Below are 54,838 nucleotides of genomic sequence, written 5' to 3'. Positions count from 1 at the left end.
GAGATGATCTGCGCGAACAGGATCTCCGCCAGCGCCAGGGTGCGCACCCGCGCCGCGCTTTCGAGCGCGAAGGCGAGATACCAGAAGGCGGAGGCCACCGCGCCGAGGAAGCCGGCGCCGAGCGAGGGCCGCCAGGCCGCGACGATCTCGCGCAGCGCGGCCCGGTCCCGCAGCGCCAGCCACGTGGTGAGCATGGCGGTCTGCATGACGAGGCCGATGGCGAGGGTGGTGATGGCGGCGAGCACGTAGTCGTCCTGCTTGAGCGCCAGGATCGCGCCGCGGAAGCTGATGGCGGCCATGGCGAAGAACCCGCCGGCGGCCATGCCGAGCAGCGCCGGCTTGAGCCGGTGGGGCGCGCCGGCGACCTGGCGCGCCGGCCAGCCCATGATCATCACCCCCGACGTGGCGATCAGGATCGCCGCGATCAGCGGCAGGGTCAGCGTCTCCGACAGCATGACGATGCCGAACACCGCCACCTGGACCGGCTCGGTCTTGGTATAGGCGATGGTGACGACGAACGAGCGCTCGGTCATGGCGGCGAGCATCAGCGCCGTGCCGAGGATCTGCATCAGCGAGCCGGAGAGCATCCAGGCGAGGGCGGTGGGCGAGGGCCGCGGCGGCGTCGCGCCGGTCAGCAGGAGCAGCACCACCAGGAACAGGAGGCCGAACGGCAGGCCGAACAGGAAGCGCACATGGGCGGCGGCGGCCGCGCCGAGCTCGGCGATCAGGCTGCGCTGGGTGGCGTTGCGCAGGGTCTGCGCCAGCGCCGCCGACAGCGTGAAGATCACCCAGAGCCAATCGTGGAGTATCAGCACGGCGGGATGCCTGGTGGGGATGTCCGGCCGGGGCCGGCATCCGGGGGGTGCGGCCTCGGCGCGCGGCCCGGCGGGCTGCGCCGGAGCCGCGCCGGGGCCGCGGAAACACGACCCGGCCGGGGCGGGGGGCACCGGCCGGGACCTGTCGTCCCGAGAGCGGGTTCAAGCGGACGACGCCCGCCCGGACCCTGGCTCCCGAGGCGAAGACGATGGCGCGCCGGCGCGGGGCCGGCACCCGGCCTCAGGCCTCGCGCACCTTGCGCTTGCGGAAGGCGCGGAAATTGGCCTTGCGCTTGTCGAGCCAGGCGGTGGGACCCTCGATGAACTCGTCGGAATCGATGTGCATGGAGAGCAGTTCGGCGCCCGCGAACATGCCGGCCCACAGGCTCTGGTCGGATTCCTGATTGAAGGCGAGCTTGGCGATGCGCAGCGACTGCGGGCTCTTGTCGAGCAGCTCCTGGCACCACTCCTCGGTGGTGGCGCGCAGCTCCGCCATGGGCACCACGTGGTTGACGAGGCCCATCTCAAGGGCCTGCTGGGCGGTGTACTGGCGGCAGAAGAACAGGATCTCGCGCGCCTTCTTCTCGCCCACCACGCGGTGGAGCAGGGTGGTGGCGCCCCACACCGGCACGCTGCCCATCTTCGGCCCGGTCTGGCCGAACTTGGCATGGTCGGCGGCGATCGTGATGTCGCACATCACGTGCAGCTCGTGGCCGAGGCCGATGGCGTAGCCGTTGACGGCGGCGATGGTGGGCTTGGCCGCGGTGCGCAGCATCAGCGCGAGCTGCGCCATGACCCTGAGGTGGTTGCGCTTGTGGGAGGAGGTGCGCTCGGCGATCGCCTGCATGTTGCCGCCCGAGCAGAACGCCTTCTCGCCCGCGCCGGTGAGCACGATGACGCCGATCTCGTCGTCCTCGGCGGCGTCGCGCAGGGCGGCGATCATCTCCTCGGCGGTGAACTGGGTGATGGAATTGTAGGTCTTCGGGCGGTTGATGGTGACGGTGGCGATGCCGTCCCGCTTCTCGTAGAGGATGTCCTGGAACGGGGCCTTGGCGTGCTGGTTCATCGGGGGGCTCCTTGGGGCGTTTCCTGCGGCGTTTCACTCGCCCTTGAAGTGCGGCTTGCGCTTGCCGAGGAAGGCGGCCATGCCTTCCTTGCGGTCCGCGGTGGCGAACAGGCCGGTGGTGAGCTGGCGCTCGTAGGCGAGCGCCGACTGCAGGTCCATCTGCAGGCCGTTGTTCACCGCGAGCTTGGCATAATAGACGCTCAGGGGCGCGCGCTGGGCATAGGCCGCGATCCGCGCCGTGGCGGCCGGCACCACCGCGTCCGGCTCCACCACCTCGCTGACGAGGCCGATCCTGAGCGCCGTCTGCGCGTCGATGAAGTCGCCGCTGAACAGCATCTGCTTGGTCCATTCCGGGCCGATCAGGCGGGCGAGGCGCTGGGTCGCCCCCGCCCCCGCCACGGTGCCGATGCGGCTCGAGGTGACGCCGAACTGCGCCGTGGTGGCGGCGATGCGGATGTCGCAGCACAGAGCAAGCTCGAGCCCGCCGGTGAGGCACCAGCCGTGGATCGCCGCCACCACGGGCTTGGTGAGGGCCTCGATGCGGGCGTTGGTGGCGGCGAACCGGTCGAGCCAGAACTTGGTCTCGAGGATGGTGTTGATCTCCAGCGCCTGCTTGAGGTCGCCGCCGGTGGAGAACACGTTGGGGGTGCCGGTGAGCACGACGCCGCGGATGTCGCCCTCCCGGTCGAGCGCGTCGAAGGCGTCGTCGAGCGCGTCGAACATGGCGAGGTTCAGCGCGTTCTGCTTGTCCGGCCGGTTGAAGGTGAGCACCGCCGCGGGCGGGGCGCGCTCGAGGGTGAGGACGTCGCTCATCGCCGCCGCCTCAGCCCGGCATCGCGAACCCGCCGTTCACGCTGACGATCTGTCCGGTGACGTGGCGGGCGAGGTCGGAGGCGAGGAACACGACGGCGTTGGAGACGTCCTCGGATTCGCCGATGCGGCGCAGCGGGTAGAGGCGGCGCACCTTCTCCTCGCGCTCCTTGGCCTTCTCCTCGCCGATCTTCGAGGTCAGCTGGCGCAGCATCTCGGCGCGGATCGGCGAGTTGGTGGCGCCGGGCGAGACCGCGTTGACGTTGATGTTGTGCGGGCCGACCTCCTTGGCGAGCGACTTGGTGAACGAGATCACCCCGCCCTTGGCGGCGGAATAGTTGGCCTGGCGCTCCTGACCCACCCGGGCGGCGTCGGTGACGATGTTGACGATCTTGCCGAACCGGCGCTCGATCATGCCCGGCAGCACCGCGCGGGTGCAGTTCATGGTGCCGTAGAGGACGACCTTGATCTCCTTGTCGCAATCCTCGGGCTTGGTCTCGACGAACAGCTCGTGGGCGACGATCAGCGCGGCGTTGTTGACCAGCGCGTCGACGCCGCCGAGCGCCTCCTCCACCGTGCGCACGCACGCGCGGACCGCGGCGAGGTCGGTGATGTCGCAGCGCGCCGGCACCGCCGTGCCGCCCGCGGCGCGGATCAGGTCCACGGTCTCGGCGACGCCCTTCTCGGAGATGTCGTTCACGGCGATCTTGGCGCCTTCGCGCGAAAAGCTCAGCGCCATGGTCCGGCCGATGCCGCCGCCGGCGCCGGTGATCATGACCACGCGGCCTTCAAGCCCGGTATCCACCCTCGCTCCTCCCATTGTATCATTAATTATAACGATGTTTCGTATATCAGACCATTAGCATAGCGTCCCCGGCTGTCAACACGCGCCGGCCCGCCGCCCGCGCCTGCGGCGGCGCTCAGGGCTGCGTCACGCCCGCCCCCACCAGCGCCGCGAGGGCGCGCACGTCGCCGGCGGTGTCGAGCGCGAACACCGCGCCGAGGATCGCCTCCGCCCGCGCCGCCGGGACGATGCCGTCGGTGAGCGCGCGGAACTTGCCGGCGATGCCGGCGCGGTCCACCGGCTTCTCCGGCGTGCCGAAGGAATCGAGCAGGGTCTTCTCGATCCGGCGCCCGTCCTTCAGCCGCGCGGTGAAGCCGCCCGGATACTTGGCGGGGAAATAGGGCTCGAGCGCCGCGCTCGCCTCGGCCGAGACGCGGTCCGCCAGCGCCAGCACGTCCGGGCGCACCATGGCCTCGGCGTTGAACGCGCGCGGATCGCGCGGATCGAGCAGCACCGCCGCGCTGACCGTGTAGGGCAGCGAATATTGCGCCGACATCACCGATCGCGGCCGGTATTCCATATGGCCGTCGGACATGATGCGCGGCCCGGAGGCGGTCAGTTCGACCACGTCGTCGGCGCCCCAGCCCGCCTCCTCGCGGCTTTCCCGCACCGCGTCCACCAAAGCGTGGAACATGCGGCAGCAGGCGTAGAACTTGATGCTGATGCGGTCGACCGCGAACACCGTGCCGAGATCCTGCGTCAGGCGCCAGTCCTCCGGGTTCGGGCTGAAGACGTGGACGAAGCCGGCGCGCCCGTCGAGCGCCCCGCGCGGGCCCTGGAAGCCGCGCGCGGCGAGCATGGCCGCGAGCACCCCGTTATGGGCCGGCAGGCCGGCATGGAGGCGCTTCACCATGGTGCCGAGCGGGTCCTGGGTGAACTGCATCACGCCCGAGGCCATGGACACGCCGAGGCCCCACGCCGACTGCAGCTCGGCGCTGGAGAGGTCGAGCAGCCGCCCGGCGGCGGTGGTGGCGCCGAACACGCCGGACAGCGCGGTCGGGTGGAAGCCGCGGCTCATCAGGTCGCCGGTGAGCGCCGCGCCGGCCCGGGTCTGCGCCTCGTAGCCGGCGACGATCGCGGCGATGAGATCGCGGCCCGAGGCGCCGGTCATCTCCGCCACCGCGAGCGCCGCCGGGATCACCACCGCGCCGGGATGGGAGCACGACTGGTCGTGGGTGTCGTCGAGCTCGATGCCGTGGGCGATGGTGCCGTTGACCAGCGCCGCGGTCCGCGCCGGCACGCGCCCGCGGCCATAGACCGTGGCGTCGGGCCGGCCGCCTTCCTCGCAGCCGAACTCGGCGATGATCCGCGACCATGGCAGATCGAGCCCGTGGAGCGCGACGCCGAGATGATCGGCGACGAGATCCATGGTCCGCTCGAGGGTCGCGCGCGGCAGGTGCGCGGCGTCGAGCCCGGCCAGGACGTCGGCGAGCGCCGCCGTCCGGTCGATGGCTTCGGCCGCGGCCGCGCCTTGGAGGGTCTGAGCTTCGGCTCCGTGTGACATGTGGTCCTCCAGCCGCGGATGCGGGCGTCTCATTCGCTCTTGATGCCGGCCGCCTTGGCGACCTTTCCCCAGCGCGCGGATTCGTTGACGATGAAGGTCGCGAACTCCGCCGGCGTGCTGGCGACGATCTGCGCGCCCTGGGCCTCCAGCTTTTGCTTCACGTCGGGCATGGCGAGGATCTCGACGATCTCCTTGTTGAGGCGCGCGATGATCTCCGGCGGCGTGCCGGCGGGCACCAGGATGCCGTTGAGCTCGCCGGCCTCGAAATTGGGAAAGCCGGCCTCTTCCATGGTGGGCACGTCGGGCAGCAGCGGCGAGCGCTGGTCCGAGGTGATGGCGAGCGGGCGCACCCGGCCGCCGCGGATCAGCTCCAGGATCGAGGTGATGTGGGCGAAGGCGAGGTCGATGCGCCCGGCGATCAGGTCGACATTCATGGGCGCGGCGCCGCGATAGGGCACGTGCACCATCTTCACGCCGGCCATCTGGTTGAACAGCTCGCCGGCGATGTGGCCGCCGCCGCCGGTGCTCGACGAGCCGAACTTGAGGCCCGCGGGGGTGCCGGCGAGCGCCTTCATCTCCTTCACCGTCTTCGCCTGGACCTCGGGATAGACCACGAGCACGCAGGGGAACTTCGCCACCAGGATCACCGGCGAAAGGTCCTTGACGATGTCGAAGTCGAGGTCGGGGAACAGCACCGGCAAAGTGAGGTAGTTGAACGAGGCGGCGACCAGGGTGTAGCCGTCCGGCGGCGACTTGGCGCCGGAGCGCGTGCCGGTGAGCCCGCCCGCGCCGGAGCGGTTGTCGACGATCACCTGCTGGCCGAGCCGCGCCGAGAGCTTCTCGGCGACGATGCGCGCCAGGGTGTCGACGCCGCCGCCCGGCGGGAACGGCACCACATATTTGATCGGCCGGCTGGGATAGGTGTCGGCAAAGGCCAGCGGCGGCCCGAAGGCCAGCGCGGCGAGGGTCGCGGCCATGGCGAGGCCGAGGCGCCGTTTCGAGATCATGTGTCCCTCCCTCGTTATCGTTTCATTATTTGAAACGTTGTTTCTTTAAATATGCGCGCGCTTCCCCTGGGTGTCAAAGCGCCGGCGCGTCGTCCGCCCCGCGGGGCGCGCCGGGGCGCCGCCCGGCCGGGCTCAGAACGGGATGCGCAGCGCCTCGATGCGGTCGTCGTCGAGCTCCAGCCCGAAGCCGGGGCGGTCGGAGACGCGCAGGAACCGCCCGTCCATGACGGCCGGCTCGGTCACCACGTCGGCGCCGATCAGCCCGCAGATGCCGACCGCGAACGGTCCCTCCAGCAGCGCGCCCGGCCACGCGGTGGCGAGGTGCGCGACCGCGGTGGCGACGATGCTGGTGCCGGGATGGTTGCCGGGATAGATCCGCATGCCGGCGGCGCGGGCGATGGTCCACAGCTCCCGGCAGCGCCAGATGCCGCCGTTCTTGGAGCTCTTGGTCTGCATCACGGTGGCGGCGCGGCGCTGGATCACGTCCAGCAGATCGTGGTCGGTGGCGATGCACTCGTCGGCCATCAGCGGGATCGGGGTCCGGCGCGCGAGCTCCGCCATGCCGGCCACGTCCCACGGCGGCACCATCTGCTCGGCGGCGTCGATCTGAAGCGGCTCGAGCCGCTTCAGCACCGCGACCGCGGTGTCGAAGTCCATGCCCGCATTGGCGTCGACGCGCATCAGCGCGTCGTCCGGCAGGTGGGCGCGGATCGCCTCCACTGCCTTCACGTCTTTGACGGCATCGTTGCCGATCTTGATGGTGAAGCTGCGGAAGCCCTTGTCGTAGAAGCCTTGGGCGTCATCCAGCATGCGGCGGAAATCGGCCTTGATGCCGATCACCGCGCAGGCGCCGACGCCGTCGCGGCATTTGCCGCCGAGCAATTGGTAGACCGGCACGCCGAGCAGCTTGCCCTGCAGGTCCAGGAGCGCGTCGGCGATGGCCGCCTGGGCATAGTTGGAATGCCAGATCGCGGCGTCCATGTCGGCGAGGATGGCGGCGATGTCGAACGGCGAGCGGCCCACCACCAGCGGCGTGAAGTGGTCGCGGATCAGGGTGGTGAGGGAGGCGACGGTGTCGTTGCTGCCCTGGCGGCGCCAGGCCGGCGTCTCGCCGATGCCGGTGACGCCGGCATCGGTGTGGAGCCGCACCAGGATCACGTCGACGCCGGGCCGGATGCCGCCGGTGGCGATCTTGAACTCGATCGCGAACGGGATGTTCACGGCGATGATCTCGACCCTGGAGATGCGCGCCTGCGCCCGGGTCTCGGGCGGGGCGGCCGCGGCCGGCTTGCGTTCTGCCAACATGGGTTGCCTCCTTGCGGTTGCTTCGGTGTTGCCTCGTGCCCCGCGCGCTCGTGCGCCGCGCCGTCAGGCGCCGGCCGTGCCCCGGAAGGCCTCGAAGCCGGTCAGCTCGCGGGCGTGGATCAGCGCCAGGACCTCGTTGGTGCCGTCCGGGATCGGCAGCATGCGGATGTCGCGGTACATCTCCTCGAGCCCGGCCTCGCGCGAGAGGCCCATGGCGCCGAGCACGTTCATGGCCTGCCAGACCGCCTCGGTGCAGTTCATCTGCGCAAAGCGCTTGGCCATGGCCGAGGCGCCGCCCGCCTCCTCGCCCGCGTCCATCATCCACAGCGCGCGGTAGCACAGCATGCGGCTCGCGGTGATCGCCGTGACCATGTCGGAGAAGTTCTTCTGCACCAGCTGGTGCGCGGCGATGGGCTTGCCGAACTGGCGGCGCACCCGGGCATAGTCCAAAGCGGCGAGATAGGCGCGCTCGGCGAGGTGCACCGCCTGCAGGCCCACCATGCACCGGTTGACGTACCAGGAGCGATTGAGCAGCCGCGTGCCGCTGTCGGCCTCGACGATGTTCTCGGTCGGCACCACGCAATCGTCGAACACCGCCTCGCCGAGATAGCCCTGGTTGAGGCCGATGGCGTCGATCTCGTGCGCCTCGAACGGCGATTTGTCCCGCTCCACCACCACCTTGATGATGACCGGCCGGCCCTCCTTGCTGCGCCCCTCGTCGATGCAGGTGACGAGGATCAGGTCGCAGGCGCTGACATTGGTGATCCACATCTTGCGGCCGTTGAGCACCGCTTTGTCGTCCTTGCGGGTGAGCCTGGTCTTGATGCCGCGCGGGTCGGAGCCGGTGTCGGGCTCGGTGGAGCCGGTGCAGGCGAGCTTGCGGCCGGCGACGAGGTCGGGCAGGAAGCGCGCCTTCTGCTCCGGCGTGCACTCGGCATTGAGGCGGGTGATGCAGGAATCCTGCGACAGCATGGACATGGAGACGGTGGGCGGGATCTGCTCGAACATGATGCCGTAGTCGAGCATGGAGATGCCGGGGCCACCTTCCGCCTCCGGCAGGCGCGGACACAGGAGGCCGTAGTCCGCGATGCGCTCGAACAGCTTCACCATCTCGGCCTTGGGCAGCGCGCGGTCGCGCGGGTGCGCGGCGAGCACCGGGCGCACCTCGCGCTCCACCAGCCGCGCGATCGACGCGCGCATCCGCTCCTGATCGTCCGTCAATGCGAAATCCACGTCTTCGCTCCTCTCGTCCAATGGTTACGGATGCCGTCACGGCGTTCTGTTTTTCAGGTGGCGCCGCTCACCCCGCGAGGTGCCCGCCGTCCACCACCACCACCGAGCCGGTCGAATAGGGGCTCTCCATCAGGAAGAGCACGGCGCGGGCGAGGTCCTCCGGTTGGCCGACGCGGCCCAGCGGCAGGCCGGCGGCGACCGCCTCCAGCACCTTTTCGCGCGCGGTGTCGCGGTGGCTCTTTGTGTCCACGAAGCCGGGGCTCACCGCGTTGACGCGCACCGGCGCGAGCGCCAGCGCCAGCGAGCGGCACAGGGCGTCCACCGCGCCGTTGATGGCGCTCGCCACCACCAGGCTGGCGAAGCCGCGCTGGCTGGAAATGCCCGAGAACAGCGTGATGCTGCCGCCCGGCCGGATCACCGGCGCGGCGCGGCGGGCGACGTTGAACTGCGTCCAGAACTTGGTCTCGAACGCCTGGTGCGCCTCCTCCAGCGTGATCTCGGCGAGCGGCTTGCGGTTCACAACGGCGGCGGTGACGACCACATGGTCGAGCGGGCCGGTGCGCGCGAACAGCGCGCGGACCGCATCGTCGTCGGCGGCATCGGCGGCGATGGTCGAGACCGGGGTGCCAAAGCGCGCGGCGGCGGCGTCGAGGCGCGCCTGCGAGCGCGAGGAGAGCACCAGCTCGGCGCCCTGCGCGGCCGCCGCCAAGGCGGTGGCGAGGCCCATGCCCGAGCTGCCGCCGACCACCAGGATCTTCTTGCCGGACAGGGACATGGCTTGCTCGCGCGCCGGGGACGGGAACGGAAGGCCCCGCCGCGCGGCGGGGCGGCAATGGCTCATTCGGCGGTGATGCCGGTGCCCTTGAACACCTCGGCCCACTTGGCGCTCTCGGTGCGCAGATAGTCCGCGAACTCGGCCGGCGTGCCCGCCACCGGGGTGGCGCCGAGATTGACCAGGCGCTCGCGCACCTCGGGCAGGGTGAGGATGCGCACGATCTCGCGGTTCAGCTTGTCGAGGATCGGCATCGGCACCCCGGCGGGGGCGACGATGCCCTGCATCTCCTCGGTGACGAAGCCGGGCACGCCGGATTCCGACAAGGTCGGCAGGTCCGGGAACAGCGCGAACCGCGTCGCCGACGTGACGGCGATGGGGCGGACCTTGTTGGCCCGGATCGCCTCGACGATGGAGGTGGTGGTGGCGAACGAGATCTGGACGTGGCCGCCGATCAGGTCGGCGGTGGCCGGCCCGCCGCCCTTGTAGGGAATGTGGGTCATGTCGACCCCGGTCATCTTCTTGAACAGCTCGCCGGCCACGTGGCCGCCGGTGCCGACCCCGCCGCCGGAGGCAAAGCCGATCTTGCCGGGGCTGGCCTTGGCCGCGCGGATCAAATCGTCGACCGAGTTCACCGGCATCGCCGGCGTCACCACCAGGATGGAGGGGATCCGCGCGACCAGCACGATCGGGCTGAAGTCCTTGAGGATGTTGAACGGGAAGCTGGGATAGAGGAACGGGTACATGGTGAAGTTGAGCGACACGCCGCCGATCGTGTAGCCGTCGGGGGCGGCGCGGGCGACGATGTCCATCGCCAGCGTGCCGCCGGCGCCGGGCCGGTTCTCGACCACGACCGGCTGGCCCCAGGCCTCCTGCATCTTCTGGCCGACCACGCGGGCGACGATGTCGGTCGCGCCGCCGGGGGAGAAGGGCACGATCCAGCGGATCGGCTTTGCGGGGAACTCGTCGGCATGGCCGGGCGCGGCGGCGCCGGCAAGGCACAGCGCCGCGAGCGTCAGCGCGCCCGCGGCCCGCAGGATCCTGAGCATCTTTGTTCCTCCCGCGCCGCGGGCATTCTGGAGAGCCCGTTCGGTGGCGTGCGCGATCGCTATTGCGATATTTGAAACACTGTTTTGAAAAATTGGCAGATCGACGCTGGCGTGTCAATTGCGCGCCGGGCCCGGGCCCGGCGCGGCGCGGGGGCGCCCCGTCTCGGGATGGGATTTGGATCGCGCGCGCCGGCCGTCACGCCGGCGGGACGCGCCGGGCCTTCTCGAACCGCCGGATCGCGCGCTCGCGCTTCAGGCGCGAGAGCTTCTGGAGCCAGAAGACGCCGTCGAGCTGGTCGATCTCGTGCTGGTGGCAGACCGCCCGCAGGCCTTCGGCCGCCTCCTCGTGCACGGCCCCGGAAAGATCCTGGTATCGCACCCGCACCCGCGCCGGACGCGCGATCTCCTCGGTGATGCCGGGCATGGACACGCTGCCCTCCAGATGCCGGAACGGCTCCGGCGCGGCCCACACGATGGTGGGATTGACGTAAGTCCGCGCCCCCTCCTGCGCCGAAAGCTCCAGCACCACCACGCGCCGGCCGATGCCGATGTGCGGCGCCGTGATGCCGATGCCCGGCGCGGCGCGCAGGGTGTCGAGGAGGTCGGCCGCGAGCGCGGCGAGCGCGGCGTCGAAGACCGTCACGGCCTGCGCCGGCTGGCGCAGCCGGAGGTCGGGGAACTGGACGATCTCGCGCACCGCCATGGTGGCCGGCCTCCTCGCTCGCGCGCAGTCCGGGCGTCCCGGCGGCGGCTCAATCGGCCCATTCCGGGTCGGTGGTGAAGACGATGGTGAGCCAGCGGTCCGGATTGTCGTCGCCGATGGCGGCGCCGATCTCGTCGCGGATCTTGTCCCAGGCCTCCAGCGGCTTGGGCGGCCAGCCGCCGGGCACGATGAAGTAAAGCTCGATCTGCCGTCCGCGCCCCACCCGCGCGACATAGGCGCGGAACGAGACGAAGCCGTGGCGCGCCATGACCGCGCGGGCGACCGCGTCCACGTGCTGCTTCAGCGCCGGCGGCGTGACCAGGAGGATGTCGGCGAGCGCCCGCTTCACGGTGCCGAACGGCAGCGGGATCAGGACCAGGCAGACCGCCGCCAGCGCCGCGGGATCGATATAAGGCGAGATCCAGGCCAAGCGCGTGCCCTGCACCAGGGCGCCGGCGACGAAGGCGACCAGCAGCGCGGCGGTGAGGGCGGCGGACATCAGCCACGCTTTGGCGTCGAGGGCGAGGAAGTCGGACTTGATGGAGCGGTTGGCGCGGCTCGCGAACAGCGCCATGGCGAGCGCGATGGCGACGGTCACCACCGCATAGAGGATCGCCTGGTCGAAATCGAGCGCCCGCCCGCCGCTCATCAGGCTGCCGATGGCGTTGATGAGCGCGTAGATGGAGGCGCCCATGAGCATGATGCCGTTGAGCCCCAGCACCATGGGCTCCAGATGCCAGAAGCCCATGGTGAACTGCGCCGTGAAGCGGGTGGCGACGGCGCCCGGCGCGGACGCGGTGGCGATCAGATTGGCGACCAGGAGCGCGAGCACGGTCATGCTCGCGTCGGTGAGCGCATAGACGCCGTCGAAGACGATGGCGTAGGAGCCCGACAGCAGGCCGAAGACGATGCCCAGCGCCGCCAGCACCAGCGTGACGGCGATGGAGATGCGCAGCACGCTTTGCTCGCTCATGACCTCACCGTGCCTCGCCGCCCCACCCGCACGGTCCTGGGGCCGTCAATGGTCCCTTAGCCCATCGCGCGGGCCAAGACCAATGAGCCAAGACCAATGAGCCAACACCAATGGGCCAAGACCAATGAGCCAACACCAATGAGCCAAGCGCGCCGGGCGATGGCGCCGGCCGTTTGGCGCGGCCGCCGCGCGCCTCACGCGCCGAGCAGGCGTGCCCCGTTGGCGAGCACGATGCGGCGCACGTCGTCCGGCTGGCGCGCCAGCGCGGCGAGCGCCTTGGCGCCCTCCGCGTCGCCGATCTCGAACGGAAAGTCGGTGCCGAACACCACTTGCTCTGGCCCCACCAGCTTCAGCAGGAAGTCGAGCGCGTCCGGGTGCGCCACCACGGTGTCGTAGAAGATGTCGCGCAGATAGGTGCTGGGCGGCCGGCTGATGTGGGCGCGGCAGGCGGGGTTGGCCTCAAAGCGCGGCGCCTCGTAAGCGAGGTCGAGCCGGCCGGCGAGCATGGCGAGGGTGCCGCCGCCATGGGCCAGCACCAGCTTCAGCTCGGGATGGCGCTCGAACACCCCGGCGAAGATCAGCCGTGCCACGCACAAGGCGGTCTCGGAGGGCCAGCCCACCAATTGCAGCATGGTGTAGCTGGCGAACGCCTCCCGCGCGACACCGGTGGTGGGGTGCATGAAGACGATGCAGCCCTGCCGCGCGCATTCGGCCCATAGCGGCGCGAAGGCGGGCTCGTCCAGCGGCCGGCCGGCCGCCGAGGTGGGCAGCGCGATCCCCACATGGCCCGCGTCCAGCGCGCGCCGGATCTCGTCGGCGCAATGCGCCGGGCTGGCGATGGGCGGCACCGCGAGGCCGCCGAGCCGGCCCGCGCCGTCGCGCACCGTCGCCTGGGTCTGGGCGTTGAGGCGGCGGGCGAAGGCGACGTCCGCCGCCCAGCCGGCGTGGGAGACGATGCGCGGCGGCGGCGAGACGAGCTGCAGGCAGATGTCGCGGCGTTCCAGGCTCTCGAGCCGCCCCGCCATGTCGAACAGCAGCGGATCGAGCGGGCCGTAGCCGGCGAAGCCGAACCCCTCGGGGCAGGTCTCGATGCCGAACGCCCGCTCCCGCGCGAGCTCCCGGAGGAAATCGCGCGAGAGGCAATGGGCGTGGACGTCGACGATCACGGGAACGGCTTGCGCGGATAGACCACCGGCGCGGTCGCGATCGCCTTGGGGTAGACCGGCACGGCCTTGCCGCTTTGCACCTGCGCCACCACGGCGGAGGCCTTCACGTCCACGCCCGCATCGTTGAACTTGACGGGTCCGAAGAAGGTGTTCGTGTCGAGCTGGAGCATGGCCTCGCGCACCTTCACCGGGTCGGTGCTGGCGGCCTTCTCGATGGCGAGCTGGAGCACCAGCGCGCCCGCCGTGCCGGCCGCGGTGATGTAGGTGGGCGCCTCGCCGTTGAACTGCTTCTTGAAGGTGTCCACATAGGTGGCGCTGTCGGCGACCACCGGGCCCTTATAGGTGAGCACCGGGTCCCAGATCTGCACCCCGAACAGGTCCTCGGCCGCCGGGCCGAGCGCGCTCAGGAAGTCGGGGATGCCGACCGCGAAGGCGAAGCCGATCAGCTTGGGGTTCACCTTGAGGGTCTGCAGCGTCTTGATGAGCAGGATCGAGTCCTGCACGTAGCCGGTGAGGATCAGCACGTCGGGACTGCTCTCCTTCACCGCCGTGGCGACGGTGGAGAGGTCGGCCGAGCCCTTGGGATACTTGGTGGTGTAGACCACCTTCAGGCCCTCGGCCTCCGCCTTCTTGAGGGCGGCGCCGGCGAACACGTTGGGGAACAGGTCGTCGGGGCCGGCGATGGCGATGGTCTGGGGCGGGTTCGGCACCGTCTTCAGCAGCGCCAGCATCGGGTCGAGGGTGGTGGAGGCGAGCGGGGCCGGGCAGAAGATGTATTTGTAGCCCCGCTGGTAGAGGCTGTCGGCCGTCGCCATGGGGGTCATGGTGATGACCTTGTACTTCTCGCTGATCGCCGCCGTGGCGGTGGCGATGCCCGAGGAGTACGGCCCGAGGATGAAGCTCACGCCATCCTCGGTGATCAGCTTCTCGGTGAGCCGGGCGGAGGTCTGCGGCTTGCTCTCGTCGTCGTAATAGACCACCTCGACGGGGATCTTCTTGTCGCCGACCTTGATGCCGCCGCCGGAATTCACCAGCTTCTCCCAATAGAGATAGCCGTTCTTCAAAAGGTTGCCCTCGCGGGCGAAGGTGCCGGTGAGGCTGACCGCCGCGCCGATCTTGATCTTGTCCTGCGCGCCGGCGGGGCCGGCGGAGAGAAGGGTGGCGGCAACTGCGGCGATGCCGAGGGCCGCCCAGCCCTTCACGAGATGTCTCCTGTGCATGACACGCTCCTCATGGTTCCCGGAAGGTCGTTGTGCTCGTGGTGATCTCAGCCTGCCGCGGCGGTGCCGGGGACGAACTTTCCGAAGCCCGGCGATGCGCGCAGCTTTCCGTCCTTCGCGACGATCGTGCCGCGGACGATGGTGTGGGTGGCGGCGCCCTTGGTGCGCATGCCCTCCCAGCTCGAATATCCGGTCTTCGAGAGCATGTCCGCGTTGCGGAAGGTGCCCTCGCGCGCCATGTCGATGAGGGTGAAGTCGGCGTCCGCGCCGGGCTGGATCACGCCCTTTTTCGGGAAGATGCCGAAGCGCCGGGCCGGCGCCTCGCAGGCGAGGCGCGCCACGTCGTTGAGCGAGAGCCGGCCGTCATTCACCGCGTTCATCAAGAGCGGGATGTATTCCTGCGCCCCGGTGACGCCGAGCGGCACCGAGAACAGGTCCTGCCAGCCCGGCTCCACGTCCTCCTTGGAGTGCGGCGCGTGCTCCAGCACGATCATGTCGGCGGTGCCGTCCTTGATCGCGGCCCAGCCGGCCTCGGGGTCATAGGCCCAGTTGTAGGTGCGCGGGCCGACCTTCTCCATCTGCGCGCGGTCCATGAACAAGGTGCCGAGCTCGAGCTCGCACGACACGTCCTGGCCGAGGTCGTATTTGGCGTGGTGGATCATCTCGTTGGCGCCCTTGGGCATGACGCCGAGATGCAGCACGTGGAGCTTCACGCCGCAGACGCGGGCGTAATAGAGCGAGGCGGCAAGGCCAGCCACCATGCCGTGGCCGTACATGTAGCCCTTGGCGAAGCTCTCGTGATAGGCCATGGCGTCCGCGCGGCCCTTGTCGATATAGTCGCGGAAGGTGAGGCGCTTGCACCATTCGGGATCGTCGTGGTGCACCGCGGCGACAAGGCCCATGTCGCGGGTCGCCTCGTAGAGCTCGTAAAGGATGCCGTGGTCGAGCACGCCCAATTCGGAGATGTAGGGATAGACTTCCTTGATGTGGCGGGTGTTGAAGATCTTGATGCCGATCGCCCCGGCCTTGGCCAGCGCCGCCACCGTGCGCGGATAGAGCCCGCCGCCATAGAGCGCGTAGTCCACATGGGCCTTGGGGGCGACGAGCGCCTTCTTCATCTCGAAGTCGTCGAGGGTGGTGGGGTGCGGCGTGTTGTTGGTCATGTCGATGCACATGGTCACGCCGCCCACCGCCGCGGCCGCCGTGCCGGTGGCGAAGTCCTCCTTGTAGGTGTGGCCCGGCTCGCGGAAGTGGCAGTGCACGTGCCAGATGCCGGGCAGCACCGCGAGCCCGGCGGCGTCGACGCGCTCGGCCGCCGCCTCGAACGGGCCGCCGATGGCGGCGATCCTGCCGTCCAGCACCGCGACGTCCGCCCTGTAGGAGCTGGACGGCGTATGGATCGTGCCGTTTTCGATCACGAGGTCATAGGGTCGGGACACGTCACGCACTCCGAACACGTCAGTTGAGGCCGAGATAGGCGGCGCGGATATCCTCGCGCCGCAGCAGGTCGTCCGCCGGGCCGTCGATGGTGACCCGGCCGGTGTCGAGCACGTAGCCGCGGCTGGCGATCTCCAGCGCCAGGCCCACGTCCTGCTCCACCAGCAGCACGGTGATGCCGCGCGCGCGGTTGATGAGGCGGACCGCCTCGGCGATGCGCTCGACGATCACCGGGGCGAGGCCGAGCGACATCTCGTCGATCAAGAGCAGGCGGGGCCGCGCCATCAGCGCGCGGCCGATGGCGCACATCTGCTGCTCGCCGCCGGACAAAAGGCCGGCGAGCCGCCCCTCCATCCGCGTCAGTTCGGGGAACAGCTCAAACACCACGTCGAGGTCGTCCGCCTCGCCCGTGCGGTCCGCCCGTGCGGTGGCGCCGAGCTTGAGGTTCTGGCGCACCGTGAGACCGGCGAACAGGCGCCGGCCTTCCGGCACCATGGCGATGCCGCGCCGGGCGCGCTCGTAGGATTTCAGCGGCGCGAGATCCTCCCCCGCAAGGCGCATGGCGCCGCCGCGGATCGGCACCAGGCCGGTGAGCGCCCGCAGCAGCGTGGTCTTGCCGGCGCCGTTGGCGCCCACCAAGGCGACGATCTCGCCCGGCGCCATCTCGAAGCTCACGTCCCACAGCACGCGGCTGTCGCCATAGGCCACCGCGAGGCCGCGCACGGACAGGAGGCTGGCGGCGGGCCGGGTCATGGCGCGCCTCCCGCCGCGGCCTGCGCGGAGGCGAGGGCCGAGGCGTGGGCCGAGGCATGGGCTTTGGCGAAGCGCTGGCCGAGATAGGCCTCCACCACCTTGGGGTCGCCGACCACGTCCTCGGGCGCGCCCTCGGCGAGCTTGGCGCCGAAGTTCAGCACCATGATGCGGTCGCACAAGGCGAGCACCGCCTTCATCACGTGCTCGATGATGACGACGGTGAGGCCGGCCTGCTTGAGGCTCTTCACGAGGTCGATCATGCGCTCGATCTCGGTGTGGTTGAGGCCCGCCATCACCTCGTCGAACAGGATGATGCGCGGGCCCATGGCGAGCGCGCGGGCGACTTCCAGGCGCTTGCGGTCGGCCAGGGTGAGCTGGGGCGGCATCAGATGGGCCTTGGGGGTGAGGCCGGTGCGCTCCAACGCGGCGTCGGCGGCGGCGAGCCAGCCGGCGCGGCGGCGCACCCGGGCATGGCCGAACATCGCCCCCACCGCCACGTTCTCGCGCACGCTCATGGCCTTGAACGGCTGGACGATCTGGAACGTGCGGGCGATGCCGAGCCGGGACAGGCGGTGCGGCCTGAGGCCGGTCACGTCCGCCCCGTCGAAGCGGATGGTGCCGGCGTCGAGCGCGTAGACCGCCGAGATGGCGTTGAGCAGCGTGGTCTTGCCGGCGCCGTTCGGGCCGATCACGCCGAAGATCTCGCCCGCCTCGACGCGGAACGAGATGCCGGCGAGCGCCGTCACGCCGCCGAAGCGGATCTCCAGATTCTCGGCCTCAAGCAGCGCCATGGCGCGACCTCCAGCGCTTGAGGAGGGCGCGGCCGGCGGCCAGCATGCCGTTGGGCGCGACGAGGCAGATGGCGACGATCAGCACCCCGAACACGATCTGGTGCGCCTGCAGGAAGCCCCCCCACACCAGGGTCGACAGGAATTCCAGCACGAAGGCGCCGAGCACCGGGCCGATCACCGTGCCCATGCCGCCGAGGATCAGCATCATGTAGGCCTTCACGCCGATGGCGGGATCGAACGCGCTCGCCGGCTCGATGAAGGTGATCCAATAGGCCCACACCCCGCCGGCGAAGCCGGTGACGCCGGCGGAGATGGCCCAGGCGGCGACCTTGGTGGCGGTGGTGTCGATGCCCATGACGCCGGCCGCGCGCTCGCCGTCGCGGATCGCCCGCAGCGCGTAGCCGAACGGCCGGGTGAGGATGAACGCGACCAGCAAAGTGGAGGCCACCATGCCCGCCAGCATCACCAGATAGATGGCGCGGTAGAGCGGGCCCGGCGGCAGGTCGGAGAGCGGCAAAGGCAGGCCCTGCGCGCCGCCGGTGATGCCGCCCACCTGGATCACCAATTGGATCGCCGCGAGATTCAGCGCCACCGTGGCGATGGCGAAATAGTGCCCGCGCAGCCGCAGGATCGGCCAGCCGATGACCCCGGCCACCAGAGCCGAGAACGCCCCCGCCGCCACCAGCGCCAGCGGGAACGGCGCGCCGAGCGTCATGGCGACGCCGCAGGCATAGGCGCCGAAGCCGAAGAACACCGCATTGCCGAAGGCGTGGTAGCCGGCGAGGCCGACGATGACGTTCAGCCCCTGGGTGACGATGGCGTACATGAACACCGTGGTCAGCACCCGCAGCCAGTAATTGTTCAGCACCAGCGGCGCCGCCGCCAGCAGCGCGACGCCGAGGACGGCGAGCGCGCCAAGGATGAGGACGCGCGGGGCGATGGCCGGGGCCGGGCTCATGCGTGCTCCCCGAAGAAGGCGCGGCCGAACAGGCCCTGCGGGCGCAGCACCAGCACCAGGAGGAACAGGCCGAAGCCGACGATCTCCGGGTAGTTGGCGCCGAGGAAGTAGCCGGCCCAGGCCTGCACCAGGCCATAGATGAAGCCGGCGACGATGCAGCCCTCCACCGAGCCGATGCCGCCCAGCACGGTGATGACGAACACCGCGCCGAGGAAGGTGACGCCCATGCCCGGCATGATGGGGAACAGCATGGAGGCGAGCGAGCCGGTCGCCCCCGCGAGCGCCGCGCCGGCCCCGGCGGTGAGCGCGTAGATGCGCTCGGGATTGATGCCCATCAGGGCGGCCACCTCCCGGTCGAGGGCGGTGGCGAGGATCATCTGCCCCGCATGGGTGAAGCGCAGGAAGCCGTAGAAGGCGATGCCGAGCGCGACCGAGAAGCCCGCCGCCACCAGACGCACCACCGGGATGAGCACGCCGAGCACCTCGATCGAGCTCGCCGCATAGGAGGCGTTGACCGAGCGCACGTCCGAGGTGAAGGCGAGGGAGACCGCGTCCACCATCACCAGCTCGAAGCCGAAGGTGACCACCAGGGACAAGAGCAGGCTGGTGCGGATGATCCGGTTCAGGACCAGCACCTGCAGCGCGTAGCCCAGCGCGAACATGGCCGCCATGGAGATCGGGATCGAGGCGATGGGGTCGAGTCCCATCCAGTGGTAGAGGCCATAGGTGGTGTAGGCGCCCAGCATGATGAAGGCGGTATGGGCGAGGTTGATCACGCCCATCACGCCCCAGACCATCGAAAAGCCGATGGTGGCGATGCCGTACAGGCCGCCCAGCAGCAGCCCGTTGGCGGTTGCTTGCCAGAGCACTTATGACCTCCCAAAGGTTGGTACTGCTTGATTTTTGTCTGGACACACGCTAGATTTATACATAATTTATGCAAAACAAATCGAATCATGCAACAGCTCATGTCAGAACGCAGCGCACAAAGAAAACGCATGGATGGCGCCGAAAGCGGCAAGCGGCCCAAGCCGGGCCTGCCGAAGGGCGGGATTTCCAAAGGGGGATCGAGCGAGTTCGCCTATCAGGTGATCCGCGGCGAGATCGTCGCGCTCGTTCTCGCGCCGGGCAGCGATCTCGACGAGGCCGCCCTCGTCAGCCGCCTCGGCCTCTCGCGCACGCCGCTGCGCGAGGCGCTGGTGCGGCTCTCCGGCGAGGGGCTGGTGCAGATCCTGCCCAATCGCGGCGCCCGGGTCGCGCCCATGGGCTGGAACGACATCCGCGAGCACCTGGAGGCGTTCGACCTGTCCCAGCGCCTCGTCACCCGCTGGGCCGCATTGCGCCGCACCGAGGCGCAGATCGCGCAGATCGAGGCCGAGTGCGCCGCCTTCGAGAAGGCGGCGCGCGGCCGCGAGTCCGATGCCATGCTGGAGATCAACTGGCGCTTCCACGCCGCCATCGCCGCCTGCTGCCGCAACACCGTGATCGAGCGCTTCTACCTCCAGCTGCTCACCACCAACCTGCGGATATCGCGGCTCGCCATGACCTATGACTGCTTCGCGACCGAGGAGGCCTACCGCTCGCATGTGGGCAACATCATCCGCGAGCATCGCGAGATGGTGGAGGCGATCCGCGCCCGCGACGGCGACCGCGCCGACGCCTTGGGCAGCTCCCATGCCGGGCTCGCCCGCAAGCGGGTCTCCGAATGCCTCACCCAGAGCATGCTCTCGGAGATGGAGCTGCCGCTCGGCGGGGTGCCGGACAGCATCGGCTGAGACCGACGAGAGGAATTGCCGCCATGTGCGAAGTTTGCGCGATCTTCGGCGCCGGGGAGCACTGGAGCGATTTCGCCCGCCAGCGCGACACCCGCTTTCCGTTCGCCGACATCCTGCACTACCGGGCGGAGCGCAAGCGGCGCATCGCCATGCTCAACGCGCTCCTGGCGCCGCTCGGCCTGTGCTGCGAGGACTGGGACGGCGAGGCGCTGGCCCTGAGCGACGCGCGCGGGCGCACCCGCATCGCGCCGGCGCTCGGCGACGTGTGGCCGGTCGCCGAGGGCCTGTCCGGCTTCAGGATCGATCCGCTGGCCGACGGCTTCTTCGGCCCCGCGCCGGCGGCGAAGGAGGCGGCGCATGGATGAGCGGCTGCCTCTGATCGTCGTCACCGGCTTCCTCGGCAGCGGCAAGACCACCCTCATCCGCCGCTTCGTGGAGACCCCCGAGGGGGCCGATTCCGGCCTCGTGGTCAACGAGTTCGGCGAGGCCGGGGTGGATCACCGGCTGCTGGTGCACGCGCGCGAGGCGGTCGAGCTGATCGACGGCGGCTGCCTGTGCTGCGCGCGCCGCGCCGACGTGGCGAAAGCCCTGCACGAGCTGGTGCGCCTGGCGAAGACCAAGGGCGGCCTGCGCCGCGCCATCCTCGAGACCTCGGGCCTCGCCGACCCGGCCCCGGTGATCGCGACGCTGGCGCGCGACCCGTGGCTGAAGGCCCATGTGCGGCTCGCCTCCGTGGTGGCGGTGGTGGACGCGGTGGCGGGCGTGCGCAACCTGGAGCGCCGGGCCGAGGCGCGCCGCCAGGTCGCCATCGCCGATACCGTGTTGCTCACCAAGGGCGACCTGCGCGCCGCCGAACCGCGCGCGGCGCTCGAGGCGGCGCTCCGCGACATCACGCCCGACGCCCGCATCCTCGACACCCAGAACGAGGATTTCCGCGCCCGCGACGTGCTCGGCGGCGCCGAGAGCTTCGCCGCCCCGCCGTCGCCCTTCCTGGCGGAGGCGCCGGCGCACGCGGCCGACGTCGCCGCCTTCACCGTGCCGATGGAGGGCCGGGTGGACTGGCCGGCCTTCACGCTGTGGCTCTCGGCGCTGCTGCATGCCCATGGCGACCGGATCCTGAGGGTGAAGGGCCTCTTGCGCACCACCTCCTCCGACCAGCCGCTCGCCATCCACGGCGTGCAGCACGTGATGCACCCGCCGACCCACATTTCCGGCGGCGACGGCGGGCCGTCATTCCTGGTGTTCATCGCCGCGGGCATCCGCAAGCCCGACATCGAGCGCAGCCTCGCCCGCGCCTTCCGCCTGCTGGCCGCCTGACCACGCCGCCGCGGCGGGAGCGCCCGGTCCGCGCCGGTCCGGCGTGGTCCGGCGGCCGGCCGCCCCGGCCGAAGGCTCTTGCGCCCTGGGCGCGCGACCGGCGCGCGGCCGTCAGTCCGCCCCAATGCGGCAATGCTGGAACCGGGCCTTGATCTGTGGGAGAGGTCCTGCCGCGATTTCCCGTCGTCGCCTGCTGCGTCTCGCGCTTGCCGGCCTTCCGTCCGTGTCGGCCGCGGCGCTCGCGCTCGGTCCCGCCGCGGCGCAGCAGTGGCGGCCGCCGAGCCAGCGCCCGACCGCCCCCTCCCTCAACCAGCCCCCGGCGCCGCGCCGCGAGGCGCGGCCGGCGCCGCGTCCCGGCTATGTCTTCGTGCCGGGCCACTGGCGCTGGAGCAGCCGCCAGCGGCGCTACGTCTGGGAGCAGGGCGACTGGGTGCGCGACCGCCCGGGCTTGCGCTTCGTCGGCCCGCGCTGGGTCCTGCGGCGCGGCGAATGGTCGTTCGTGCCCGGCCATTGGGTGCGGTAGAGGCGCGATCCGCAGGGGGCGAATGGCTCAGGCGGTCAGCTGAGGGCGGGGAATCCGTCTCTGTTCAGCAATTTGGAGGCCGATCGGCCGACCAGAAGGAACCGCGGCGGGCTCCTTGGAGCGCGCTCCAGCCGCGCGCGGCGCCTGTCGTCGGAATGTCGCGGAAGTTGTCGTGGTGGAGCCGAGGGGAATCGAACCCCTGACCTCTGCAGTGCGATTGCAGCGCTCTCCCATCTGAGCTACGGCCCCGAACCATGGGAGGCGCCATTTACCGGGCGCCTCCCCCACGTGTCAAGCGCGCTCAAGGCCTTCCCGGGGTCCGTGAACAGGCCCCTCGCCGGCCCCCGCCCCGCCGTCCGCCGGCCCGCCCCGCCCGCCCCGCAGCACCACATAGATGGCCGGGATGACGAGCACCGTCAGCGCGGTGGACGAGGCGAGCCCGAACAGGAGCGAGATGGCGAGCCCCTGGAAGATCGGGTCGGTGAGGATCACCGCCGCGCCGATCATGGCCGCGAGCGCGGTGAGCAGGATCGGCTTGAAGCGGATCGCCCCGGCCTCCAGCAGCACGTCGACCAGCGGCCGCTCGCTCCCGCCCGGCGCCGCCTGGGCGTGGCGGATGAAGTCCACCAGCAGGATCGAGTTGCGCACGATGATGCCGGCGAGCGCGATGAAGCCGATCATCGAGGTGGCCGAGAACGGCGCGGCAAACAGCCAGTGCCCCGCCATGATGCCGATGAAGGTGAGCGGGATCGGCGTCAGGATCACCAGCGGCAGCTTGAACGAGCCGAACTGCGCCACCACCAGGATGTAGATGCCGAGGATGGCGACGCCGAACGCCGCGCCCATGTCGCGGAAGGTGATCCAGGTCACCTCCCATTCCCCGTCCCACAGCAGCGTCGGCCGGCTCTCGTCCGCCGGCTGGCCGTGCAGCGCGATCTCCGGCCTCGGCAGATGGCCGAAGTCCATGGCGTCCAGCGCCTCGGTGACCGCGATCATGCCGTAGACCGGCGCCTCGTAGGCGCCGGCCAGGTCCGCGCTCACCATCTCGGCGGCGCGCCCGTTGTGGCGGAAGATGGGGAAGGAGGAGGGCTCGCGCGTCACGCTCACCACGTCGCCGAGCTCCACCACGCCGCGCCCGCCGGGCAGAGCGTTGGCCGGCACCGGGGTCGACAGGGTGCGCGCGTCGGCCGCCTTGTCGGCCTTCGACAAGGCAAGCCGGATGGGGATCGGCGCGCGGCCCTCGCCGCGATGGGAATAGCCCACCGTCTGGCCGCCGAAGAAGGTGCGGATGGCGTCGTAGACGTCGGCCTGCTCCACTTTGTAGAATTCGAGATTGTCCTGGTCGATGGACAGCCGCACGCGCTCGGCCGTGGTGCCGAAGCTGTCGTCCACGTCGACGATGAAGGGCACGCTCTCGAATGCCTGGCGCACCTTGCGCGCCACCGCGCGGCGGGTGTCCGGATCGGGGCCGTAGATCTCGGCGAGCAGCGTCGCCAGAACCGGCGGGCCGGGCGGCGGCTCGACGACCTTCAGCGCGCTGCCGGGCGGCAGCGGCACCGCCCTCAGCCGCGCGCGCAGATCGAGCGCGATGTCGTGGCTGGCGCGGCTGCGCGCGCCTTTGGGCGCGAGATTGACCGCGATGTCGCCCTGGCGCGGCGTCGCGCGCAGATAGGAATGGCGCACCAGGCCGTTGAAGTTGAACGGCGAGGCGGTGCCGGCATAGGTCTGGAACGACACCACCTCGGGGACCGGCGCCATCAGGTCCACCATCTGCTGGAGCACCCGGTTGGTCTCCTCCACCGAGGTGCCCTGGGGCATGTCGAGGACCACGTTCAGCTCGGTCTTGTTGTCGAACGGCAGCAGCTTCACCGTCACGTGGCGGGTATAGACGAGCCCCAGCGAGGCGAGCGTCACCACGCCCACCGCCAGCAGGAAGGCGAGCGACCGCGCCCGCGAGGCGAGGATGGGCGCGGCCACCTTCACGTAAAGCCGTCCGAGCGCGCCGCCGCCCGCCGCCTCGTGCTGGTGCGCCACCGCCTTGGCGGAGCCCGCCACCTTCATCATCAGCCACGGGGTCAGCATCACCGCGACGAAGAAGGAGAACACCATGGCGGCCGAGGCGTTGGCCGGGATCGGGCTCATATAGGGCCCCATCATGCCGGACACGAACAGCATGGGCAGGAGCGCCGCCACCACGGTCAGCGTCGCGACGATGGTGGGGTTGCCCACCTCGGCCACCGCCTCGATCGCCGCCTGGGCGCGCGGGCGGCCGTCCTTCATGGCCCAGTGGCGGGCGATGTTCTCGATCACGACGATGGCGTCGTCCACCAGGATGCCGATGGAGAAGATGAGCGCGAACAGGCTCACGCGGTTCAGCGTGTAGCCCATGAGGCGGGAGGCGAAGAGGGTGAGCAGGATGGTGGTGGGGATCACCACCGCCACCACCAGCGCCTCGCGCCAGCCGATGGAAAAGCCCACCAGCACCACGATGGAGACGGTGGCGAGGCCGAGATGCAGCAGCAGCTCGTTGGCCTTCTCGTTGGCGCTCTCGCCGTAATTGCGGGTGACCGTGAGGGAAACGTCCTGCGGCAGCCACTGGCCGCGCACCGCCTCGAGACGGTGCAGTACCTCGTCCGCGATCACCACCGCATTGGTGCCGGCGCGCTTGGCGATGGCGAGCGAGACCGCGGGCCGGCGTGCGAGGCCGTCCTTCACCCGCGTCACGTCGAACACGCGGGTCTCCTCGGGCTCGGCGGCGAGCGAGACGGCGGCCACGTCGCGCACATAGACCGGCCGGGCGTCGCGGGCGGTGATCAGGAGGTTGCCGATCTCGCCGGCCGACTGCAGCGTCTGGCCGGCCACCAGCGTGCGCTGCTGGCCCTTCTCGCGCACGTAGCCGGCCTGGAAGGAGCGGTTGGCGCCCTCGATCTTGGCGGCCAGCTGGGCGAGCGTGATGCCGTAGAGCGACAGCTTCTCCGGGTCCGGCGCGACGCGGATCTCCTCCGGCTGCGCGCCGACGATGTAGGTGAGGCCGATGTCCGGGAGCTTGGCGATCTCCACCTGGAGTTCGCGCGCGAGCCGGGTGAGGTCGTTGGCGGTCCAGCGGGGCGCCACCTCGGGGGCGAGGTCGGCGCGCGGCGCCAGCGTCACCACCAGGATCGCCACGTCGTCGATGGAGCGCCCGACGATCAGCGGCTCGGGGATACCCACCGGCAGGCGGTCGAGATTGGCGCGCAGCTTCTCGTGCACGCGCAGGATCGCCGCGTCCGGGCTGGTGCCGGTGAGGAAGCGGGCGGTGACGAGCACCCCGTCGTCGGCGGTGGTGGAGTAGACGTGCTCGACGCCGTCGATGCTCTTGACGATGGTCTCCAGCGGCTCGGTGACCAGCTTGACCGCATCCTCCGCCTTGAGGCCGTTGGCCTCCACATGGATGTCCACCATGGGCACGGAGATCTGCGGCTCCTCCTCGCGCGGCAGCGTGACGAGGGCGATCAGGCCGAAGGCGAAGGCGGCGATCAGCAGCAGCGGCGTCAGCGGCGAGGCGATGAAGGTGCGCGTCAGGGCGCCGGCGATGCCGAGGCGCACCGGGCGCGCGCCCTCGGGGGCGGACGGCTGGGTCATGGCGTCAGCACCCGGTCGCCGTCCTTGAGGCCGGTGAGCACGACGATGCGGGGCGCGCCGTCCTGGTCGACGCGCTCGCCCAGCACCACGGGCACGGCAAGCGTTGCGCCGTCGGTGGCGACGCGCACGAGGTCGATGCCGTGGCGCGTCGTCACCGCCGCGGGCGGAACGGCGAGCACGGAGCGGCGGCCGATCTCGATCCACACCAGCGTGCGCTCGTTGACGAAATAGTCGCCGAGGCCTTCCACGTCGACATCCGCCATCACGCGGCCGGCGGTGATCTCGGGATAGACCTTGACGATGCGGCCCAAGCGGGCGCTGGCAATGCCGCCCGCCTTCTCGGGCGACAGCCCGCGCCCGCCGATGCGCACCGTGCCGCCCTCCTTGATGTCGGCGGCGTGGCGCTCGGGCAAAGACAGGCGCAGATAATACTGGCCCGAGGCGATGCGGGCGATCTCGTCGCCCGCCAGCACCACGCTGCCGGGGGTGACGGGAACGGTGAGCACGCGCCCGTCGGCGGGGGCGAGCACCGCGCCCTCGCGCGCCCGCTGCACCACCACGGCGCGGTCGGCCTCGGCGGCGGTCACCTGGTTGGCGGCCACGTCATACTGGGTCCTGGCGGTGTCGACGCGGCTCTGGCTGGCGACGCCGCGCGCGAGCAGCTGCTGGGCGCGGTCGAGCTCGGTCGCCGCGTTGGTGAGCTGGGATTTCAGCTCCTGGATCTTGGCGTTGGCGGCATTGAGCGAGAGCGCGAGCTTGTCGTCCACCACCAGGGCGATCTCGTCGCCCTCCTTCACCTGCGAACCCTCCGAGACCTTCACCTCGCGCACCGTGCCGCCGATGCGCGCGCGGGCGGGCACCACGGTGCGGCTCTCCACCTCGGCGAACACCGCCTTCAGCTCGGGCACCTCCAGCGGGCGCACCAGGAATTCGGCAGCAAGCGCCGGGACTGCCGCGACGGGCAGGAGCCCGGCGAGGGCGAGGCGGCGGAGCACCGGCGCGAGCCGGCGCAGGACAGCGGGAATGGCCATGGGGATCCGGCGCTCAGGCGCTTGCGGTCAGTTGAAGGCGCAGCCGGTCTTAAGGCCGAGCCTCTTGAAGATGATGGCGGCCGGGCAGAAACCGGTGACGGACGCCTGCATGAGATTAGCGCCGACGAAAGCGGTGAGCCAGAACCAGAGTGGGGAGACATAGAGGCCGAGGGCCAGGGACACGAGAACCATGAACCCGGCAAACAGCATGACCGCGCGATCAACCGACATTATGATCTCCTTGAAACCTGCCGCGCCATCGCGCGTCGTCCGCGGAGCTGCGGGCGCGCGGTGGCATGGGCTTGCAGATAACATTCAAAGAATATAAATTCAAGACAATGAATGTCTCGGAATTGATCCCCGCCTCGGAGCAGGCCGCCGAGCTGATGCGGGCGCTGTCGCACCCTCAGCGCCTGCTGGTGCTCTGCGCCCTCGGCGCGGAGGAGAAATCGGTGGCGCAGCTGCGCGAGGAATTGGGGATCGAGCAGGTTCCCATGTCGCAGCAATTGATGCGCCTGCGGGCCGACGGGCTGGTGGCGGCGCGGCGCGAGGGCACGAGCGTGTTCTATCGCATCGCCCGGCCCGAGGTGCTCGACGTGGTGGCGGCGCTGCACGGCGCCTTCTGCCGCAAGACGGAGGCTTAGGGCCCTGCGCCGGCCGGCGCGTCCGGGCGGCGCGCGCGGCTCAGTCCGCGGGCGGCGGCTGGTAGCGCCCCTTGAGACCCTCCGGCACCGGCGGATGCGTCTTGAGGCTGTCCTGGAAGGCGGAGATGGCCTTCAGGCACACCGACATCACCCAGGTGTTGCGCAGGCTCTCCTCGGGATATTCCTCCTTCGGATCGGCGACGAGATTGAACACCTTCGGCATGGTGAGCTTCTGCGGCGAGGCGAACCAGTCGCGCGTCTCCTCATAGAAAGCGAGCTTCCAGTTGCGCCACTTCACCGCCTCCAGCCGCTCGGCCACGAAGGCGAACACCACGTCGCGCGGCGACTTCTCGCTCTTGCCCAGGACGAGGTCGCTCAGATCCATGCCGTCGATCGGCCGGTCGTGCGGGATCTTCGCCCCGCACAAGGCGGCGAGCGTGGTGAAGGTGTCGATCTGGTGCACCATCTCGTTGGTCACCACGCCCGCCGGGATGCGGCCCGGCCAGCGGATGATGCAGGGCACCCGCAGCGACCCCTCCATGTGCGTGAAATAATAGCCGCGCCACGGCCCGGACGAGCCCTGCCAGGGCCAGGTGGGGTCCGGACCGTTGTCGGAGGTGAACACGACGATGGTGTCGTCGGCGATGCCGAGCCGGTCCAGGGTGTCGAGGATCTGGCCGAGCCGATGGTCGGTCTCGGCCAGGCTATCGGCGAAGTCGCCATTGCCGGTGGTGCCTTTGAAGTCGGGGTGCGGCAGCGTCGGCAGGTGCACCTGGGTCAGCGGCACATAGGCGTAGAAGGGCTTTTTCGCCGCCGCCGCGCGCTCCATGAAGTCGATGGTGCGCCGGGTGATCTCGGCGTCCATGAAGGCGCGCTCCTCGAGGTCGTAGGGCTTGAGCCGCCGGCTCTTCTCTCCCTTCACGCCCTCCATGATGTATTGCGGCTCGATGCCGGCCTCGCGGAAGTGCGGATTGTCGGGCCAGAACACTTCGTCGGTGGTGCGCGGGATGCCGTACCACTCGTCGAAGCCGTGGTCGTTGGGCAGCCGCCCGTCGACGCTGCCCAGATGCCACTTGCCGAAATGCCCGGTGGCATAGCCGATCTCCGACAGCAGCCGGGCGATGGTCACCTCGTAGGGGTTCAGGCCCTGCACCTCGATGTCGCCCACCGCCGGGTTGCCGATCGGCACCGTCAGCGTGCCGGAGCGGATGGCGTAGCGCCCGGTCATGATCGCGGAGCGGCTCGGCGTGCACTGCGCCTCGACGTTGAAATTGGTGAAGCGCATGCCCTCGGCGGCGAGACCGTCGGCGCGCGGCGTCGGCGCCCCGCGCAGCGCGCCCCCGCCGTAGCAGCCGAGCTCGCCGTAGCCGAGATTGTCGGTGAGGATGAAGACGACGTTGGGTTTCATTGGTCTTGTCCTTGGGCGGGGTTGGAAACTCAGGCGTCGGACACGCAGCGGAAGCCGATGTGGCAGGAGGCGCTGTCGATCATCTGCGGCTGGCGCGCCGCCGGCCGGTAGCGCTGGCAGAAGTCGGGCGCGCACAAGAAGGAGCCGCCCTTCAGCACCTTGCGCGGGATCGGCAGGTCCGGCTGCGCCGGGTCGAGGCTCGCCGCGCGCGCCATGCAGCAGGCCGGCTTTCCGCCGGCCTCGCCGGCGGCCTCGGGCGCCAGGTGGCGCGTGCCGTACCAGTCGCTGGTCCACTCCCAGACGTTGCCGATCATGTCGAGCAGGCCGAAGCCGTTGGCGGGATAGAGCCCCACCGCCGCCGTGCCGGGCGGGATTTCGCCGGCGTGGCGCGGAAACGGTCCGCCGGGCCAGATGTGGGCCATGCGCCGCCCACTTGGAGAGAGCTCCGTGCCCCAGGCATATTCGGCCGCCTTCAGGCCGCCGCGCGCCGCGAACTCCCATTCGGCCTCGCTCGGCAGGCGCTTGCCGGCCCAGGCCGCATAGGCCGCGGCGTCGGCGTAGGCGACGTGCACCACGGGGTGATCCTCGCGCCCGACAAGGTCGCTGCCCGGGCCTTGCGGATGGCGCCAGGAGGCGCCGGGAACATAGCGCCACCAGTCGGCCGGCCCGCGGTGGAGGCCGTCGGCGCGCGGCGCGAACACCAGGCTGCCGGGCACGAGGCGGTCCGCCGGGACGCCGGGATAGCGCGCCGGATCGGGCACGCGCTCGGCCAAAGTGACGTATCCGGTGGCGGCGACGAAGGCTGAGAACTGCGCATTGGTCACCGGCGCGCGGTCCATGAGGAAGCCGTCCACATGCGCCGGATGCGCCGGCCGCTCTTCCGGGTAGAAGCGGTTGGAGCCCATGGTGAAGGCGCCGCCAGGCACGCGCACCATGCCCGCAGGCGCCTGCGCCTGCGCCGGGGCGCGGAAGAAGCCGAGCGCGCGTGTGAAACCCATGGCGATCCCCGTTCCTGTCCTCAAGGCAAAGCGGTCCCTGCGGCGCGCGCGGCGCCGTCGGCGAAGTCCGGTTCCGGCGGAGGCGCCTTGCGGCGCGGGCTAGACGAACGCCATGGCGGCGAGCAGCGCGACGCTGACGCTGCTGGCGCCATAGGCGAAAAGGTAATGGCGCCGGCGGCGGCGGTCGGGGTCCGGCCCCTCGATCAGCGGCACGCGCGCGGCGAGGAGCGACCAGCCGCCGCCCAGGAGCGCGAAGCCGATGGCCGCCGCCTTGAGGATCATCACCGTGTCCATGGCGGCCTCCGGGCTGCGGGGGGTCTGCGGCGCCCGGCGCCGCGCCGGTCAGTCGGCGGCATGGCGCTTCTCGAACGCCTCCTTGATGTCGGCCCCGGCCCCGGTCTCCGCGAACGCGGCGGCCGCCTCGGCATAGAGCAGGTTCAGCGCCTCCTCCTTCAGCGCGGCGTAGCGGGCGGAGGAGAGCTGCTCGAACCGGCGCGGGCGCGGCAGGTCCACCTCGATCACCGCCGCCACCCTGGCGGGGGCGCGCGAGAGCACCACCAGCCGGTCGGCGAGGAAGATCGCCTCGTCGATCTCCGAGGTGACGAAGATGGTGGTGGTGCGCGTCTCCTCGAACAGGTGGGTGAGATATTCCTGCATCAGCTGGCGCGTCATGGCGTCGAGGCCGCGGAACGGCTCGTCCATGAGCAGCACCAGGGGATCGTTGATGAGGGCGCGGGCGAGCTCGCCGCGCCGCTGCATGCCGCCCGACAGTTCGCGCGGATAGCGGTTCTTGAACTCGCCGAGGCCGAACCGCTCGAGCAGCGCGCCCGCCTCGGCGCGGATCTGCGGCATGGTCTTGATGCCGCGCACCATGGGGCCGTAGGCGACGTTCTCCAGCGTCGTCATCCAGGGGAACAGCGCGGTCTCCTGGAACACCATGAGGCGGTCCCAGCCCGGTCCCTTCACGTCGACGCCGTCGAGCTTCACCGCGCCCCGATCGGCGCCGATATAGCCGGCGATCAGGTTCATGAGCGTGGTCTTGCCGCAGCCGGAAGGGCCGATCAGCACCGTGAAGAGCCCGCGCTCGGCGCGGAACGAGCAGTCCTCCACCAGGCGCAGCGGCTTGCCGTCGCGGTCGTACATGCCGACGCTGGCATGGCTGACCGCGATCTCGCCGGAGCCGGCGCCGGGCGTACGCGCGGGAGCGCAGGTGCGGGCCTCCATCAGCGCCTCCCCTGCCAGGGCGTGAGCAGCCGGCCGACCCGGCTGATGAGGGCGCTCGACACGAAGCCGGCGATGCCGATGGCGAGCATGCAGACGATCACCTGCGCGCCCGCATTGATCTCGAACGACTGCCACAAAAGGTAGCCGAGGCCGGTGTCAGAGGCGATCATCTCCGCCGCCACCACCATCTCCCAGCTGATGCCCATGCCCACCACCATGCCGGTGACGATGGAGGGCATGGTCGCCGGCAGAACGATGTAGCGGAACAGGTGCCAGCGGCTGGAGCCGAGCGAGAGCGCGGCGCGCTTGTAGGACTCCTCGATGGTCGAGGCGCCGCCGATGGTGTTGAGCAGCACGATCCAGAACGCGCCGAGGAAGACGATGAACACCGTGCTCATCTCCCGCGTCGGCCAGAAGATGATGGCGACCGGGATCCAGGCCACCGGCGGGATCGGCCGCAGGATCTCGGTGATGGGAAACAGGGTGTGGAACGCCATGCGGTTGGTGGCCATCATCAGGCCGATGGGCACGCCGATGATCTGCGCCAAGGCGAAGCCGGCAAGGATGCGCAGCGCGCTCTTGTAGCAGGCGGTCCAGAAGGTGGCCGACGACAGCAGATCCCAGGAGGCGGCGACCACCCTGGTGGGCGGCTCGACGGCGGACAGACCCGGAATGCCGAGCGGGCGCGCGAACTGCCAGGCGAGAAAGAAGGCGATGAGGGTGATGGCCCCCACCACCAGGTCGAAATGCCGGTTGAGATGCGTCTTGATCCCGGAGGCCAACGGGGTTCCCCTTTCGACGGCGTTCGCAGGTGGCGCGGCGGCGGTGGATGCGAGCGATTTCACCGGGCCATCTCCTTCTCGCCCGCCTCGAAGGCGCGCCGCGCCTCGGTGTGCACCACCTGCGACAGCGCGGCCTTCAGTTCGAGGAAGCGCGCCGAGGTGAGCACCTCGTGGCTGCGCGGCTTGGGGATGTCGACGGTGACCACCTCCTTGATGCGGCCGGGCCGCGAGGTGAACACCACCACCTTGTCGCCGAGGAAGATCGCCTCCTCCAGATCGTGGGTGATGAAGAACACGGTCTTCGGGAACTGCACCAGCAGCTCCAGAAGGTATTCCTGCATCACGCTCTTGGTGAGCGCGTCCAGCGCCCGGAACGGCTCGTCGAGCAGCAGCACGGAGGGATCGTTGACGAGCGCGCGCACGATCTCCACGCGCCGCTTCTGGCCGCCGGACAGATCGTTGGGATACTTGTCCTCGCAGCCCTTGAGGCCGACCCGCGCGAGCAGGCGCATGCCGTGCTCGTTCGCCTCGCGCGCGCTCATGCGGCCCTGCATCACCGGCCCGCAGGTGATGTTCCACATCACGCTGCGCCAGGGGAACAAAGCGCCGTGCTGGAACACGACGATGCGGTCCTCGCCCGGCGCCGCGCTCTCCCCCGGGGTGGCGAGGGTGCGCCCGTCGAGCTGGATGGTGCCGGCCGTGACGGTCTCGAAGCCGGCCACGGCATTGAGCAAGGTGGTCTTGCCGCAGCCGGAGGGACCGACGATGGCGCAGAACTCGCCGGGGGCGATGTCGAGGTCGATGCCGTCGAGCGCCAGCACCGCCTTGCGCTCGGGATCATAGACCTTGCGCACCGCGCGGAAGGAGAGCGCGCCCCGGCTCATGCCACGCTCCCGAGCGTCTTGCCGCGCCAGCGCATGAGGTAGGCGCCGAGCCGGCGGATGATGGCGCTGGAGATGTAGCCGCACACGCCGAGGGTCAGGATCATGATAACCATGGTCTCGAACTGCACGTAGTAATAGGCCTCCCACACCTTGTATCCGAGCCCGGCGGTGCCGGAGACGATCTCCGACGCCACCAGCGAGAACCAGCAGGCGGCCATGGCGATCTGCAGCCCGACGAAGATGAAGGGCAGCGCGCCGGGGATCACCACGTGCCGCAGCACCGCCCAGCGCGAGAAGCCCAGCGACTGCGCGGCGCGGAAATACACCTCGTCGATGGAGCGCACCCCCAGCATGGTGTTGAGCACGGTGATGAAGAAGGCGGCGAGGAAGGTGAGCGCGATCACCGAGCTCTCGCGGCTCGGCATCACCAGGATCACGAGCGGGATCCAGGCCAGCACCGGGATCGGCCGCGCGAGCTCCAGCAGCGGCTGGCACACGGCGCGGAACCAGCGGTTCCAGCCCGACAGGATGCCGATGACGACACCCGCGGAGACCGAGAGCACAAAGGCGAAGATCACGCGCCCGGCGCTCGCCTTCAGGTGGTCGTAATATTCCTGCGTGAACACCGAGACGCCGAACGTGGGGTTGGGGCTGAACATCTCGCGCAGGCTCACCGAGAGCCGGGGCAATTGCGCGAAGCGCCAGATCGCGAACACGTCCACCAGCAGGAACCAGGACAGGAAGAACAGGCTGATGCCGAGCATCGCCTGGAGGAACGGAAGCCAGCCGGCGGCGGGCCTGCCGCCGGCCTTGCCCGGCGGGCCCGACATGGGGATGGGAGCTGCCATGAGCTTGGCCTTTCTCGCGCGCGTCGTTCCGGCTCAGCTGAACAGGGCCACGTAGTCCTCGATGCGGTCCTTGTTGCCGAGCAGCGGGAAGCCCTTGTCGAGCGGCACCGCCTTCAGCGTGACCAGCGGCGAGGACACGCCCATCTCCTTCATGGCCTCGCGGGCGAGGCTGTCATCGACCGCCCCGGGCAGCAGGGTCGAGGAGGGGATCACCTTGTTGGCGGCGAGATATTCGACCACCTTGGCCTGCACCGCGCGGATATCGTCGTTCCAGACGAACAGCTTCTCGTCGCGGATCGGGCCGCCGTAATAGGGCTCGGGAATCAGGCCGGCGAGCGAGAACCACAGCGCCTGGCGCGACAGGCCCTTCACGTACTTCTGGGCGATGGCGATCACCTCGTCGTGGTTGCGCGGGTCGCAATACCACAGCTGGGCCTCGATCTCGGACTTCAGCCACGCCTTCATGATCTCGGGCTTGGCGTCCATGAAGTCCTTGCGGGCAATCATGGTGCCGAAATCGCGCTCGTTCCACGGATAGCCGGTGGCCACCACGCGGGCGACGCCCTCGCCGGCGATGGTGCTCACCGCCGCGCCCTGCGGGTCCCAGGTGCACGCGCCGTCGATGGTGCCGTTCCTGAGGCTGGTGGTGATGACGCCGATGGCGAGGTTGAGGTATTCGGCCGGCTTGACGCCGTCGCGCTTGAGCACGTCCTGGAAGAAGCGGTCGGAGGCCGAGCCCTTCGGGGTCGCCACCTTCTTGCCGTCCATCCACTTGAGCGCCTCCTTGGACGAGGCGAACTCCGGCGCGTCCTTGCGCACCAGGACCTGGAAGGTGGCATAGCCGGACGGCGAGGAGCCGATGATGCCGACCGCGCGGATGTCTACGCGCTCGCGCTGGAAGGTGGCGATCAGGCCCGGGGCGTCGCCGTTATGTCCGATCACGCTCTTGTTGGCGATCAGCTCGCTGGTGACGATGCCGCCCTGGATCGGGTGCGAGAAGGTGACGTTGGAGCCCGCCGGCAGGTACTTCTTCCAGAAGCCCTTCTCCTGGTTGATCATGCCGAACCAGCCCTGGGTCCAGTCGGGCCGGATGGCGACGTTGAACTCCACCGGCGCCCCGGAAATCTGCTGGCCGTAGGCGAGGTCGCCCCAGGCGAAACCGTAGGACGAGACGGCGGCGCCGGCGAGGGTGGCGGCCGAGCGCACCATGAACTGGCGGCGGGAGAGATCCAGCTGCGGCATCGCCTGGCGCTGAGCGGGAATGAGCGTCTCGTGGTCGGCCATCTGGACTCTCCAAGGCGGGCAAAGTTTGCTGTGAGGAAACAAATTTATCTGAGAATAGGAGTCGGCCCGTTTCGCTCGCAATCCCTGGAGTCAAGGAATTGCCCTCGGCGCCAAAAAATGACGCGAATTTAGGCGGGCCGCTCTCAAGTCGATCAGAATCGATCCCGGATGGGCGCGCGCCGGGAAAGATTTGAAGAGCCATCGGCAAGTAATGTTATCGAAAATACCGCCTGGTTTACCTGAGCGCCGCGACGCGATGGCGGCCCCCCGCCGGGCGGCATGCCTCTAGTGATTGAGCGCCTTGAGCGCATCCCAGTCGCGGATCACCAGCTTCCGGCCCTCGCCGCGCACCAGGTCCTCGTCGCGGAACCTGGACAGGGTCATGGTCACCCACTGGCGCGTCACGCCGATCATGGCCGCCAGCTCGCCGTGCGTGTAGGGCATGTCGAGGTGCACGCCGTCCTCGGCCGGCACGCCGTAGAATTCCGCCAGCTCCAGGATCGCCTTGGCGAGCCGCGCGGCGGCGCTCTGGGTGCCCAGCATCTGCAGCAGGTTGGACATGCAGCGGCCCTTGATGACCAGCCCGTCCAGCAGCGCCATGGTGAACATGGGCATGCGCGGCATCAGCTCGCACAATTGGTCGCCGCTCAGATAGAGCACCTGGGAATGCTCGGTCGCCTGGCCCGACCAGCAGTGCTTGCCGCGGCCGAACAGCTCCGGCCCGCCGACGAAGGTGTTGGGCGTCCAGTGGGCGATGGTCAACTCGCGGCCGCGCTCGGAGGTGTAGAAGGTGCGTACCCGCCCGCTCTCGATGATGAAGATGCCGCCGTGGCGCGTGCCCTGCTTGAATAGGATGTGGCCGGGATTGAGCCATAGCGGCCGGCCGGCGGCGCGCAGCGCCTGCCGCTCCTCCGCCGACAGGCGCTCGAAGATGCCGAGCTCCAGCGGATCGCCGCGCAATTGATCGAAATAGACGAACTCGTCGGCCAAGCCTGAGGGATGCGCTCTCATTGTCGTCCACCTCGGAAGGTGTGCCGCCACTGCCGAAAACACGCGTAGCAAGCTATCTTGGAAAGCAATCTTCGTGCCGCCCGCGCGGCAGCCACCGGTTCAGCCCATGCGAGGGGCGGCCGCCCAAGTGCCGGGCAATATTTGCATATGCTGCAAACTATTTGTATCAGATTTCCGGAATGGCGGGCGAAGGGGCAGGGGTGCGATGACCGGCGGAGCGAGCGGCCCGAGCCTTGGGGATCTCGCGCGCGGGCGCGGTGAGGTGGCCATCCCCGCGCGCCATTCCTTCTGGTGGGATGCCGCCCCGCTGCGCGACGCCGCGCTCCCCCTTCCGCTTGCCGCCCGGCTGCCCACCCGCACGCAGGTGCTGGTGGTGGGCGCGGGGTTCACCGGCCTGTCGGCGGCCCTGGTCCTCGCCCACGCCGGACGCCAGGTCCTGGTGGTGGATGCCGGCCCGCCGGGCTTCGGCGCCAGCACCCGCAATGGCGGCCAGGTGGGCAGCGGCAACCAGAAGTTCCGCGTGGCGGCCCTGGTCGCCAGGATGGGCGAGCGCAAGGCCGTGGCGCTGCTGCGCGAGGGCGTGGAGATGCTGGACGGCATCGAGCGCCTGATCGCCGAGGAGGGGATCGACTGCGACTTCGTCCGCTGCGGCCGCTTCCGCGGCGCCATGCGGCCGGCGCACTACGAGGCCATGGCGCGCGACATGGAAGACCTCGGCCGGCTCGCCGGCGTCGGCTTCGAAATGGTGCCGAAGGCGGACCAGCACCGCGAGATCGGCTCGGACCTGTTCTGCGGCGGCGCGCTGCTGCCGGGCGACGCCAGCCTCGATCCGGGCCGCTACCATCAGGGCCTGCTCGCGCGTGCGCTCGACGCCGGCGTGCGGGTGGAAGGGCAGGCGCGGGTACGCGGCATCGAAACGGCGGCGCCCGGCGCCGGCCACGTGGTGCGCTTCGACGGCCACGCGGTGGCGGCGCGCGAGGTGCTGGTGGCCACCAACGGCTACACCTGCGGCGTCGGTGCGTATCTGCGCCGGCGCATCGTGCCGATCGTCTCGGCGCAGATCGCCACCGGCGCGGTGCCGGCCGACCTCATGGATCGCGCCATGCCGCGCCGGCGCGTCTATGGCAATTCCAACCGCGTGTTCTTCTATTTCCGCCCGGCGCCGCGCGGCAGCCGCATCGTCTTCGGTGGGCGCGCCGCCCATGTGCGGCCCCAGAGCGCGCCGTCCGCTCATGCCCATCTGGCGCGCGCGCTGCTGTCGGTCTTTCCCGACCTCGCCGCCGTGCCGGTGACCCACGTCTTCAGCGGCGCCATCGGCTACACGAACGACAATTTTCCCCATCTGGGCGCCGACCAAGACGGCGTGTTCCACGCGCTCGGCTATTGCGGCACCGGGGTGTCCCGGGCCACCCATTTCGGACGCAAGATCGCCTGGCGCATGCTGGGGCGGCCGGAAGGCCGCAGCGCCTTCGACGACCTGCCCTTCCCCGCCCATCCCTTGCGCGCGCTCGCGCCTGTGGGCGTGCCGCTGGTGGAGGCCTGGTATCGCCTGCGCGACCGGGGCAATTTCTGACCCCGGCTCACTCCGCGTAGATGATGATGGAGAGGAAGCGGATCTGCGGGTCCAGCAGGGTCTGCGGCCCGTGCACCACCGCGCCCGAGAAGGTGAAGCTGTCGCCCGGCTCCAGCAGGAACACGCGCTCGCCGAAACGGTATTCCATGCGCCCGCTCAGCATGTAGATCAGCTCCGTGCCGGGATGCTGGAAGCGCGGATAGGCGCCGCTCTGCTGGTCCATCTCGATCAGGAACGGCTCGAACGCCTTGCGCGGCCCCTTCTGGTAGGCGAGCAGGCGGTAGGTGTGGCCGTGGCGGGTGCCGGTGCGCACCACTTCCATCTGGTCCCCGGCCTTGATCAGCTGCGCGCGTCCCGAGGTGTCCTCGATCGCCTGGAACAGGGCCGAGAGGCCGATGCCCAGCACCGCGGCGAGGCGCTCCAGCACCTCGAGGCTCGCCGCCGACTGGCCGTTCTCGATCCGGCTCAGCATGGCGATGGACATGCCGCTCGCCGCGGCGAGCTCGGCCAGCGTCAGGCCCCGCTCCAGCCGGTGGCGGCGGATCGCGGCGCCGGCGCGGCGGTGGATCGGCTGCAGCGCGGTCTCGGCGCTGCCTTCGTCCTCGCCGACGGCCGAAGTGGGGCTCTTGGCGCGCCTGGTCACCATGTCCCCCTTCCGGTCCGTGGCTCGCCGGCAGCTTAGAGCGCGATCGGGCCTTATGGAACCACCGCGCTGCGGCCGGCGACAGGCGTGCCGACGTGTCGAGGAGGCCGGATTTCGCCCCGGGCGATCGCCACGGTCCCGCGCGGCCCGCTATTTCTCCACCGCCGGCAGCAGCTGCTCGCTTTCGTCCTCCGCCCGCTCGCGGGCGCCGGGATGCTCCTCGATGAGCGGGCCGGGCGTCGCCGCCGCGGCGGCGGCCTCCGCCTTGCGGGCGCGGGCGCGGGCCGGGGCCTGGGCGACCTCGCCGCGGACGATGCGAAGCGGCGGCGCCGCGCCCTTCTTGTCCTCGCCGAAATAGACCGTCTGGTGCGGATAGGGCATTTGGATGCCTTGGGCGTCGAACGCCGCCTTGATGCGCCGGTAGAACTCGCGCTTCACGTTCCACTGCCCCAGCGGGCGGGTCTTGAAGCGGCCGCGCAGCCACACCGAGGATTCCTTCAGGCCCTCCACGCCCACCACCTCGAACGGGCCGATGATGGTGTCGGCGAGCGGGCCGTTCTCGGCCATGTCGCGCGCCACCTCCGCCATCACGGCGAGCGCCTCGTCCACGTTCTCGCGGTAGGCGACGGAGACGTCCACCACCGCATAGGCGAAATGCTTGGACATGTTCTTGATGGTCTGCACCTCGCCGAACGGCAGCGAATGCACGTTGCCGTCGAAGTCGCGCAGGTGGACGGTGCGGATGGTGATCTTCTCCACCAGGCCCGCATGGGCGCCGACCTCCACCACGTCGCCCACCGACAGCGTGTCCTCCATGAGGATGAAGATGCCGGTGATGACATCCTTCACCAGGGTCTGCGCGCCGAAGCCGATGGCGAGGCCGAGCACGCCGGCGCCGGCCAGCAGCGGGGCGATGTTCACCCCGAACTCGGACAGCACGATCAGCCCGGCGATGGTGATGATGATCACCCTGAGGCCGTTCATCATGAACGGCACCAGCGTCTTTAGCCGGGTGGAGGCGGGATTGCGCGCGCTCATGCGCTCGGCGAAGGCGGCGCCGAGCTCCCAGGTGGCGAACGCCGCCACCAGCACGATGAGGATCGAGATGCCGCGGCTCAGCAGCGCCTGCCCGCCGGTGGAGGCGAACCACGCGAACGGCTGCGCGCCCCAGATCTCGAGCAGCGCGATGATCGTGAAGGCCGCGACGACGGCATTGCCCGCCTGGCGCAGCGCGGGCAGGTAGCGGTTCGCCCGCAGCTCCAGCAGCGGGTATTTCTGCTTGATCTCCGGGGCGAGCCGGAACACCGTGCCGAACACGCGGTGCAGCGCGAACAGGATGAGGCGGGCCGCCGCCAGCGCCAGCACCGAAAGCAGCGTCGCCCGGGCGAGGAAGGCGAAGCCGCCTTCGAAATCGGTCACCCACACCACATAGGCCGCGGTGACATAGGCGATGGCGAGCAGGTGCCAGAAGTCCGCCACCTGGTTGCGCAGGCGCGCCACGCCGTCGCTCGGCGCGGCGAGGGCGCGCAGCCGCCGCGCGACCGACGCCCGGATCTGCAGGATGAACACCACCGCCATGCCCGCCACGATCAAGGCGAGGAGGTCGCCCAGCAGGCTGTAGGCCGCGAAGGACAGGCCCAGAATCCAGGCCGTGCGCAGCAGGAAGTAGCCGTAGATGGCGGCGTGGGTGAATCGGCGCACCCAGAGGAAGCCATAGGCCGCGCTCTCGTCGTCCAGCGGCAGGAGCCGCAGGCGCGCGGCGTCCGGGGCGAGGACTGCCCGGCCCGCGGCGATGATGGCCCGCGCCAGCACGTTGGCGTTCACCACCGTGACCACCGCGAGCCGCACCAGGAAGTTCAGGTCCACCACCGCCAGCACGCCGAAGGCCGCGGCGGCGAAGGCGACGATGGGCAGCGTGTCGAGCACTGTGCGCACGCACAGCAGCAGGAGGCGGCTCGCGAACGATCCGCCGCCCCGCGCCTCCACCGCGCGCCGCGCTCCGGCGAGCAGGCCCTTCACCGCCCATTCGGCGAGCAGAGCCGCGACCAGCACAGCCGCCACCACGCCCACGGCCCAGGCGATGCGCTCGATCACGAACGGGTCGGAAAGGCTGGAGAACAGGCGGCCCAGCTGGCCGGGAACCTTCTCCACGTCGGCGGCCAGCCCGAGGACCGAGCCGGAGAACGCGCCGAGCGCGCTGGTGGCGCCAGCCAGCCAGTCGTCACGCACCGGGGCTTCCGGCGCGGCGCGATCGGCCGCCACCAGCGCGCTGAGCCGCGCCACGAACGCCGCGCGGGCGGCATCGTCCTTCAGCGTCGCCACAAGGTCACGGATATCGGCGCGCAGCGTCTCGGGGAGCGTCGTCGCGGGCGCGGCGCTGTCCGAGGCGCCGGGCGCGGCGGCAGGAGGCGTGGCAGCGGGGGCGGCGAAGGACGGCGCCGTGGTTCCGGTCTGGGCCGCCGCCATGGGCGCAAGGGCAATGAAAAGCAGGCATGCCGCGAGGCGGCCGAATTGCATCATGGGGGGTCTCCCGGCTGGCCGTGGCGGTGTGTGTCGCACAGGGAGCGGCGCGCCAGGCGCCGCGACGGGGTCGGGCACGCCTTGCATCCCCGCGCGGTGCCGTCCACCCGCGTCCGCGGTCCGCCGATTTCGGCGGCCGATCGACGCTCCCGGACGCGATCACGCGCCCGCGTCGCCCACCGGCCGGCGTGCGCACCCCGACAGGCGCGAGCTCAGGAGGGTAAGTCGCGAACGGCGCATCCGGATCCCTCGCCTGCACGGGCCGATCTTGCGGCCGCGCGCGTGGGCTCCCATATGCCGAGAGCCGGGATGCCGCGACGGGTCCCGGCGGGCTGGTGGCCGGATAGGCGCTGGTCCGGGCAATGCAAAGTCGCTTGACGAGGGCTTTGATCGATGTCGCGCATGTCTTCGCTGTCGAGCCCCTTTTTGCTCGGGTTCGACGAGGTCGAGCGGTTGCTCGACCGCGTGACCAAGAGCGCCGAGGGCTATCCTCCCTACAATGTGGAGAGGGTCGAATCGGCGGGGCAAGCGCCGCGCCTGCGCATCACGCTGGCGGTGGCGGGATTCACGGCGGACCAGCTCGAGATCACCCTCGACGAGAAGGAATTGACCATCCGCGGCCGTCAGGCCGAGGAGGCTCAGGACCGCATCTTCCTCCACAGGGGAATCGCGGCCCGTCAGTTCCAGCGCGCCTTCGTCTTGGCGGAGGGCATGAACGTGGTCGGCGCGGAGCTGCGCAACGGCCTGCTCTCGGTGGACCTGGTCCGCCCGGAGCCGGAGCGGCGGGCAAAGCGCATCGACATCGTCTCTCGTGCGTGACGCACGGGCGGCGTGAGCGTTGCCGAGAGTGAGGAGTAGAGCCATGACGAACGACAAGACCGACACGCTGACGCCCGACACCATCACCCCCGAGGCCCTGGCCGGGCTCGGCGGCGGGCATATCGCTTATGTGCGCACCATCCGCTCCGAGGACGTGGCGACCATGTTCCCGCAGGCGCCCCAGATCGCGCCGGGCATGACGCTGTTCACGCTCCATGCGGCGGACGGCACGCCGATCCTCCTCACGGACAGCCGGGAGGCGGCGCTCGCCAATGCGATGCAGAACGAACTGGAGACGGTGAGCGTTCACTGACAAGGACCCGCCGGCCCTGCCGGCGGCCCGGGAGCGGGCCGCCGCGCGCGCCCGTTCAGGCGGCGTCCGAGGCGGGCGTGGCGGTCAGCAAAGCGTGGATGACCTTCGGGTCGCGGGTGGCGCGGAGCTTTTCCACGATGTCGGGGTCGCGCAACATGCGCGCCACGCGCGCCAGGGCCTTCAGATGGTCCGCGCCCGCCGCCTCCGGCGCCAGCAGCAGGAACACGAGATCCACCGGCTGACCGTCCAGCGATTCGAAATCGATCGGCTTCTCGAGCCGCGCGAACAGCCCCACCAGCTTGTCGAGCTTGGCGAGCTTGCCGTGGGGGATGGCGATGCCATTGCCCACTCCGGTCGAGCCGAGGCGCTCGCGCTGGAGCAGGGTCTCGAAGATCTCGCGCGGATCGCGCTCGATCATCGTGCCCGCCTGCTGCGCCAGCTCCTGGAGCGCCTGCTTCTTGCTGCTCGCCCGCAGCATGGGAAAGACCGCGTCGGGAGCGATGAGATCGGCGAGGGGCATGGATCGGGTCCCTGCGGCGTGCGCGGTCTGGCTCGGAAAGGCGGCGGACGCTAGTCCCAAGCCGGGCCGATGGTCAATGGCTGGCGGAAGCCGTCCGGAAGCCCCTGGGGACGGGCGTTGCCATCTCCCCGAGGGACGCCCGATCCGGCGCTCTCATCGTCTCGGGCCCGGACAAAGCGACGGCCGGCCCCTGCGCCGGACCCGTCTGATCCACCAGCCCCCGCAAGGCGCCGCATCGCGGCGACGCCCGACCTCCGGCGTCCGCGGCGCCCCTTGCGGCGCCGCGGACACCCAAAACTCTCAGGCGGCCGGATCGATCCAGCCCACATGTCCGTCGGGGCGGCGATAGACGACGCTCACCCGGCCGTGGCTCGCATGGCGGAACACCACCACCGGCGCGCCCGTGATGTCGAGCTCCAGCACCGCGTCGGCGACCGACAGCGAGCGCAGCCGCGTCACCTGCTCGGCCACCACCGTGGGGCTCCAGCCATCGAGCGCCTCTTCCGTCTCGTTCTCCGGAACCGGGGCGAGAATGTAGCTCTGGGCCGCCTCGGAAGGGTTCGTCCCGTCACCGCCCGTGCCGGCGATGCCGGTGCCGCCGTGGCCGTGGCGATCCTTGACGCGCTGCCGGTAGCGGCGCAGGCGCTTCTCGATCTTCTCCACCGCCGCGTCGGCGGAGGCGTTGGCCTCCTGCTCGCTGCCATGGGCCTGCAGGTTCACGCCCGAATCGAGATGAAGCATGCACTCGGAGCGATAGCCCGAGCCTTCGCGCGCGACCGTGACGTGGCCGGACCAGCCACCGTCGAAATATTTCGCGACAACTTCGGAGAGCCGATCCGTCAGGCGTTGCCGGAGCGCTTCCCCGACATCGATGTTCTTTCCCGACACTCTAAGGGCCATGCGATTTGATCCCCTTTGAACGGGTGCCCGAAGGCGCCTGCTCTGCTTCTCAAAACCGGCCGGCCATACAAGTGGTAGGAGTGCTTTGCCGACGTGTCAATAAACCAGCGTCGGCGCGATGGTGCGGTGCATCGGCGGCGATCGGCCGTCAGCGCGAGAGGAACGGCAGCATGCGCGAGAGCACGCCGTCCTGCTTGACGACGCCGTGATAGAGCCCGGCGCCGATGTGCAGTGCCACCAGCGCCGCCATGAGGTAGCCACCCCACCCGTGCCAGGCGCCGAGCATCTCGGACAGGGCCTCGTCCTTGCCGATGAGCGTCGGCATGGTGAACAGGCCGAACACCGACACCGGGGCCCCGAACGTGGTGGCGGTGAGAAAGCCGAGGATCGGCATGACGATGATGAGCGCGTAGAGCGAATAGTGCACCAGCTCGGCCAGGCCCCACATCCATACCGGCATGTGGGCCGGCCGGCCGGGCACCGGATTGAGGGCGCGCGTCGCCACCCGGACGACGGCGAGCGCGAAGATCACGATGCCGATCGATTCGTGGTAGGCGAACAGCTGGTCCTGGAGCGCTCCCGGGCCGAGGCGCACCATCACCAGGCCCGCCGGGATGATCACCAGCACCAGGACCGCGACGATCCAGTGGATCCACCTAGCCGGCGGCGCGTAGACGCGGGGACGGGCGGGCCGAAGGGTCTCGTTCGCCATGGCTTTCCAACTCCGAGGGGGGCGGGCGCAATTGGCACTCGAACCAAACGTCCCCGTCGGGCAGGAGCTCGATGCGGGTGTCCGGCCGTAGCGCGCCGGACAGGCGCGCGATGGGGGCGAGCTCAAGCCCGCTGCGGCCCGAGCCGATGATGACGGGCGACACGAAAACGTGAACCACATCCAGGCAACCGGCCTCGATGAAGGCGGAGAGGGTACGCGCCCCGCCTTCCACCAGGATGCGGGCGAAGCCCAGCGCGCGCAAGGCCGCGATCACGCGCGCCGGCGCGAAGGCGCGGGCGCCGTCGAGATGCACCGTCTCGACCCCCGGCGCCACCGGCGCCGTCACGCCCGCGCTGCGCACCGACACGCGGCGCGCGCCGTCCGGCGCGAAGCAGCGCGCGCCGGGGTCGGCGCGTCCGGTCGGGTCGAGCACCACCCGGGCCGGGTTCGTGCCGCTCACCCGGCGCACCGTCAGCAGCGGGTCGTCGGCCACCACGGTCCCGACCCCCACCACGACCGCGTCGACGCTGGCGCGCAGCGCATGCAGCCGGTCGAGGGCGGACGCGCCGTTGATGTATTTGGATTCGCCGTGGACGGTCGCGATCCGTCCGTCGAGCGACTGACCGAGTTGGCCCATCACGATCGGCCCATCGCCATTGTGATGGGCCTCGGGGGTCGCCAGTTTCGGTTGAAAGTCATCCATGGGTGCCGGCCTGCCGTAGAGAGTACGCCATCGGGAACGCATCTCCGTGCAAAAGGTTACGCCTGAGCCGCGACATCAGATTGTCGGCGCGCGCGGGAGATGATGCATCTTGTGGCTCGCGGCACAGCATTGCCGCGGTCCCGCGAGAGGATGAGGTAGCCGAATGTCTTCTGCCGACCGTCTCGGCATTGGCCTTTCATCGACCACCGCCTTTGTCGAGCGCGCGCTCGGCGAACTGCGCTCCGGCCGGCCGGTGTTGCTGCAATCGCAGGACGAGGACGCGCTGGTGCTCGGCGCGGAGGCGTTCGACGCCGAGGCGGCGGACGCGTTCGCCTTCCTCGAAGCGTCCGGTCCCGCGCGGCTGGTGCTGCCGGCGCCCCGGCTGGTGCGGCTCGGCGCGCCGCGCGCCGCGGACGGGTCGCTCGCTTTGCCGGCGTTCGATGCCGCGCGGGTGGAGATGCTCGCCCTCGGCCTCGACGCGCGGCTCGACGCGCCGGTCTCCTGCGCGGGGCCGGCCGATCTCGCGGCGCTGGAGCTGCTGGCGCTGGCCCTGGTGCTGCCGGCGGCGGTGGTGCTCCCGGTGCTCCGCGCGGCGGTGCCCTGCGCGGTGGCGGTCCGGGCCGACGACGTGGTGCAGTTCCGCAGGGCCCAGGCGGCGAGCCTGCGCGTGGTCGGGCGCGCCAAGGTGCCGCTCGAAGGGGCGCAGGACTGCGAGTTCGTGGTGTTCCGCGGCGGCGAAGGCCTGCGCGACCAGGTGGCGGTGGTGGTCGGGCGCCCCGATCCGGCGCGCCCCGTGGCGGTGCGCCTGCACTCGGCGTGCCTCACCGGCGACCTGTTCGGCTCGCTCAAGTGCGATTGCGGCGACCAGCTGCGCGACACCGTCGTCCGCATGGCGGCCGAGGACGGCGGCATCCTGCTCTATCTCGACCAGGAGGGGCGCGGCAACGGCATCGCCAACAAGATGCGGGCCTACGACCTGCAGTCCCAGGGCTTCGACACCTATGACGCCGACGCCGCGCTGGGCTTCGGCCTCGACCAAAGGCGCTTCGAGTTCGCCGCCGAGATGTTGCGCCAGCTCGGCGTCTCGACCGTGCGCCTGCACACCAACAATCCGCTGAAGGTGGCGGCGCTGAAGGCGGCCGGCCTCGACGTGGTGGCGGAGCAGCGCGTGCTCGGCCGGCCGACGCTGGAGAACGTGCGCTATCTCGCCTCCAAGCGCGACCGCGCGGGCCATGCCATCGACTTCGAGCAGCTCGCCGCGCGCGCGCCCGACTGAGCCCGCGCCGCCCGCCGGCCCTTCACCGTGGCGCGGTCACCGCACCAAAGTCACTTGCATTCCTGCGCCACCCGGTCGAGCGCCTGGGAGACGCCGCTGAGCGAATATTTGTCGGTGGTCTCGTTGCCGCGCGAGGAGGTGCTGACCACCGTGACGTCGCGCCCCTTGCGCATCGCGTCGACGAGCTTGGCCTCGTCCGCCGCGTTGCGCACCCAGGCGCCCTGGTCCTGGGTGTAGAGCTCGAACTTGGTGGTGCCGACGGTGACCGTGACGGTGCTCTTCTCCTTGAGCGGGAAGCCGACGGTGATGCTCACCTCCTCCTTCACGTTCTGGCTCGGACGGGTGGAGACGAACAGGAAGGCGGGGTCGCGGTTGAGGCCCTCGGGCAGGCGGGCCTTCGGCTGGGTGATCGCGTAGCAGACCTTGGGGCCGCCGGTGGACGCATAGACCACCCAGTCGCCGTACTGGGCGACCGACTTGGATTGGGGCTGGCCTTGCGCCATGCTCGGCGTGATGGCGAGGCTGGCGAGGAAAACGCCGAGGAGCGTCGGATGGATACGACGAGGGGCCATGGCTTCTCCTTTTCGCTGATGCCGGGATCGGTATGGATGAAAGCTTTAGCGTCTGCGTGCCCCCCTAGCGACGGACACGGTCAAAAAAATGACCTGGACGCTGCGGGCCTGTTTAGACCATGCCGTCGCTCCGGCTCAATGCCGAACCTGCACACGATATTGTAGGTTGACGATTAAGGCACTGGTATTTCGCGTATTTTTTTGTTTTCCTAGGAAATGGGAACAGGACATCCGGCCGCCGCGACGGCTCACGAGGGCCGCCAGGGGCGCCTTGGCGCCCCCAGGAGATCCCGCCACGAGGGTTAACACCCGGTTTCGCGCACACCGCAAGGGCCGCCTGGCGCGGCCGGGAGGAACAATGAGAGCCGTATTGTGCACCCGCTTCGGTTCGCCGGAGAGCCTCGAGATGGCGGATCTGCCAGATCCCGTGCCGGGAGTGGGCGAGGTTGTCGTTGACGTTGCGGCAGTTGGGCTGAATTTCTTCGACACGCTGGCGATCAAGGACCTCTACCAGCTGAAGCCGCCGCTTCCGTTTTCGCCGGGGGCGGAGTTTTCCGGCCATGTGAGCGCGCTCGGCGACGAGACCGACGGCTTCGCCATCGGCGACCGGGTGTGCGGCTACGTCTCCTTCGGCGCGGCGCGGGAGAAGCTGGTGGTGGCGGCGGAGCGGCTCGCGCGGGTGCCGTCCGACTTCGACCTCGTGAAGGCCGCCGGGCTCCCGGTCACCTACGGCACCGCGCTCTACGCGCTGCGCGACCGGGGCGAGCTGAAGGCCGGCGAGACCCTGGCGGTGCTCGGCGCTTCGGGCGGGGTGGGGCTCGCGGCGGTGGAGATCGGCGCCATCTTCGGCGCCCGCACCATCGCCTGCGCCTCCTCGCCCGACAAGATCGCGTTCGCCCGCGCGCACGGCGCCGAAGCAGGCCTCGATTACACCACGCAGGACCTCAAGGGGGGCCTGAAGGCGTTCGCCGGGGGCGCCGGCATCGACGTGGTCTACGACCCGGTGGGCGGCGAGCTCGCCGAGCAGGCGCTGCGGGCGCTCGGCCCGCTCGGGCGCTTCCTGGTGATCGGCTTCGCCTCCGGCCAGATCCCGAAGATTCCGCTCAACCTGCTGCTGCTGAAGAATTGCGACGCGCGCGGCGTCGATTTCGGGGCCAAGGCGCGGGGCGCGCCCATCTGGTTGCGCGACGCCATCGCCGAACTCATGGCGTACGGGCGGCAGGGCCGCATCTCGGCCCATGTGGACGCCACCTTCCCGCTCGCCCAGTGCGCGGCGGCCCTGAGCGAGATCGCCGGCCGCCGCGTGAAGGGCAAGGTGGTGCTGACCACCGGGCGCTGAGGCGCTACTGCGCTTCGCGCAGCTCCGAGAGGGCGGCGCGGGCGGCGGCGTGGTGCTGCGGGCCGATATGGTCCGACAGCAGGCGAAGCGCACCCATCAGCACCGCCGCGTCGTCGCCGAAGCCGACCAGCGGCAGGAGATCCGGCGCCAGATCGAACGGCAGCACGAAATAAGCGAGGGCGCCGAGCAGCAGCGCGCGCACCCGCAAGGGCGTCGCCTTGTCGAAGGCGGCGTAATAAGCGGCGATGGCTTCCTCGGCGAAGGGGATATAGCTGGCGTTGCGCCTGAGCTTGCCCCAGAAATCCGAGCGCACCCGGCGCTCGTCGCGCGCCGCGCGGGCGCCGTCTGCGCCCGGAAGTGAGCTCCAATCCATCCGCGTTCCCCTGTCCTTTCCCGGCCGGCGAACCCTTGTCCGGCCTCGGAAGAACAGATGGGGGCCGATGCCGGGCGGTGCAAGGGAATGAAGGCGCCGCCTCAGGGCAGGGCTGGGGCCGGCAAGATCAGCGGGTAGACGGCTTCCACCACATAAGGACCCCCGCCGACGCTGTCTCGCGAGGAATACAGCACGAAGCGCGGCACGTGGAAGGTGGCGCTGCGATACGGGCCGCGCGAGGCGAGATAGTCCGCCACCTGCCGGGTGGAGGCGTCGCGCAGGCGCGCCAGCGTCACGTGGGGCTTGAAATTGCGGCCTTCCGCGCCGAGGCCCAGGCGCTGCATGAGCCGCTCGTGCTCGGCCTGCAGCTCGATCAAGGCCGGGCTGGTCCGCACCGAGGCGAACACCGCCCGCGGCTTGTGGCCGCCGAACTGGTCGACCCCGTCCAGGGTCAGGTCGAACGCCGGCCGGCGCACCTGGCCGAGCATCAGCATGATGTCGCGGCCGACCGCGTCGTCCACGTCGCCGACGAAGCGCAGGGTGACGTGGTAGTTTTCCGGATCGATCCAGCGGGCGCCGGAAATGCCGCCGCGCAGGCCCGAAAGCGACGTCCCGATCTCGCGCGGGATTTCGATGGCGGTAAACAGCCGCGGCATAATCGCCTCCGCGAACCCTTCCTCGAGCGTGCCGCGGGCCGCAGCGGCGTCCGGCGGCGCCGGTCCCTGGGCACCGGCCTGATAAGATCGGCCTAGTGAAGAGGATTCGCGGCGCCGAGGGAAGCGTCCCGGCGCCGCGTCCGCAGCGTCACTCCACCGGCACCAGGACGTCGATCTCCAGCGCCTCGGGCGCGGCGGTGGCGAGATCGGTGCGGTAGCGCTCGATGTAGAAGTCGCCGGCGGTCAGGTTCTTGGCGTCCAGATAGTTGAAGATCAGTTCGTAGGTGTTGTCCATGTCCGAGAAGGTGCCCACATGGCGGAACCGCAGCACCTTGCCAGCCTGGGAAGCGCCGAGCTTGATGGCGCCGGACGGCTTCTGGGTGGTGGCCCCGGAGAACGGGAACTGCACCTCGAACTCGAAGCCGCGGTCGTCGCTCGCGGTGTAGACCACCATCACCTCGCCCGCCCGGGTCAGGCCCAGTCGGGACAGCTCCGCCGCGCCCGCTTTGGCGGCGCCGACAAGGATGTCGTAGGCATCGTCCCAGCTCCCGGAGCCGGTCACGATCAGCACCGGCACCGATGCGAGCTCGATCTCCTCGGCCGCGAAAACGCCCCCGCTCGGGTTGACCGGAACGGTCTCGACGCCCTTGGGCGTCACCAGCGGCGGCGCCTTCAGGCCCTCGTCCGAGGGCGCCTGCCCCGAGGGCGCCCGGGGGGTGGCGGGCGGCGGTGCCGCCGGACCAAGCACGGCCTGCGCCCATGCCGGCGCGGCGCCGGGACCCGCGAGGGCGCAGACGACCGCCACCGCCAGAGCGGCGCGCCGGCGCGCCAGGCTGCGCCGCGGGGCACCGAGCCACATGTCATCCTCCATGGCCATACGGCGGCACGACGCGATCGCGCGGGCGATCGGTCCGGTGGTCGTCCGACCCCGTGCTCTTACATCATCTGCGCGCGCGGCTGAATCGCCAAGATGGCCGCCGCCGGGGCGGTTTTCCCGACGGCGGTTGCAGGGGCGGCGTCGGCCCACCGGCCTGCGGCCCGGCGCGGGCCTATACCGCCAGCGGGGCGGCGGCGAGCTTGCCGGCGAAGTCCCGCAGCACGTCGATCTGGTCCGGCAGCTCGGCCCAATAGCGCCGGTTGAGCTCCAGATTGACCACGGTGCCGGGCGGGAAGCGGCAGGTGTTGGCGATGCGATCCCAGTCGATGCCGCCCCAGCCGAGCGGCAGATGCAGGTCGCCCTCGCCCAAGGCGGCGCGCTCGGCCTCGTCGATGGCCCAGCTGGTGAGCGGCCGGCCGAAGCTGTCATGGACGTGCAGATGCTGGGCGAACGGCGCGAGCGCGGCGATCTCCTTCATGAAGTCGACGCGGGCGTCGTTACAGCGCAGCAGAGCGTGGCTGAAATCCAGCGTGGCGCGCACGTTGGGGTGGGCGATGGCGTCGAGCTCGGCGGCGAGGCGCCCGGGCAGCGCGGTCTCGCGCATGGGCTCGAAGCGGAACACGTTCTCGACGCACAGCGTGACGCCGGCCGAGCCGGCTTTGTCGCCCGCGGCGGCCAGCGCGTCGCGCTGGCGCACATAGGCCATCTCCACATCGTCGTCGCCGCGCACGCAGCCGGCATGGATCACGAGGTGCGCCGCCCCGATGGCGCCGGCGATGCCGATGGCCGCGTCGAGCACGGCCAGATGGCGCGGCAGGCGCTCCTTGGCGTCCATCAGGTTGATGGCGAGCGGGCCGTGGGCGGTGAAGGCGAAGGGCCGCGCGCGCGTCGCCGCCACGAGGCGGGCCAGACGGTCCTCGCGCACGGTCCCGCCCACCACCAGGGTCCAGGCGAACAGTGGCAGCTCGACGAAATCCACGCCGAGGCGCTCGGCCTCGTCGAGCTTGGCGTCGAGGTCCTCGAACTCGGGCGATGTGGCACGGATGGAATAGCCGATCCCGCGGATCGACGGCAAAGGCGCGCGAGCGTCCATCGCTTCAGCCTCCCTCGTGGGGCGGACCGGCCGTGCCCGGACACCGGGACGAGAAAGCACGCCGGCCCCGATCTGGTGATGACAGGGCGAACGGTCGTTGGGACCGTCATGGGGCGCGCCGCGACGGAAAGAAAGCGCGGAAAAAGCTACGAAGAAAACGCCGGTGAGAACTTCCCCAACGGAACTATGGTGATACCGTCTGGCGCGACGGCGCACCTTAACGCCTTCGGAGCGCCCTGGCACGCAACTTTTTTGCGCTGCAGCGAGTTTGGCGGCGGGGCGGGACGGCGGCCGCCCATGCGGCCATGCCCAAGCCCAACGAAGAGGGGCGTCCGCCAGAAGCGGGCGCCCCGATCGGGGCCGGCGACGCCTGTACCTGACAGCCGGCTCCCTGGAAAAGAGCAAGAGCGCGGCCAAGCCTCTGCCACAAGATGTGGAGGGTTCTCAGAGAAAATCATACTATATGCAGGGAATGTCCCAAGACGTCTCGCAATTCGCACTTGCGTTTTGCAAAATGCGAACGGTCGGGCTCACTGCGCGGCGGCACCGTTCGGCGGGCGTGCCGCGCCAAGCCAGGTCTCGATGAAGCGGTCGAGCCAGCGGTCCACCGCGCCGTCATAGCGCTCCCATCCCTGGAGGTGCGCTTCGCCGGCCTGGGCGCCGGGCAGAGCCAGACGGTGGGCGCCGCGCACGATCCACACCGACATCATCTCCCGCGTCACCTCGGGATGGAACTGGAGCCCGTAGGCGTTTTTGCCATAACGGAAGGCCTGGTTGGGAAAGGTCTGCCCGGTGGCGAGCAGCGCCGCGCCCTGGGGCAAATCGAAGCCTTCGGAATGCCAGTGGTAGACGTGGCTCGGCCAGTCCAGCAGCGCCTTGCCCGCGGCGGTGGGGGAAAGCGGGTAGTAGCCGATCTCGCACCTGCCTTCCTGGTGCGGGGAGACGCGGGCGCCGAGGGCGCGCGCCATGATCTGCGCGCCGAGGCAGATGCCGAGCAGCGGGCGCGCCTCCGCCAGCACGCGGGCGGAGAAGTCGGTCTCCTCCCGGATGAAGCCGTGGGTGTCGTTGGCGCTCATGGGCCCGCCGAAGATCACCACGCCCGCATAGCCGGAGAGGTCGGCGGGCAGCGGGTCCCCGAGGGCGGGGCGCCGCACGTCGAGGCCGTGGCCGCGCAGCGCGAGGCGCTGGCCGATGCGGCCCGGCGTCGAATGGGCCTGATGGACGATGACGAGGATCGTGCCGGCTGCCCCGCCGCAGGCGCAAGGGTCCGCGCCGGAGGGCGGGTTCTGCTCGGATGGCACGTGCGGAAGCCTAGTCCTGTTGCTCACCGTCCCCTTCCGTCTCGTCGCGGACCTCGCGCCGGATGCGGGTGCGCTCGCGCGAGCCAACGTTCAGCAGCTCCGCGGCGCGCCAGACGAGATTGTCCTCGAACTCGCTGAGGCCGCCGTCGGCATAGGCCACCTCGAACATCATCTCCACCACGCGGCGGCGGCCCTCGTCGTCGAGCGCGCGGTTGAGCACGCTGGTGAAGGCATAAAGATCGACCGCTTCGGCGTCCTTGGCAATGGCCAAGTCGAGCAGCGCCGCGGTCTCCTCGGCGGAGAGGTCGAAGCGGCTGGCGAGGATGTCCTTGAGCAGCGCCTGCTCGTCCGCGGTGACCGCGCCGTCGATGGACATCACGTGGACCAGCAGCGCCGCCGCCGCAAGGCGGTAGTCGCCGTCCTCGAAGGCCTCGACCTCGCGCTGTCCGCCCGTGATCTCGGTGATGAAGTCTGAGAGTGCGCGGAACATGGGGCGGGTGGGTCCTGCTCTGGAACCGGGTTCAGGGGGTACCGATTTATCTGGGTTGGCGCTGCCGCGGCTGCAAGGCCGGAACCCCGGCTTCGGCCGTCGCGGCGGTCCTGGACGGTGGGTGTTGCCACGGTCGGCAACGGCGCGCAAGCCCGTGCCCTGTCTCCGGAGCGCCGCCGCGCGGCGGACTTTTCCTGGAACCTGTTCGCCTTGTCCACGTTTGAACAGATGAGAGCGGACGACAGGACACAATTTCGACACCAGGTGCCAGATCTGCCGCGCTGGATGGTTTCAAGATGGGACCTTTCAGCTTGGCGGAAGTGGGACACTTTTGCTCCGGTGAACTCCCATAAGCCCCCTGATGCGAAATCAAGTGGAGGATGACATGAGGAAGATGACAATTCTGGCGGCGACCGCGGCATCTCTTCTTGCTTCGGCGGCGATCGCCCAGCAGACGGCGCCGGGCGCCGGCCCCGCCAGCCCGACGACCACCCCCACGCCCTCGGCCACCGCGCCGGCCACCACCGCACCCACCATGAGGTTCATCGACATGCAGAGCTCCGACCAGTGGCTCGCGAGCGACCTTATCGGCATGAGCGTGCGCGGCTCGGCGAACGAATCGCTCGGCGAGATCAATGACGTGGTGGTCGCCCGCGATGGCCGGGTGATCGGCGCCGTCATCGGCGTCGGCGGCTTCCTCGGCATCGGCGAGAAGGACGTCGCGGTGCCGTTCCAGCAGGTGGAGATGGTGCGCAACTCGGACAACGACGCCCATGCGGTCGTTCGCCGGACCAAGGACGAGCTGAAGGCGGCTCCGACCTTCAAGGAGTATGAGGCTTCGAAGTCGGACGCGGCCGCGCGTACGCCGGCGCAGCCCGCCACCACCCGCTGACGCGAGACCGGGACGGGCGTCATGCCCGTCCCTCCCGCCCCGCGCTCCGGCCCTTCCAGCCTTGACCTTTTCCGATCAGATGCCCCCCGCCGCACGCGAGCCGGCGCCTGCGCCGTTGCGTGGGCCGGCCTTGAAAATCGCTCCCGTTCAAGTCCATGGTGCCCCGGTCACGGAAATGGGAACGGGAATGGATGCGCCAGATTGGGGGCCGGTCGCGCCGTTCATGCGGTTCCTGGCGCAGCCCCGCAGCCTTGCCTGGCGGCTCGCCTTCGCCATCGCGGTGATCGGCGCGGCGTTCGCGCTCAGGTCGGTTTCCGCCTTCGCCTTGCGCGACTACACGCCCTTCGTCCTGCAGATTCCGGCCGTGCTCCTGGTCGCCCTTGTGGGCGGACTGCGGGTCGGCCTGTTCGGCCTCGTCCTCGCCCTCGCCGCCAACGCGACCTTCGTGCCGCGCGAGGTTTGGGCCGGACCCGATGCCGCCGGCGCGGCGATCTCGCTCGCTTCCTTCGCCCTCAACGGGCTGGTGTGCTGCCTCATCGCCGCGCTGCTGCGGGCGAGCATCGGCCGGCTGGAGGCGGCGCGGGTTTCGCTCGGCGACGCGGCGCGCGCGCAGGAGAGCACGCTGGCGACGCTGGAATCGCTGCTCTCCAACGCCCCGCTCGGCTTCGCCTTCTTCGATCGCGCCGGGCGCTTCGTCCAGATCAACGACGCCCTCGCGCGCATGGCCGGCATCCCGCGCGAGGAGCATCTGGGCCGCACGGTGGCGGAACTGATGCCCGACTTCGACGACCGCAGCGCCCCCCTGATCGAGCGGGTGTTCCGCACCGGCGAGGTAATCCAGGAGGTGGAGCTTGACGGCGTGACGCCGGCCATGCCCGGCGTGCGGCGCCATTGGCTCGTCAGCTTCTACCCCGTGAAGGACGCGGCCGGCGACACCCGCTTCGTCGGCACCACGGTGGTCGAGATTACGGAGATCAAGAAGACCGAGCGGCGGCTCGCCGAGAGCGAACGGCGCTATCGCCTGCTGGCCGAGGCCCTGCCCAAGATGGTGTGGACCGCCGACCCGGCCGGCCGGGGCGACTACTACAACCATCGCTGGCAGGAATATACCGGCGTCGCCGAGCGGTGCGGGGGCGTCGCCGAGTGGTATACCTTCCTGCATCCCGACGAGGATGCGGAACTGCAGCGCGCCTGGGCGGCCTCGATCGCCAGCGGCGAGCCGTTCAACCGCGAATGCCGCTTCCGCGCGGCGGACGGCTCCTACCATTGGTTCCTGTGCCGCGCGGTGCCGGTGCGCGACGAGGACGGGCGCATCGACCGCTGGTACGGCAGTTGCACCGACATCGGCGAGATCGTCGCCGCGCGCGAGGCGCTCGCGCGGTCCCACGAAGAGCTGGAGCGCCTGGTGACGCGGCGCACCGCCGAACTCGCCGACGCCAATGAGCGGCTGCGGCTGGAGATGAAGGAGCGGCTCGCCGCCGAGGCCCAGCTGCGCCAGGCGCAGAAGATG

57 protein-coding genes and 1 tRNA gene (2 of these 58 only partly in view) are annotated in these 54,838 nt (G+C 70.2%); 12 read left to right on the top strand and 46 right to left on the bottom strand.

Features of this window, described 5'->3' with window-relative positions; genetic code table 11:
- From ABLE88_RS14215 to ABLE88_RS14125, 19 genes are all read right to left on the bottom strand, one after another.
- A protein-coding gene (locus ABLE88_RS14215) for an EamA family transporter (RefSeq protein ID WP_510182904.1) crosses the window boundary here: on the bottom strand, positions 1-812 show its 5' portion. 91 nt of this gene lie to the left of the window's left edge; only the first 812 of its 903 coding nucleotides appear in the window; its start codon is at positions 810-812; the stop codon falls past the left edge of the window.
- Positions 813-1,056: 244 nt separating this feature from the next.
- A complete protein-coding gene (locus ABLE88_RS14210; protein ID WP_348832345.1) occupies positions 1,057-1,881 on the bottom strand; it encodes an enoyl-CoA hydratase-related protein in 825 nt (274 codons plus the stop codon).
- A gap of 33 nt (positions 1,882-1,914) precedes the next feature.
- Complete coding sequence (locus ABLE88_RS14205; protein ID WP_348832344.1) at positions 1,915-2,694, bottom strand: enoyl-CoA hydratase/isomerase family protein; 780 nt, start codon at positions 2,692-2,694, stop codon at positions 1,915-1,917.
- A 10-nt stretch (positions 2,695-2,704) separates the two neighbouring features.
- On the bottom strand, positions 2,705-3,496 hold the full coding sequence (locus tag ABLE88_RS14200; protein WP_348832343.1) for an SDR family NAD(P)-dependent oxidoreductase: 792 nt from the start codon (positions 3,494-3,496) through the stop codon (positions 2,705-2,707).
- Positions 3,497-3,611: 115 nt separating this feature from the next.
- Complete coding sequence (locus ABLE88_RS14195) at positions 3,612-5,039, bottom strand: MmgE/PrpD family protein (RefSeq protein ID WP_348832342.1); 1,428 nt, start codon at positions 5,037-5,039, stop codon at positions 3,612-3,614.
- Between the two features lie 29 nt (positions 5,040-5,068).
- On the bottom strand, positions 5,069-6,046 hold the full coding sequence (locus tag ABLE88_RS14190; RefSeq protein ID WP_348832341.1) for a Bug family tripartite tricarboxylate transporter substrate binding protein: 978 nt from the start codon (positions 6,044-6,046) through the stop codon (positions 5,069-5,071).
- A 132-nt stretch (positions 6,047-6,178) separates the two neighbouring features.
- On the bottom strand, positions 6,179-7,351 hold the full coding sequence (locus tag ABLE88_RS14185) for a mandelate racemase/muconate lactonizing enzyme family protein (protein ID WP_348832340.1): 1,173 nt from the start codon (positions 7,349-7,351) through the stop codon (positions 6,179-6,181).
- A 63-nt stretch (positions 7,352-7,414) separates the two neighbouring features.
- Entirely contained in the window at positions 7,415-8,584 is a 1,170-nt protein-coding gene (locus ABLE88_RS14180) for an acyl-CoA dehydrogenase family protein (protein WP_348832339.1), read from the bottom strand.
- 67 nt (positions 8,585-8,651) lie between these two features.
- Positions 8,652-9,359 (bottom strand): SDR family oxidoreductase, encoded by a 708-nt coding sequence (locus ABLE88_RS14175; protein ID WP_348832338.1) that lies wholly within the window; start codon positions 9,357-9,359, stop codon positions 8,652-8,654.
- A 62-nt stretch (positions 9,360-9,421) separates the two neighbouring features.
- Positions 9,422-10,405, bottom strand: coding sequence for a tripartite tricarboxylate transporter substrate binding protein (locus ABLE88_RS14170; RefSeq protein WP_348832337.1), 984 nt, complete (start codon positions 10,403-10,405; stop codon positions 9,422-9,424).
- Between the two features lie 196 nt (positions 10,406-10,601).
- On the bottom strand, positions 10,602-11,108 hold the full coding sequence (locus ABLE88_RS14165) for a peptide deformylase (RefSeq protein WP_348832336.1): 507 nt from the start codon (positions 11,106-11,108) through the stop codon (positions 10,602-10,604).
- 49 nt (positions 11,109-11,157) lie between these two features.
- The gene (locus ABLE88_RS14160) at positions 11,158-12,081 is read right to left on the bottom strand and encodes a cation diffusion facilitator family transporter (RefSeq protein ID WP_348832335.1); all 924 of its coding nucleotides are present in this window, start codon (positions 12,079-12,081) and stop codon (positions 11,158-11,160) included.
- Positions 12,082-12,275: 194 nt separating this feature from the next.
- The gene (locus ABLE88_RS14155) at positions 12,276-13,247 is read right to left on the bottom strand and encodes an amidohydrolase family protein (RefSeq protein WP_348832334.1); all 972 of its coding nucleotides are present in this window, start codon (positions 13,245-13,247) and stop codon (positions 12,276-12,278) included.
- A complete protein-coding gene (locus tag ABLE88_RS14150) occupies positions 13,244-14,467 on the bottom strand; it encodes an amino acid ABC transporter substrate-binding protein (protein WP_348832333.1) in 1,224 nt (407 codons plus the stop codon). The genes ABLE88_RS14155 and ABLE88_RS14150 overlap by 4 nt, the downstream gene beginning before the upstream one ends.
- Before the next feature lie 47 nt (positions 14,468-14,514).
- Positions 14,515-15,906 (bottom strand): dihydroorotase, encoded by a 1,392-nt coding sequence (locus tag ABLE88_RS14145; RefSeq protein ID WP_348832332.1) that lies wholly within the window; start codon positions 15,904-15,906, stop codon positions 14,515-14,517.
- A 19-nt stretch (positions 15,907-15,925) separates the two neighbouring features.
- Positions 15,926-16,657: an ABC transporter ATP-binding protein gene (locus ABLE88_RS14140; protein WP_348832331.1), complete on the bottom strand. Its 732-nt coding sequence runs from the start codon at positions 16,655-16,657 to the stop codon at positions 15,926-15,928.
- Positions 16,654-17,448 (bottom strand): ABC transporter ATP-binding protein, encoded by a 795-nt coding sequence (locus tag ABLE88_RS14135; protein ID WP_348832330.1) that lies wholly within the window; start codon positions 17,446-17,448, stop codon positions 16,654-16,656. Before ABLE88_RS14135 ends, ABLE88_RS14140 begins: the two co-directional genes overlap by 4 nt.
- The gene (locus tag ABLE88_RS14130; RefSeq protein ID WP_348832329.1) at positions 17,435-18,406 is read right to left on the bottom strand and encodes a branched-chain amino acid ABC transporter permease; all 972 of its coding nucleotides are present in this window, start codon (positions 18,404-18,406) and stop codon (positions 17,435-17,437) included. The genes ABLE88_RS14135 and ABLE88_RS14130 overlap by 14 nt, the downstream gene beginning before the upstream one ends.
- Positions 18,403-19,275 (bottom strand): branched-chain amino acid ABC transporter permease, encoded by an 873-nt coding sequence (locus ABLE88_RS14125; protein WP_348832328.1) that lies wholly within the window; start codon positions 19,273-19,275, stop codon positions 18,403-18,405. Before ABLE88_RS14125 ends, ABLE88_RS14130 begins: the two co-directional genes overlap by 4 nt.
- Positions 19,276-19,404: 129 nt before the next feature.
- Between ABLE88_RS14125 and ABLE88_RS14120 the strand changes: the two genes are divergently transcribed.
- From ABLE88_RS14120 to ABLE88_RS14105, 4 genes are all read left to right on the top strand, one after another.
- Positions 19,405-20,181, top strand: a complete 777-nt coding sequence (locus tag ABLE88_RS14120; RefSeq protein WP_348832327.1) for a GntR family transcriptional regulator — start codon at positions 19,405-19,407, stop codon at positions 20,179-20,181.
- 23 nt (positions 20,182-20,204) lie between these two features.
- Positions 20,205-20,546: a hypothetical protein gene (locus tag ABLE88_RS14115; protein ID WP_348832326.1), complete on the top strand. Its 342-nt coding sequence runs from the start codon at positions 20,205-20,207 to the stop codon at positions 20,544-20,546.
- Positions 20,539-21,498: a CobW family GTP-binding protein gene (locus ABLE88_RS14110; RefSeq protein ID WP_348832325.1), complete on the top strand. Its 960-nt coding sequence runs from the start codon at positions 20,539-20,541 to the stop codon at positions 21,496-21,498. Before ABLE88_RS14115 ends, ABLE88_RS14110 begins: the two co-directional genes overlap by 8 nt.
- A gap of 223 nt (positions 21,499-21,721) precedes the next feature.
- A complete protein-coding gene (locus ABLE88_RS14105; protein WP_348832324.1) occupies positions 21,722-22,021 on the top strand; it encodes a hypothetical protein in 300 nt (99 codons plus the stop codon).
- Positions 22,022-22,194: 173 nt separating this feature from the next.
- On the opposite strand, the gene ABLE88_RS14100 is transcribed toward ABLE88_RS14105, so the two are convergent.
- The 4 genes from ABLE88_RS14100 to ABLE88_RS14085 all read right to left on the bottom strand — a co-directional run bounded on the left by ABLE88_RS14100 (position 22,195) and on the right by ABLE88_RS14085 (position 26,904).
- Positions 22,195-22,270: transfer RNA gene (locus ABLE88_RS14100), tRNA-Ala, on the bottom strand.
- A gap of 42 nt (positions 22,271-22,312) precedes the next feature.
- Positions 22,313-25,606 (bottom strand): efflux RND transporter permease subunit, encoded by a 3,294-nt coding sequence (locus tag ABLE88_RS14095; RefSeq protein ID WP_348832560.1) that lies wholly within the window; start codon positions 25,604-25,606, stop codon positions 22,313-22,315.
- Positions 25,607-25,638: 32 nt separating this feature from the next.
- Positions 25,639-26,673 carry an efflux RND transporter periplasmic adaptor subunit gene (locus tag ABLE88_RS14090; RefSeq protein WP_348832323.1) on the bottom strand — a complete coding sequence of 345 codons (1,035 nt, stop codon included), beginning with the start codon at positions 26,671-26,673 and terminating at the stop codon, positions 25,639-25,641.
- Between the two features lie 27 nt (positions 26,674-26,700).
- Positions 26,701-26,904, bottom strand: a complete 204-nt coding sequence (locus ABLE88_RS14085) for a YgaP family membrane protein (protein ID WP_348832322.1) — start codon at positions 26,902-26,904, stop codon at positions 26,701-26,703.
- A gap of 122 nt (positions 26,905-27,026) precedes the next feature.
- Between ABLE88_RS14085 and ABLE88_RS14080 the strand changes: the two genes are divergently transcribed.
- Positions 27,027-27,317 carry an ArsR/SmtB family transcription factor gene (locus tag ABLE88_RS14080; protein WP_348832321.1) on the top strand — a complete coding sequence of 97 codons (291 nt, stop codon included), beginning with the start codon at positions 27,027-27,029 and terminating at the stop codon, positions 27,315-27,317.
- A 40-nt stretch (positions 27,318-27,357) separates the two neighbouring features.
- Here the strand turns inward: ABLE88_RS14080 and ABLE88_RS14075 are convergent, their stop codons facing one another.
- The 9 genes from ABLE88_RS14075 to ABLE88_RS14035 all read right to left on the bottom strand — a co-directional run bounded on the left by ABLE88_RS14075 (position 27,358) and on the right by ABLE88_RS14035 (position 35,756).
- A complete protein-coding gene (locus ABLE88_RS14075; protein ID WP_348832320.1) occupies positions 27,358-28,725 on the bottom strand; it encodes an arylsulfatase in 1,368 nt (455 codons plus the stop codon).
- A 29-nt stretch (positions 28,726-28,754) separates the two neighbouring features.
- Positions 28,755-29,723 carry a formylglycine-generating enzyme family protein gene (locus ABLE88_RS14070; RefSeq protein ID WP_348832319.1) on the bottom strand — a complete coding sequence of 323 codons (969 nt, stop codon included), beginning with the start codon at positions 29,721-29,723 and terminating at the stop codon, positions 28,755-28,757.
- A gap of 99 nt (positions 29,724-29,822) precedes the next feature.
- A complete protein-coding gene (locus ABLE88_RS14065; RefSeq protein ID WP_348832318.1) occupies positions 29,823-30,017 on the bottom strand; it encodes a hypothetical protein in 195 nt (64 codons plus the stop codon).
- A gap of 48 nt (positions 30,018-30,065) precedes the next feature.
- Entirely contained in the window at positions 30,066-30,947 is an 882-nt protein-coding gene (locus tag ABLE88_RS14060) for an ABC transporter ATP-binding protein (protein ID WP_348832317.1), read from the bottom strand.
- Positions 30,947-31,792, bottom strand: coding sequence for an ABC transporter permease (locus ABLE88_RS14055; RefSeq protein ID WP_348832316.1), 846 nt, complete (start codon positions 31,790-31,792; stop codon positions 30,947-30,949). Before ABLE88_RS14055 ends, ABLE88_RS14060 begins: the two co-directional genes overlap by 1 nt.
- Positions 31,789-32,613, bottom strand: a complete 825-nt coding sequence (locus ABLE88_RS14050; protein WP_348832315.1) for an ABC transporter ATP-binding protein — start codon at positions 32,611-32,613, stop codon at positions 31,789-31,791. Before ABLE88_RS14050 ends, ABLE88_RS14055 begins: the two co-directional genes overlap by 4 nt.
- On the bottom strand, positions 32,610-33,461 hold the full coding sequence (locus ABLE88_RS14045; protein WP_348832314.1) for an ABC transporter permease: 852 nt from the start codon (positions 33,459-33,461) through the stop codon (positions 32,610-32,612). Before ABLE88_RS14045 ends, ABLE88_RS14050 begins: the two co-directional genes overlap by 4 nt.
- A 33-nt stretch (positions 33,462-33,494) precedes the next feature.
- Complete coding sequence (locus tag ABLE88_RS14040; RefSeq protein ID WP_348832313.1) at positions 33,495-34,745, bottom strand: ABC transporter substrate-binding protein; 1,251 nt, start codon at positions 34,743-34,745, stop codon at positions 33,495-33,497.
- Positions 34,746-35,030: 285 nt separating this feature from the next.
- Entirely contained in the window at positions 35,031-35,756 is a 726-nt protein-coding gene (locus ABLE88_RS14035; RefSeq protein ID WP_348832312.1) for a Crp/Fnr family transcriptional regulator, read from the bottom strand.
- A 262-nt stretch (positions 35,757-36,018) separates the two neighbouring features.
- On the opposite strand from ABLE88_RS14035, the gene ABLE88_RS14030 reads away from it, so the two are divergent.
- Positions 36,019-37,329: an NAD(P)/FAD-dependent oxidoreductase gene (locus ABLE88_RS14030; protein ID WP_348832311.1), complete on the top strand. Its 1,311-nt coding sequence runs from the start codon at positions 36,019-36,021 to the stop codon at positions 37,327-37,329.
- A gap of 7 nt (positions 37,330-37,336) precedes the next feature.
- Here the strand turns inward: ABLE88_RS14030 and ABLE88_RS14025 are convergent, their stop codons facing one another.
- Both ABLE88_RS14025 and ABLE88_RS14020 read right to left on the bottom strand, forming a co-directional pair.
- Positions 37,337-37,975: a helix-turn-helix domain-containing protein gene (locus ABLE88_RS14025; RefSeq protein WP_348832310.1), complete on the bottom strand. Its 639-nt coding sequence runs from the start codon at positions 37,973-37,975 to the stop codon at positions 37,337-37,339.
- Positions 37,976-38,122: 147 nt separating this feature from the next.
- A complete protein-coding gene (locus tag ABLE88_RS14020) occupies positions 38,123-40,492 on the bottom strand; it encodes a mechanosensitive ion channel family protein (RefSeq protein ID WP_348832309.1) in 2,370 nt (789 codons plus the stop codon).
- 393 nt (positions 40,493-40,885) lie between these two features.
- Here ABLE88_RS14020 and ABLE88_RS14015 point away from each other — a divergent pair, with 393 nt between their 5' ends.
- Both ABLE88_RS14015 and ABLE88_RS14010 read left to right on the top strand, forming a co-directional pair.
- Positions 40,886-41,311 (top strand): Hsp20 family protein, encoded by a 426-nt coding sequence (locus ABLE88_RS14015; RefSeq protein ID WP_348832308.1) that lies wholly within the window; start codon positions 40,886-40,888, stop codon positions 41,309-41,311.
- 43 nt (positions 41,312-41,354) lie between these two features.
- Positions 41,355-41,624 (top strand): BQ00720 family protein, encoded by a 270-nt coding sequence (locus tag ABLE88_RS14010; RefSeq protein WP_348832307.1) that lies wholly within the window; start codon positions 41,355-41,357, stop codon positions 41,622-41,624.
- 55 nt (positions 41,625-41,679) lie between these two features.
- On the opposite strand, the gene ptsN is transcribed toward ABLE88_RS14010, so the two are convergent.
- From ptsN to ABLE88_RS13990, 4 genes are all read right to left on the bottom strand, one after another.
- Entirely contained in the window at positions 41,680-42,144 is a 465-nt protein-coding gene (gene ptsN / locus ABLE88_RS14005) for a PTS IIA-like nitrogen regulatory protein PtsN (protein WP_348832306.1), read from the bottom strand.
- Positions 42,145-42,444: 300 nt separating this feature from the next.
- Complete coding sequence (hpf, locus tag ABLE88_RS14000; RefSeq protein ID WP_348832305.1) at positions 42,445-43,044, bottom strand: ribosome hibernation-promoting factor, HPF/YfiA family; 600 nt, start codon at positions 43,042-43,044, stop codon at positions 42,445-42,447.
- 148 nt (positions 43,045-43,192) lie between these two features.
- Complete coding sequence (locus ABLE88_RS13995) at positions 43,193-43,756, bottom strand: cytochrome b (RefSeq protein ID WP_348832304.1); 564 nt, start codon at positions 43,754-43,756, stop codon at positions 43,193-43,195.
- Positions 43,701-44,459, bottom strand: coding sequence for a RibD family protein (locus tag ABLE88_RS13990; protein WP_348832303.1), 759 nt, complete (start codon positions 44,457-44,459; stop codon positions 43,701-43,703). The genes ABLE88_RS13995 and ABLE88_RS13990 overlap by 56 nt, the downstream gene beginning before the upstream one ends.
- A gap of 163 nt (positions 44,460-44,622) precedes the next feature.
- Here ABLE88_RS13990 and ribA point away from each other — a divergent pair, with 163 nt between their 5' ends.
- Complete coding sequence (gene ribA / locus ABLE88_RS13985; protein ID WP_348832302.1) at positions 44,623-45,735, top strand: GTP cyclohydrolase II RibA; 1,113 nt, start codon at positions 44,623-44,625, stop codon at positions 45,733-45,735.
- Positions 45,736-45,785: 50 nt separating this feature from the next.
- Here the strand turns inward: ribA and ABLE88_RS13980 are convergent, their stop codons facing one another.
- Positions 45,786-46,307 carry an invasion associated locus B family protein gene (locus ABLE88_RS13980; protein ID WP_348832301.1) on the bottom strand — a complete coding sequence of 174 codons (522 nt, stop codon included), beginning with the start codon at positions 46,305-46,307 and terminating at the stop codon, positions 45,786-45,788.
- Positions 46,308-46,665: 358 nt separating this feature from the next.
- Between ABLE88_RS13980 and ABLE88_RS13975 the strand changes: the two genes are divergently transcribed.
- The gene (locus ABLE88_RS13975) at positions 46,666-47,646 is read left to right on the top strand and encodes an NADPH:quinone oxidoreductase family protein (RefSeq protein ID WP_348832300.1); all 981 of its coding nucleotides are present in this window, start codon (positions 46,666-46,668) and stop codon (positions 47,644-47,646) included.
- 4 nt (positions 47,647-47,650) lie between these two features.
- Here the strand turns inward: ABLE88_RS13975 and ABLE88_RS13970 are convergent, their stop codons facing one another.
- From ABLE88_RS13970 to ABLE88_RS13940, 7 genes are all read right to left on the bottom strand, one after another.
- A complete protein-coding gene (locus ABLE88_RS13970) occupies positions 47,651-48,019 on the bottom strand; it encodes a YkvA family protein (RefSeq protein ID WP_348832299.1) in 369 nt (122 codons plus the stop codon).
- Positions 48,020-48,120: 101 nt separating this feature from the next.
- Entirely contained in the window at positions 48,121-48,675 is a 555-nt protein-coding gene (thpR, locus tag ABLE88_RS13965; RefSeq protein WP_348832298.1) for an RNA 2',3'-cyclic phosphodiesterase, read from the bottom strand.
- Positions 48,676-48,823: 148 nt separating this feature from the next.
- Positions 48,824-49,534 (bottom strand): GyrI-like domain-containing protein, encoded by a 711-nt coding sequence (locus tag ABLE88_RS13960; RefSeq protein ID WP_348832297.1) that lies wholly within the window; start codon positions 49,532-49,534, stop codon positions 48,824-48,826.
- Positions 49,535-49,724: 190 nt separating this feature from the next.
- Positions 49,725-50,645, bottom strand: coding sequence for a sugar phosphate isomerase/epimerase family protein (locus ABLE88_RS13955; RefSeq protein ID WP_348832296.1), 921 nt, complete (start codon positions 50,643-50,645; stop codon positions 49,725-49,727).
- Between the two features lie 530 nt (positions 50,646-51,175).
- Positions 51,176-51,946 (bottom strand): glutamine amidotransferase, encoded by a 771-nt coding sequence (locus ABLE88_RS13950; protein WP_510182900.1) that lies wholly within the window; start codon positions 51,944-51,946, stop codon positions 51,176-51,178.
- A gap of 10 nt (positions 51,947-51,956) precedes the next feature.
- On the bottom strand, positions 51,957-52,436 hold the full coding sequence (locus ABLE88_RS13945; protein WP_348832295.1) for a tellurite resistance TerB family protein: 480 nt from the start codon (positions 52,434-52,436) through the stop codon (positions 51,957-51,959).
- Positions 52,437-52,805: 369 nt separating this feature from the next.
- Entirely contained in the window at positions 52,806-52,988 is a 183-nt protein-coding gene (locus tag ABLE88_RS13940; RefSeq protein ID WP_348832294.1) for a hypothetical protein, read from the bottom strand.
- On the opposite strand from ABLE88_RS13940, the gene ABLE88_RS13935 reads away from it, so the two are divergent.
- Both ABLE88_RS13935 and ABLE88_RS13930 read left to right on the top strand, forming a co-directional pair.
- Complete coding sequence (locus tag ABLE88_RS13935) at positions 52,987-53,328, top strand: PRC-barrel domain-containing protein (RefSeq protein ID WP_348832293.1); 342 nt, start codon at positions 52,987-52,989, stop codon at positions 53,326-53,328. The two genes, ABLE88_RS13940 and ABLE88_RS13935, sit on opposite strands and share 2 nt — an antisense overlap.
- 187 nt (positions 53,329-53,515) lie before the next feature.
- On the top strand, positions 53,516-54,838 hold the 5' end (the start) of the coding sequence (locus tag ABLE88_RS13930; protein WP_348832292.1) for a response regulator. The gene runs 1,524 nt beyond the window's last position; 1,323 of the gene's 2,847 nt are visible here — the first part of the coding sequence; its start codon is at positions 53,516-53,518; its stop codon lies beyond the right edge, outside the window.

The sequence above is a fragment of the Xanthobacter luteus genome, from assembly GCF_040049235.1.
Classification (GTDB): Bacteria; Pseudomonadota; Alphaproteobacteria; order Rhizobiales; family Xanthobacteraceae; genus Xanthobacter.
The sequence above is the reverse complement of the archived record's forward strand: the minus strand, read 5'-3'. Positions and strand labels throughout refer to the sequence as shown.

Bases quoted from the DNA above. Each gene is read 5' to 3' on its own strand.
- ABLE88_RS14195 (WP_348832342.1), bottom strand. From the start codon at position 5,039: ATGTCACACGGAGCCGAAGCTCAGACCCTCCAAGGCGCGGCCGCGGCC.
- ABLE88_RS13970 (WP_348832299.1), bottom strand. From the start codon at position 48,019: ATGGATTGGAGCTCACTTCCGGGCGCAGACGGCGCCCGCGCGGCGCGC.
- ABLE88_RS14120 (WP_348832327.1), top strand. From the start codon at position 19,405: ATGGATGGCGCCGAAAGCGGCAAGCGGCCCAAGCCGGGCCTGCCGAAG.
- ABLE88_RS14210 (WP_348832345.1), bottom strand. From the start codon at position 1,881: ATGAACCAGCACGCCAAGGCCCCGTTCCAGGACATCCTCTACGAGAAG.
- ABLE88_RS14160 (WP_348832335.1), bottom strand. From the start codon at position 12,081: ATGAGCGAGCAAAGCGTGCTGCGCATCTCCATCGCCGTCACGCTGGTG.
- ABLE88_RS14130 (WP_348832329.1), bottom strand. From the start codon at position 18,406: ATGAGCCCGGCCCCGGCCATCGCCCCGCGCGTCCTCATCCTTGGCGCG.
- ABLE88_RS14150 (WP_348832333.1), bottom strand. From the start codon at position 14,467: ATGCACAGGAGACATCTCGTGAAGGGCTGGGCGGCCCTCGGCATCGCC.
- ABLE88_RS13935 (WP_348832293.1), top strand. From the start codon at position 52,987: ATGCAGAGCTCCGACCAGTGGCTCGCGAGCGACCTTATCGGCATGAGC.
- ribA (WP_348832302.1), top strand. From the start codon at position 44,623: ATGTCTTCTGCCGACCGTCTCGGCATTGGCCTTTCATCGACCACCGCC.
- ABLE88_RS14070 (WP_348832319.1), bottom strand. From the start codon at position 29,723: ATGGGTTTCACACGCGCGCTCGGCTTCTTCCGCGCCCCGGCGCAGGCG.
- ABLE88_RS14110 (WP_348832325.1), top strand. From the start codon at position 20,539: ATGGATGAGCGGCTGCCTCTGATCGTCGTCACCGGCTTCCTCGGCAGC.
- ABLE88_RS14045 (WP_348832314.1), bottom strand. From the start codon at position 33,461: ATGGCAGCTCCCATCCCCATGTCGGGCCCGCCGGGCAAGGCCGGCGGC.
- ABLE88_RS14060 (WP_348832317.1), bottom strand. From the start codon at position 30,947: ATGGAGGCCCGCACCTGCGCTCCCGCGCGTACGCCCGGCGCCGGCTCC.
- ABLE88_RS14090 (WP_348832323.1), bottom strand. From the start codon at position 26,673: ATGGCCATTCCCGCTGTCCTGCGCCGGCTCGCGCCGGTGCTCCGCCGC.
- ABLE88_RS14050 (WP_348832315.1), bottom strand. From the start codon at position 32,613: ATGAGCCGGGGCGCGCTCTCCTTCCGCGCGGTGCGCAAGGTCTATGAT.
- ABLE88_RS14205 (WP_348832344.1), bottom strand. From the start codon at position 2,694: ATGAGCGACGTCCTCACCCTCGAGCGCGCCCCGCCCGCGGCGGTGCTC.
- ABLE88_RS13940 (WP_348832294.1), bottom strand. From the start codon at position 52,988: ATGTCGATGAACCTCATGGTGGGTGCGGTGGTGGCCGGCGCGGTGGCC.
- ABLE88_RS13990 (WP_348832303.1), bottom strand. From the start codon at position 44,459: ATGGATGACTTTCAACCGAAACTGGCGACCCCCGAGGCCCATCACAAT.
- ABLE88_RS14085 (WP_348832322.1), bottom strand. From the start codon at position 26,904: ATGTCGGTTGATCGCGCGGTCATGCTGTTTGCCGGGTTCATGGTTCTC.
- hpf (WP_348832305.1), bottom strand. From the start codon at position 43,044: ATGGCCCTTAGAGTGTCGGGAAAGAACATCGATGTCGGGGAAGCGCTC.
- ABLE88_RS14025 (WP_348832310.1), bottom strand. From the start codon at position 37,975: ATGGTGACCAGGCGCGCCAAGAGCCCCACTTCGGCCGTCGGCGAGGAC.
- ptsN (WP_348832306.1), bottom strand. From the start codon at position 42,144: ATGCCCCTCGCCGATCTCATCGCTCCCGACGCGGTCTTTCCCATGCTG.
- ABLE88_RS14185 (WP_348832340.1), bottom strand. From the start codon at position 7,351: ATGTTGGCAGAACGCAAGCCGGCCGCGGCCGCCCCGCCCGAGACCCGG.
- ABLE88_RS13995 (WP_348832304.1), bottom strand. From the start codon at position 43,756: ATGGCGAACGAGACCCTTCGGCCCGCCCGTCCCCGCGTCTACGCGCCG.
- ABLE88_RS13975 (WP_348832300.1), top strand. From the start codon at position 46,666: ATGAGAGCCGTATTGTGCACCCGCTTCGGTTCGCCGGAGAGCCTCGAG.
- ABLE88_RS13955 (WP_348832296.1), bottom strand. From the start codon at position 50,645: ATGGACGCTCGCGCGCCTTTGCCGTCGATCCGCGGGATCGGCTATTCC.
- ABLE88_RS14115 (WP_348832326.1), top strand. From the start codon at position 20,205: ATGTGCGAAGTTTGCGCGATCTTCGGCGCCGGGGAGCACTGGAGCGAT.
- ABLE88_RS14010 (WP_348832307.1), top strand. From the start codon at position 41,355: ATGACGAACGACAAGACCGACACGCTGACGCCCGACACCATCACCCCC.
- ABLE88_RS14035 (WP_348832312.1), bottom strand. From the start codon at position 35,756: ATGAGAGCGCATCCCTCAGGCTTGGCCGACGAGTTCGTCTATTTCGAT.
- thpR (WP_348832298.1), bottom strand. From the start codon at position 48,675: ATGCCGCGGCTGTTTACCGCCATCGAAATCCCGCGCGAGATCGGGACG.
- ABLE88_RS14040 (WP_348832313.1), bottom strand. From the start codon at position 34,745: ATGGCCGACCACGAGACGCTCATTCCCGCTCAGCGCCAGGCGATGCCG.
- ABLE88_RS14175 (WP_348832338.1), bottom strand. From the start codon at position 9,359: ATGTCCCTGTCCGGCAAGAAGATCCTGGTGGTCGGCGGCAGCTCGGGC.
- ABLE88_RS14165 (WP_348832336.1), bottom strand. From the start codon at position 11,108: ATGGCGGTGCGCGAGATCGTCCAGTTCCCCGACCTCCGGCTGCGCCAG.
- ABLE88_RS14140 (WP_348832331.1), bottom strand. From the start codon at position 16,657: ATGACCCGGCCCGCCGCCAGCCTCCTGTCCGTGCGCGGCCTCGCGGTG.
- ABLE88_RS14020 (WP_348832309.1), bottom strand. From the start codon at position 40,492: ATGATGCAATTCGGCCGCCTCGCGGCATGCCTGCTTTTCATTGCCCTT.
- ABLE88_RS14170 (WP_348832337.1), bottom strand. From the start codon at position 10,405: ATGCTCAGGATCCTGCGGGCCGCGGGCGCGCTGACGCTCGCGGCGCTG.
- ABLE88_RS13980 (WP_348832301.1), bottom strand. From the start codon at position 46,307: ATGGCCCCTCGTCGTATCCATCCGACGCTCCTCGGCGTTTTCCTCGCC.
- ABLE88_RS14075 (WP_348832320.1), bottom strand. From the start codon at position 28,725: ATGAAACCCAACGTCGTCTTCATCCTCACCGACAATCTCGGCTACGGC.
- ABLE88_RS13945 (WP_348832295.1), bottom strand. From the start codon at position 52,436: ATGTTCCGCGCACTCTCAGACTTCATCACCGAGATCACGGGCGGACAG.
- ABLE88_RS14015 (WP_348832308.1), top strand. From the start codon at position 40,886: ATGTCGCGCATGTCTTCGCTGTCGAGCCCCTTTTTGCTCGGGTTCGAC.
- ABLE88_RS14065 (WP_348832318.1), bottom strand. From the start codon at position 30,017: ATGGACACGGTGATGATCCTCAAGGCGGCGGCCATCGGCTTCGCGCTC.
- ABLE88_RS14190 (WP_348832341.1), bottom strand. From the start codon at position 6,046: ATGATCTCGAAACGGCGCCTCGGCCTCGCCATGGCCGCGACCCTCGCC.
- ABLE88_RS14135 (WP_348832330.1), bottom strand. From the start codon at position 17,448: ATGGCGCTGCTTGAGGCCGAGAATCTGGAGATCCGCTTCGGCGGCGTG.
- ABLE88_RS13960 (WP_348832297.1), bottom strand. From the start codon at position 49,534: ATGTGGCTCGGTGCCCCGCGGCGCAGCCTGGCGCGCCGGCGCGCCGCT.